Source organism: Nocardioides immobilis, assembly GCF_003515065.1.
Taxonomy (GTDB): domain Bacteria; phylum Actinomycetota; class Actinomycetes; order Propionibacteriales; family Nocardioidaceae; genus Nocardioides; species Nocardioides immobilis.
In genome coordinates this window covers 113,268-169,583 of record NZ_QXGH01000009.1, presented here as the reverse complement: position 1 = coordinate 169,583, position 56,316 = coordinate 113,268, and the positions used below count along the sequence as shown (strand labels likewise).

At 69.5% G+C, this 56,316-nt stretch carries 55 protein-coding genes (2 of these 55 running past the window's edge); 35 read left to right on the top strand and 20 right to left on the bottom strand.

Translation table 11 applies throughout. The features are described 5' to 3' along the window. Both D0Z08_RS01725 and D0Z08_RS01720 read right to left on the bottom strand, forming a co-directional pair. Window positions 1-4,423 carry the 5' portion of an AAA family ATPase gene (locus D0Z08_RS01725; protein WP_245993505.1) on the bottom strand. Its footprint begins 884 nt before the window's first position, so only the first 4,423 of its 5,307 coding nucleotides appear in the window; the start codon lies at window positions 4,421-4,423; its stop codon lies beyond the left edge, outside the window. A gap of 548 nt (window positions 4,424-4,971) precedes the next feature. Beyond that, window positions 4,972-5,328 carry a hypothetical protein gene (locus D0Z08_RS01720; RefSeq protein WP_118922014.1) on the bottom strand — a complete coding sequence of 119 codons (357 nt, stop codon included), beginning with the start codon at window positions 5,326-5,328 and terminating at the stop codon, window positions 4,972-4,974. A 211-nt stretch (window positions 5,329-5,539) separates the two neighbouring features. On the opposite strand from D0Z08_RS01720, the gene D0Z08_RS01715 reads away from it, so the two are divergent. After that, window positions 5,540-5,749 carry a hypothetical protein gene (locus D0Z08_RS01715; RefSeq protein ID WP_182481090.1) on the top strand — a complete coding sequence of 70 codons (210 nt, stop codon included), beginning with the start codon at window positions 5,540-5,542 and terminating at the stop codon, window positions 5,747-5,749. A 145-nt stretch (window positions 5,750-5,894) separates the two neighbouring features. Here the strand turns inward: D0Z08_RS01715 and D0Z08_RS01710 are convergent, their stop codons facing one another. The 5 genes from D0Z08_RS01710 to D0Z08_RS01690 are packed head-to-tail and all read right to left on the bottom strand — an operon-like array spanning window position 5,895 to window position 11,122. After that, window positions 5,895-7,208 (bottom strand): amidohydrolase family protein, encoded by a 1,314-nt coding sequence (locus tag D0Z08_RS01710; protein WP_118922013.1) that lies wholly within the window; start codon window positions 7,206-7,208, stop codon window positions 5,895-5,897. Further along, window positions 7,205-8,365 (bottom strand): CoA transferase, encoded by a 1,161-nt coding sequence (locus D0Z08_RS01705; RefSeq protein ID WP_118922011.1) that lies wholly within the window; start codon window positions 8,363-8,365, stop codon window positions 7,205-7,207. Before D0Z08_RS01705 ends, D0Z08_RS01710 begins: the two co-directional genes overlap by 4 nt. Further along, entirely contained in the window at window positions 8,352-9,365 is a 1,014-nt protein-coding gene (locus tag D0Z08_RS01700; protein ID WP_220453974.1) for an enoyl-CoA hydratase/isomerase family protein, read from the bottom strand. Before D0Z08_RS01700 ends, D0Z08_RS01705 begins: the two co-directional genes overlap by 14 nt. Before the next feature lie 48 nt (window positions 9,366-9,413). Next, the gene (locus D0Z08_RS01695) at window positions 9,414-9,899 is read right to left on the bottom strand and encodes a DoxX family protein (protein WP_118922009.1); all 486 of its coding nucleotides are present in this window, start codon (window positions 9,897-9,899) and stop codon (window positions 9,414-9,416) included. Then, window positions 9,899-11,122 (bottom strand): CaiB/BaiF CoA transferase family protein, encoded by a 1,224-nt coding sequence (locus D0Z08_RS01690; RefSeq protein WP_245993502.1) that lies wholly within the window; start codon window positions 11,120-11,122, stop codon window positions 9,899-9,901. The genes D0Z08_RS01695 and D0Z08_RS01690 overlap by 1 nt, the downstream gene beginning before the upstream one ends. Window positions 11,123-11,341: 219 nt before the next feature. Between D0Z08_RS01690 and D0Z08_RS01685 the strand changes: the two genes are divergently transcribed. Further along, on the top strand, window positions 11,342-11,755 hold the full coding sequence (locus tag D0Z08_RS01685) for a Zn-ribbon domain-containing OB-fold protein (protein ID WP_245993500.1): 414 nt from the start codon (window positions 11,342-11,344) through the stop codon (window positions 11,753-11,755). Then, window positions 11,752-12,933 carry a thiolase family protein gene (locus D0Z08_RS01680; RefSeq protein ID WP_118922005.1) on the top strand — a complete coding sequence of 394 codons (1,182 nt, stop codon included), beginning with the start codon at window positions 11,752-11,754 and terminating at the stop codon, window positions 12,931-12,933. Before D0Z08_RS01685 ends, D0Z08_RS01680 begins: the two co-directional genes overlap by 4 nt. Window positions 12,934-12,957: 24 nt before the next feature. Here the strand turns inward: D0Z08_RS01680 and D0Z08_RS01675 are convergent, their stop codons facing one another. Then, window positions 12,958-13,965 (bottom strand): NADPH:quinone oxidoreductase family protein, encoded by a 1,008-nt coding sequence (locus D0Z08_RS01675; RefSeq protein WP_245993498.1) that lies wholly within the window; start codon window positions 13,963-13,965, stop codon window positions 12,958-12,960. Window positions 13,966-14,044: 79 nt separating this feature from the next. On the opposite strand from D0Z08_RS01675, the gene D0Z08_RS01670 reads away from it, so the two are divergent. Genes D0Z08_RS01670 through D0Z08_RS01660 form a run of 3 tightly spaced genes read left to right on the top strand, consistent with a single transcriptional unit; the run spans window position 14,045 to window position 17,131 of the window. Further along, the gene (locus D0Z08_RS01670) at window positions 14,045-15,058 is read left to right on the top strand and encodes a phosphotransferase family protein (RefSeq protein ID WP_118922003.1); all 1,014 of its coding nucleotides are present in this window, start codon (window positions 14,045-14,047) and stop codon (window positions 15,056-15,058) included. A gap of 31 nt (window positions 15,059-15,089) precedes the next feature. Further along, window positions 15,090-16,373 (top strand): acyl-CoA dehydrogenase family protein, encoded by a 1,284-nt coding sequence (locus D0Z08_RS01665; RefSeq protein ID WP_118922001.1) that lies wholly within the window; start codon window positions 15,090-15,092, stop codon window positions 16,371-16,373. Next, complete coding sequence (locus tag D0Z08_RS01660) at window positions 16,370-17,131, top strand: SDR family NAD(P)-dependent oxidoreductase (RefSeq protein WP_118921999.1); 762 nt, start codon at window positions 16,370-16,372, stop codon at window positions 17,129-17,131. Before D0Z08_RS01665 ends, D0Z08_RS01660 begins: the two co-directional genes overlap by 4 nt. Before the next feature lie 28 nt (window positions 17,132-17,159). On the opposite strand, the gene D0Z08_RS01655 is transcribed toward D0Z08_RS01660, so the two are convergent. Beyond that, window positions 17,160-17,969: an SDR family NAD(P)-dependent oxidoreductase gene (locus D0Z08_RS01655; protein WP_118921997.1), complete on the bottom strand. Its 810-nt coding sequence runs from the start codon at window positions 17,967-17,969 to the stop codon at window positions 17,160-17,162. 33 nt (window positions 17,970-18,002) lie between these two features. On the opposite strand from D0Z08_RS01655, the gene D0Z08_RS01650 reads away from it, so the two are divergent. The 7 genes from D0Z08_RS01650 to D0Z08_RS01625 all read left to right on the top strand — a co-directional run bounded on the left by D0Z08_RS01650 (window position 18,003) and on the right by D0Z08_RS01625 (window position 23,362). Further along, the gene (locus tag D0Z08_RS01650; RefSeq protein ID WP_118921995.1) at window positions 18,003-18,647 is read left to right on the top strand and encodes a TetR/AcrR family transcriptional regulator; all 645 of its coding nucleotides are present in this window, start codon (window positions 18,003-18,005) and stop codon (window positions 18,645-18,647) included. After that, window positions 18,647-18,991 (top strand): SDR family NAD(P)-dependent oxidoreductase, encoded by a 345-nt coding sequence (locus D0Z08_RS32540; RefSeq protein WP_220453973.1) that lies wholly within the window; start codon window positions 18,647-18,649, stop codon window positions 18,989-18,991. Before D0Z08_RS01650 ends, D0Z08_RS32540 begins: the two co-directional genes overlap by 1 nt. Window positions 18,992-19,058: 67 nt before the next feature. Next, entirely contained in the window at window positions 19,059-19,211 is a 153-nt protein-coding gene (locus D0Z08_RS32535) for a hypothetical protein (protein WP_220453972.1), read from the top strand. A 226-nt stretch (window positions 19,212-19,437) separates the two neighbouring features. After that, window positions 19,438-20,661: an amidohydrolase family protein gene (locus D0Z08_RS01640; protein ID WP_118921993.1), complete on the top strand. Its 1,224-nt coding sequence runs from the start codon at window positions 19,438-19,440 to the stop codon at window positions 20,659-20,661. 9 nt (window positions 20,662-20,670) lie between these two features. Beyond that, entirely contained in the window at window positions 20,671-20,883 is a 213-nt protein-coding gene (locus D0Z08_RS01635) for a hypothetical protein (RefSeq protein WP_118921991.1), read from the top strand. Between the two features lie 55 nt (window positions 20,884-20,938). After that, entirely contained in the window at window positions 20,939-21,718 is a 780-nt protein-coding gene (locus tag D0Z08_RS01630; protein ID WP_118922705.1) for an SDR family NAD(P)-dependent oxidoreductase, read from the top strand. A 9-nt stretch (window positions 21,719-21,727) separates the two neighbouring features. Then, complete coding sequence (locus D0Z08_RS01625) at window positions 21,728-23,362, top strand: bifunctional 3-(3-hydroxy-phenyl)propionate/3-hydroxycinnamic acid hydroxylase (protein ID WP_118921989.1); 1,635 nt, start codon at window positions 21,728-21,730, stop codon at window positions 23,360-23,362. Here the strand turns inward: D0Z08_RS01625 and D0Z08_RS01620 are convergent. Then, window positions 23,338-23,973, bottom strand: a complete 636-nt coding sequence (locus D0Z08_RS01620; protein WP_118921987.1) for a cysteine hydrolase family protein — start codon at window positions 23,971-23,973, stop codon at window positions 23,338-23,340. The genes D0Z08_RS01625 and D0Z08_RS01620 overlap by 25 nt on opposite strands. A gap of 208 nt (window positions 23,974-24,181) precedes the next feature. On the opposite strand from D0Z08_RS01620, the gene D0Z08_RS01615 reads away from it, so the two are divergent. Genes D0Z08_RS01615 through D0Z08_RS01600 form a run of 4 tightly spaced genes read left to right on the top strand, consistent with a single transcriptional unit; the run spans window position 24,182 to window position 27,651 of the window. Next, on the top strand, window positions 24,182-25,426 hold the full coding sequence (locus D0Z08_RS01615) for a cytochrome P450 (protein ID WP_118921985.1): 1,245 nt from the start codon (window positions 24,182-24,184) through the stop codon (window positions 25,424-25,426). 9 nt (window positions 25,427-25,435) lie between these two features. Further along, entirely contained in the window at window positions 25,436-26,254 is an 819-nt protein-coding gene (locus tag D0Z08_RS01610) for an enoyl-CoA hydratase/isomerase family protein (RefSeq protein WP_118921983.1), read from the top strand. 10 nt (window positions 26,255-26,264) lie between these two features. After that, window positions 26,265-26,693: a Zn-ribbon domain-containing OB-fold protein gene (locus D0Z08_RS01605; RefSeq protein WP_118921981.1), complete on the top strand. Its 429-nt coding sequence runs from the start codon at window positions 26,265-26,267 to the stop codon at window positions 26,691-26,693. 34 nt (window positions 26,694-26,727) lie between these two features. Continuing rightward, window positions 26,728-27,651 (top strand): SDR family NAD(P)-dependent oxidoreductase, encoded by a 924-nt coding sequence (locus tag D0Z08_RS01600; RefSeq protein WP_118921979.1) that lies wholly within the window; start codon window positions 26,728-26,730, stop codon window positions 27,649-27,651. A gap of 56 nt (window positions 27,652-27,707) precedes the next feature. Here the strand turns inward: D0Z08_RS01600 and D0Z08_RS01595 are convergent, their stop codons facing one another. The 9 genes from D0Z08_RS01595 to D0Z08_RS01555 form a co-directional block, all read right to left on the bottom strand. Next, entirely contained in the window at window positions 27,708-28,622 is a 915-nt protein-coding gene (locus D0Z08_RS01595; RefSeq protein WP_118921977.1) for an LLM class flavin-dependent oxidoreductase, read from the bottom strand. Window positions 28,623-28,626: 4 nt separating this feature from the next. Next, window positions 28,627-28,821 (bottom strand): ferredoxin, encoded by a 195-nt coding sequence (locus D0Z08_RS01590; RefSeq protein WP_118921975.1) that lies wholly within the window; start codon window positions 28,819-28,821, stop codon window positions 28,627-28,629. Window positions 28,822-28,826: 5 nt separating this feature from the next. Then, the gene (locus D0Z08_RS01585) at window positions 28,827-30,470 is read right to left on the bottom strand and encodes a class I adenylate-forming enzyme family protein (protein ID WP_245993495.1); all 1,644 of its coding nucleotides are present in this window, start codon (window positions 30,468-30,470) and stop codon (window positions 28,827-28,829) included. Further along, the gene (locus tag D0Z08_RS01580; RefSeq protein ID WP_118921971.1) at window positions 30,401-31,552 is read right to left on the bottom strand and encodes an acetyl-CoA acetyltransferase; all 1,152 of its coding nucleotides are present in this window, start codon (window positions 31,550-31,552) and stop codon (window positions 30,401-30,403) included. The genes D0Z08_RS01585 and D0Z08_RS01580 overlap by 70 nt, the downstream gene beginning before the upstream one ends. Continuing rightward, the gene (locus tag D0Z08_RS01575; protein WP_118921969.1) at window positions 31,549-32,577 is read right to left on the bottom strand and encodes an acyl-CoA dehydrogenase family protein; all 1,029 of its coding nucleotides are present in this window, start codon (window positions 32,575-32,577) and stop codon (window positions 31,549-31,551) included. Before D0Z08_RS01575 ends, D0Z08_RS01580 begins: the two co-directional genes overlap by 4 nt. A 24-nt stretch (window positions 32,578-32,601) precedes the next feature. Then, window positions 32,602-33,774 carry an acyl-CoA dehydrogenase family protein gene (locus D0Z08_RS01570; RefSeq protein WP_118921967.1) on the bottom strand — a complete coding sequence of 391 codons (1,173 nt, stop codon included), beginning with the start codon at window positions 33,772-33,774 and terminating at the stop codon, window positions 32,602-32,604. A gap of 68 nt (window positions 33,775-33,842) precedes the next feature. Beyond that, a complete protein-coding gene (locus tag D0Z08_RS01565; RefSeq protein WP_245993493.1) occupies window positions 33,843-34,628 on the bottom strand; it encodes an aldolase/citrate lyase family protein in 786 nt (261 codons plus the stop codon). Further along, window positions 34,625-35,443, bottom strand: a complete 819-nt coding sequence (gene hpaH / locus D0Z08_RS01560; protein ID WP_118921965.1) for a 2-oxo-hept-4-ene-1,7-dioate hydratase — start codon at window positions 35,441-35,443, stop codon at window positions 34,625-34,627. The genes D0Z08_RS01565 and hpaH overlap by 4 nt, the downstream gene beginning before the upstream one ends. 6 nt (window positions 35,444-35,449) lie before the next feature. After that, a complete protein-coding gene (locus tag D0Z08_RS01555; RefSeq protein ID WP_118921963.1) occupies window positions 35,450-36,361 on the bottom strand; it encodes an alpha/beta fold hydrolase in 912 nt (303 codons plus the stop codon). Window positions 36,362-36,646: 285 nt separating this feature from the next. Between D0Z08_RS01555 and D0Z08_RS01550 the strand changes: the two genes are divergently transcribed. The 18 genes from D0Z08_RS01550 (at window position 36,647) to D0Z08_RS01465 (ending at window position 55,843) form a co-directional block, all read left to right on the top strand. Next, entirely contained in the window at window positions 36,647-36,943 is a 297-nt protein-coding gene (locus D0Z08_RS01550) for a hypothetical protein (RefSeq protein ID WP_118921961.1), read from the top strand. Further along, window positions 36,940-38,097, top strand: a complete 1,158-nt coding sequence (locus tag D0Z08_RS01545) for a thiolase family protein (RefSeq protein WP_118921960.1) — start codon at window positions 36,940-36,942, stop codon at window positions 38,095-38,097. The genes D0Z08_RS01550 and D0Z08_RS01545 overlap by 4 nt, the downstream gene beginning before the upstream one ends. Continuing rightward, entirely contained in the window at window positions 38,094-38,555 is a 462-nt protein-coding gene (locus D0Z08_RS01540; RefSeq protein WP_118921958.1) for a Zn-ribbon domain-containing OB-fold protein, read from the top strand. Before D0Z08_RS01545 ends, D0Z08_RS01540 begins: the two co-directional genes overlap by 4 nt. Beyond that, window positions 38,552-39,859, top strand: coding sequence for an aromatic ring-hydroxylating oxygenase subunit alpha (locus tag D0Z08_RS01535; protein WP_118921956.1), 1,308 nt, complete (start codon window positions 38,552-38,554; stop codon window positions 39,857-39,859). Before D0Z08_RS01540 ends, D0Z08_RS01535 begins: the two co-directional genes overlap by 4 nt. Continuing rightward, window positions 39,856-40,395 carry an aromatic-ring-hydroxylating dioxygenase subunit beta gene (locus D0Z08_RS01530; RefSeq protein WP_118921954.1) on the top strand — a complete coding sequence of 180 codons (540 nt, stop codon included), beginning with the start codon at window positions 39,856-39,858 and terminating at the stop codon, window positions 40,393-40,395. Before D0Z08_RS01535 ends, D0Z08_RS01530 begins: the two co-directional genes overlap by 4 nt. Before the next feature lie 66 nt (window positions 40,396-40,461). Continuing rightward, window positions 40,462-42,003, top strand: coding sequence for a class I adenylate-forming enzyme family protein (locus D0Z08_RS01525; RefSeq protein ID WP_118921952.1), 1,542 nt, complete (start codon window positions 40,462-40,464; stop codon window positions 42,001-42,003). 6 nt (window positions 42,004-42,009) lie between these two features. Further along, entirely contained in the window at window positions 42,010-43,629 is a 1,620-nt protein-coding gene (locus tag D0Z08_RS01520; protein ID WP_118921950.1) for a class I adenylate-forming enzyme family protein, read from the top strand. After that, window positions 43,626-44,408, top strand: a complete 783-nt coding sequence (locus D0Z08_RS01515; RefSeq protein WP_118921948.1) for an enoyl-CoA hydratase/isomerase family protein — start codon at window positions 43,626-43,628, stop codon at window positions 44,406-44,408. The genes D0Z08_RS01520 and D0Z08_RS01515 overlap by 4 nt, the downstream gene beginning before the upstream one ends. A gap of 40 nt (window positions 44,409-44,448) precedes the next feature. Then, entirely contained in the window at window positions 44,449-45,936 is a 1,488-nt protein-coding gene (locus D0Z08_RS01510; RefSeq protein ID WP_118921946.1) for an aldehyde dehydrogenase, read from the top strand. A gap of 28 nt (window positions 45,937-45,964) precedes the next feature. Then, the gene (locus tag D0Z08_RS01505; protein WP_118921944.1) at window positions 45,965-47,167 is read left to right on the top strand and encodes a thiolase family protein; all 1,203 of its coding nucleotides are present in this window, start codon (window positions 45,965-45,967) and stop codon (window positions 47,165-47,167) included. An 8-nt stretch (window positions 47,168-47,175) separates the two neighbouring features. Next, on the top strand, window positions 47,176-48,114 hold the full coding sequence (locus D0Z08_RS01500) for an alpha/beta fold hydrolase (RefSeq protein WP_220453970.1): 939 nt from the start codon (window positions 47,176-47,178) through the stop codon (window positions 48,112-48,114). Further along, a complete protein-coding gene (locus D0Z08_RS01495) occupies window positions 48,111-48,695 on the top strand; it encodes a flavin reductase family protein (RefSeq protein ID WP_118921940.1) in 585 nt (194 codons plus the stop codon). Before D0Z08_RS01500 ends, D0Z08_RS01495 begins: the two co-directional genes overlap by 4 nt. Further along, the gene (locus tag D0Z08_RS01490; protein WP_118921938.1) at window positions 48,695-49,870 is read left to right on the top strand and encodes an acyl-CoA dehydrogenase family protein; all 1,176 of its coding nucleotides are present in this window, start codon (window positions 48,695-48,697) and stop codon (window positions 49,868-49,870) included. Before D0Z08_RS01495 ends, D0Z08_RS01490 begins: the two co-directional genes overlap by 1 nt. A 53-nt stretch (window positions 49,871-49,923) precedes the next feature. Beyond that, window positions 49,924-50,832, top strand: a complete 909-nt coding sequence (locus D0Z08_RS01485) for an LLM class F420-dependent oxidoreductase (protein ID WP_118921936.1) — start codon at window positions 49,924-49,926, stop codon at window positions 50,830-50,832. 217 nt (window positions 50,833-51,049) lie between these two features. After that, window positions 51,050-53,812, top strand: coding sequence for a branched-chain amino acid ABC transporter permease/ATP-binding protein (locus tag D0Z08_RS01480; protein ID WP_118921934.1), 2,763 nt, complete (start codon window positions 51,050-51,052; stop codon window positions 53,810-53,812). Beyond that, window positions 53,809-54,561, top strand: coding sequence for an ABC transporter ATP-binding protein (locus tag D0Z08_RS01475; protein ID WP_118921932.1), 753 nt, complete (start codon window positions 53,809-53,811; stop codon window positions 54,559-54,561). Before D0Z08_RS01480 ends, D0Z08_RS01475 begins: the two co-directional genes overlap by 4 nt. Window positions 54,562-54,937: 376 nt before the next feature. Beyond that, complete coding sequence (locus D0Z08_RS32530; RefSeq protein WP_220453969.1) at window positions 54,938-55,084, top strand: alpha/beta fold hydrolase; 147 nt, start codon at window positions 54,938-54,940, stop codon at window positions 55,082-55,084. Window positions 55,085-55,228: 144 nt separating this feature from the next. Then, window positions 55,229-55,843, top strand: a complete 615-nt coding sequence (locus D0Z08_RS01465) for an SDR family NAD(P)-dependent oxidoreductase (protein ID WP_220453968.1) — start codon at window positions 55,229-55,231, stop codon at window positions 55,841-55,843. 42 nt (window positions 55,844-55,885) lie between these two features. On the opposite strand, the gene D0Z08_RS01460 is transcribed toward D0Z08_RS01465, so the two are convergent. Further along, window positions 55,886-56,316 carry the end of an FAD-dependent oxidoreductase gene (locus tag D0Z08_RS01460; protein WP_118921930.1) on the bottom strand. Its footprint extends 1,108 nt past the window's final position, so 431 of the gene's 1,539 nt are visible here — the last part of the coding sequence; its start codon lies beyond the right edge, outside the window; it ends in the stop codon at window positions 55,886-55,888.

The following is a 56,316-nucleotide window of genomic DNA, read 5'->3' as shown; positions in this document are numbered from 1 at the left end:
CGAAGCCGAGGATCGCCTGCCTGCTCGGGTCGTGGGGGTCGCGGATGGGCATGATGAGTCGGTCGCGGAAGAAGTCGCGGTAGCAGGTGGTGCCGTCGTCGCGTTCCCGCTGGGAGACGAGGCCGGCCTGCTCTAGCTCGTCGAGGGTGGCGCCCTGCTTGGTGAGGTGGCGCAGCAGGCTGCGGCCGCCTCCGGGTGCGTACCCGACGGCGTAGCTGGGGTGGTCGGCGAGGTCGGTCCCGAGGCGCAAGCGCAGATAGTCCGGCGCCCAGGACGGTAGGCAGCAGGACTCGTAGTAGGCCAGTGCCTGCTGGTTGAGCTCGTGGATCCGCTCGGCCGGGATCTCGTGCGGATCGGGGAAGGCGTTCTCGGCCGTGATCTTGCTGGCTTCTTGCCACGGTAGGGGCGACACGTACGGGTCCTCGACAGACATGTAGTCGGCGTCGGGCTGATCGCCGGGCGGCGCCCAGTCGACCGGCTCGGCGGCGAGGTCGCCGTACTCGTCCGGGGTGGGGGAGTGGACGACAAGGACGTCGGGGTCGTCGGACTGGCCGCGGTAGAAGGCTGCCATGAACTCGTCGGACTCGTCAGGTGGGAGCAGGTCGGGGTCCGGGGAAACGTCAGCATCGAACGGCGCCGCCTCGTCGTAGTCGGCCATGGGCGGCTGGTCGGTGAGCATGGCGATGCGCAGCACGAGCGCATCGGCGACCTCGACGCCGGTCAGGCTGCCGTCTTGAGGGACGCCGGCAAGCGCGCCGCAGAGGATGTTGCTCGGCGTCCAGTCGTGGTGCTGGCAGGCTTCGTCGACTGCTGCGACGAGGGCGGGCCACGCGGGTGCCTTGTGGAGGTAGTCGGCCTTGGTGGTGCCGACAAGCTCGGCCAGAGCGGTGCGCCAGCTGGGTTGGAGCAGGTTCGCGGAGTGCTCGTCGGCGCCGAGTGCAGCCGGCCCGAGGTGCGGAACGAGACGCCACCACAGCGCGGCAGCCTGCTGCTCATCGGGCAGCGGCCGCGCGGCTGCGGCGGTGTCCGCGTCGGTGGCGGGCTGGCCGCCCGAGAGCGATGGATCGGTGGCGAGCGCCTGCTTGAGGTAATCGGTCACGGGCAGCCCGGCGCGTTCGAGGCGGGCGAGTCGCTGGCACAGTGGCGTGATCCACGGGTCGGCGCGGACGGTTTCGGGCAGCACCTGGTACCAGGTGCGCTGGGAGAAGGGGTAGCTCGGCCGCGCCGCGCGGACGGCCCGGTTGAGCTTGGCCTGGTGGGCACCCGGGGCGCCGATGGTGCGGTCGCCGGTGGGGCGGAGGTCGTTCTCGTCGGTCCGGGCCACTGCCCGCCACACCGCGAGATCGGCACGAAGCTCGGCAAGGGGGTCGGCGTCCTCGTCCTCGAGGAACGGCTGTGCCCACGCAGGCGCGGTGGCGCCGGTCCAGCCCCGGGCCTGCTCGCGGACGGCGTCGATCTGTTCGCGGACGAGCCGGTCATAGGCCGCTGTGAACGGACCCCAGTCGTGGGCCGCTGCCAGCCGGGCGGGGATGCCGGGCAGCCACGGCAATGGCCCGCCCGCAGGCTGCGGGGTGCTCGCGTCGTGCGGTCGGCCAACGGTCAGTTCGGCGACGAGATCGTCGATACGGGCATCGAGCACGGCCGCGGGGTCGCGGGCGTCGGCCAGCGACCCGATACCCACGGCGGCGGTCAGCAGCTTCAAGGGGCTGTGCTCATCGAGCGCGATGAGCGCGAGGTGGGAGCGCAGGGTCGGCCACGCGGGCGCTTCGGTGAGCCCGGTGAGGAGTGCTTCGGCGTGGGCGTCGATCTTGTCCATGCCGATGGGGCCGATGAGGTTCTCGGCGCCGGCGGTGACGGCGTCGTGGTAGCGGGCGGCGATGTCGCCGAGCAGTTGGTGGGGGTTGGTCTGCTCGCGCAGCGTGGTGGTCGCGGAGACCGGCGAGCCGTCGCGGCGCAGCATCCCGGTGATCCGGTCGAGCGCAGTCGGCGGGAGCAGCGCCTCGGGCCGGATCAGGTTGTGCGGGTCGCCGTCGCCAGCGACGTTGAGGTAGAGGTGGTTGGCGAACTTGCCGCGGGAGAGGGCGACGTAGAGCAGGTTGCGGTCTTCGTCGCCGGTGAGGACGACGTGGCAGGTGCCGGTGGTGATGCCTTGGGCGCCGTGCACGGTGGTGGCGTAGCCGAGTTGGACGGCGTTCGAGACGTAGTCGGCGGGCAGGGTGATGGTCTTGGCGAGTTGGTCGTGGACCACGGTCAGGGAGCCGTCGGCGTTGACCTTCTTGACGTGCCAGCGGTCGCCGTTCTTGACCCAGTTGGTGCGGGTGATGGATAGGTGGCGGTCGTTCTCGCGGGTGATGATCCGGTCACCGTTGGAGACCTTCGTGCCGTCCCCGAGCGTCAGCACGCGCCCGATCTCCCTCTCTGAGAGCCCGGCGAGGCGGTCGTTCCGGGCGCGGGTGTTGAGCTCGGCGACGAGGTCTCGGGTGGGCGCGATCAAGATCGAGTCGGAGACGCCATCGCTACTGGCGCGGTCGGCTGCCCACGCGGCGTAGGCCTGGTCGGCGCAGGCCCCGAGGTCGCCGACATGGATCCGCCCGCGGTCGGCGTAGAACGCGATCGCCGACGGGTCGCCTTCGCGCAGCGCGAGGGTGGCGGCTGCTTCGACGTGGTTGAGGCTGCCATCGGGGTTGCGGAAGCGGTGCACTTCGCTGAGGGTGACGGCGCCGATCTGGTGAGAGATGTCGCGCAGGACGCCGCCCGCGGCGACCGAGGCGAGCTGCCGGCCATCACCGACCAGCCGCACCTGGCCGCCGCGGGAGGTGATGTAGTCGATCGCGGCGGCCAGGTCGGTGGTCGCGGCCATGCCCGCCTCGTCGATCAGGACGAGGGTCGATGGGTTGATCTTCTCCATCCACCTGGGTGCTCCGCCGTGCTTGGCGTGCCATACGAGCTTGGCCAGGGTGTCGGCGCGAACCTCCGTCCGCCTCGCATCGCTGGTGTCGGGGTTGATGGAGGCTCCGAGTTCTTGGGCGGCGACCGCCGATGGGGCGAGCCCGATGACGGTGCCGCCGGAGCCTTGCCAGGCGCGGGTGAGAACCTGCATGGCGGTGGTCTTGCCGGTGCCTGCCGGTGCGAGGGCGAGCTGGACGGCGCGGCCGCAGGTGGCCATCTCGCGGACCAGGGACTGCTGGGCGGCATTGAGCTGGAGTCCGGTGGTGTGACTGTTGGCGGCGGCTTCGGCGATCGCGATGCCGACGCGCACCTCGCTGATGGTGCGGCCGCCGGTACGCCGGGCAGCCTCGAGGATGCGCCGTTCGGCGTCGATGACGGCCTGGGATGTGTACTGGCGGGCGCCGGCGAGGCTGTACACACTGACGACCTCCTCGCCCCCGACACCGCTATCGAGACCGTGTTCGATGCGCTGCAGCGGCTCGGGGATCCTCACCTCCTGCTCCACCGGCAGTTGGGCCGCGGTGGTGGCGTGGGTGAGCGGGTCGGGGTCGGTGAAGGCGAGGCAGTTCTCGGCGATCGCGGTGGCCACGACCCGGTCGACGCACGTGTCGAGGTCGGGCAGCCGGACCCCGTGGGCGCGGGCCTGGCGCTGTGCCTCGGCGCGCAGGTGCCAGACCTGCCAGGTCGCACGGTCCTCGGCGACCCGCGCGACGACACGCTGCGCGGTCTCGGCGACCCATTCGTCGGTGACGTCCTGGGCGGCCGGGCGGTGGCCGAGGCAGTCCTCGACCATGCCCCGGACGGCCTCCTCACCACCGATGATGGCGACCGCCTCGTCCAGCCACGCGGCCCGCTGGTCGGCTTCGGCGCGGGGTGGGTGCTTGGCCTGGCGGGTCTGGTCCCACGCCTTCTCCGCGAGGGTGACGGCCTCGCCTTCGGTCGGCGGCCGGCCGTGCTCGGTCTGGAACGCTGCCGCTAGTTCGCGGCGGCGGGCCTCAATGGCGCTGTGCCGCTTGGACCAGGTCTTGGCCAGCCGCTCGTCGACGCCGATGATCTCGCGCACGGGCCGCTTGTGGACACTCTTGTCCAAACCGCTCCTGCGGTTCTCGAACCGAACCCCCAGTCGGGCGATCAGCTCGGACTCGATGAGGGTGTTGTACATCTCCGCGAGGGTGATGTTGGCCTTGTAGAGAACCCGCCCGTCGATCGCGAGCCAGCGGCCGGTCTCGTCCTGGACCTTGTTGCTGACCGCGGTACCAGGTGGCGACTCGGGCGGCCTGGGAGGCGATGAGTCGCTTCTCTTCCAGCCCCATCGGGTATGCGGGGTGGTGGTGCTGGTTGAGCAGCCCCACCTCGTCGAGCCGGTCGCCGAGCACGAGCACCGCTTCCAGGGCAACGGCGAGGTCGCGCAGCAGGTACCAGCCGGCACCGTGGTCGCGCAGCCACGGCTTGTCTTCGGCACAGTCCAGGGCATGGGTCGCCGCCAGCAGTTCGATCGCGGCCTCCCGCCAGGTCTCGACCACCGGAGCGGTGCAGGGCGTGCCGAGCACCTCCAGCGGGGAGGGTCGCTCATCGACCGGGCGGTTGGGCACCGAGAAGGCGATGTTGTCCAGCAGGGTGGCCAGCTTGTTGTCGATGCCCTCCAGGTTCAGCCCGGGCGCCGGCGCCGGCAGGCTCCTGGCTGGATACCAGGTGTTGAGCCCCACACCGTATAGCCGCTGTCGCAGTGCGTCGACCACGGCCTCGCGGCAGTGCAGCAACTGGTCGACCGCAGCCGCCTCGGCCGGGATCGAGTCATCGCCAAGCAGCCGGTTCAGCGCTCCGGCTCCGTTCTCGGCATGCTGGCCGTATGTCTCGACGGTCATGACCGCAACTCCCCCGGAAGCACCGACAGCACCGGGAGCACCGGGAGCGCACCGTGCCGGCTCGTTGAGAGTGTGTGTGGTGCCATGTCGGGGAGAGGCAACACCGCCGGCGTCGGATCGGACACGAGATCGCGATCAGTTCGCGGCACGGGTGTGGTCAGCGGTCGGTTTCGACACCGGCCGCGGTGATGCCGCACCGCAGGAGCCGGCGGGCGGCCTCGAGGCGCAGGCTCTGCTGGTGGACCTGCGAGGTCGTCAGCATCGCGGTCAGCCGCTCCTCGAGTTCGGCCAACCCTGCGCGGAAGTCATCGACGTAGACGTCGACGTAGTGGGTGGGGCGCCGCTGGCCGTAGTCGACGAGCTCGGCCCGTGCCATGCCGAGGTGCGGCAGCGCCGCGCGATGATCTTCCTGCCCGGCGGCGCCCTCCAGGGCGGCCAGGAGGGAGACCGTGTAGACGAAGTCGGGACTCTCGTCGTAGACGTCACCGGTGAGCCCGGCAGGAGGGGTGATCATCAAGCGTGGTCCTTCCGCGAGACGGGCCACGGTCGGCGGGGTGCCGACCACGCAGAGTTGAGTAGGAATCGATCGGAGAGCGCGACATCTCCGACCGCTGGCTGTGGACGAGCCGCGTGGTGGAGTGCCTGTGGGCGGCAACTGGACCTCCCACCAGTCAGGGGCGGCAATGGGCTTGAGCGGTAGTTCTCGACGATGAAAGGACTTCACGATGACTCGGCATCCAGAGCGGTTCGATCGCGGCAGCGAAGTCCAGCCCTACGGCCCGGACGAACCGCTTGTCATTCGATGGGTTGACGTGGTCGCGCCTCGCAACGCGGCACAGGCCCTCGTCGTGCTCAAGGACGCCGAGGTCGACCTGGACGCGACGAAGCTGGCCGTGGGATGGCGGGTTCACGACTGGCTTCCGACAGCGCAGTGAGCGGTGGCGACCTCACCAACGCTGGCCATCTCCTCACCAGTCCGCTCACCTAGCTCACCAAGATCCCACAGCGCCAGCTGATCTGAGTCGTCAACACTCGTACGCCGTCGCGCCACGCCGGGCACCTCCAACCCTTTGGTCAGATTCACCCCGCCGACTGACCCCCGTGGATCCGCTCGCCGGCGATCCAGGTCGCTCGGACGGTCACGGCCACAGGGGAGCGCAGCGCGACCTCAAGGGGCGCGTCGAGCAGCACCAGGTCGGCCGGCGCTCCTGGCGCGACCCGTCGTGCCGGTCCACCCGGGTCGAGGGGTGCGCTGAGGTAGCCGTCGAGCGCGGCGCGGGGGCGGACGCTCTCCTCTGCCCCGATGGGGCGCTCCGCGGCCGTCGCGATCACCCGCCACGGGTCCACCTCGCCGAAGGGGGCGTCGCTGCTCGCCGTCGTACGCACTCCGGCGGCGAGGAGTCGGGCGTGCGGATAGAGGTGGGGGAGGTCGTGGGGCGAGACGTCGCGGAGGTACGCCGAGCCGCGGGTGCGCAGGAAGTCCGGCTGTGTCACGACCGCCACGCCCAGCCGAGTGAGCCAGTCGGCGGCCTCGGGTGGGCAGATCGCCGCGTGCTCGATCCGGTCGCCGGGGACGACGCCGACGTCCTCGAGCGCGGCGAGAGTGAGCAGCAGCGACTCGCGGGTCACGCAGTGGATCGCGAGCGGCCGGGGGAGGGCGTGGGCGGCGGCGATGGTGGCGGTCAACTCGTCGAAGGTCGGCAGGTCGTGGTCGCGCAGCAGCAGCTTGCGCGGGCCCTCCCCGAGCGGATCACCGAGCAGGAGCAGCCGTTGGGGCAACTGGCGGAGTAGCGCGACAGCGGTCGGGTCGAGATCCGGCGTGGCATCCGTGACGCCAGTGATGCCCCGGGCGGCCAGCCGGCGCCCGACCGCCTGCAGGTCGGGCGAGGCGTCGGGAAGGGCTGGGCGCAGCCGCTCGTCGTAGCGCCACAGGCGACCGGTCGGCTCCCCGGCAGGGTCGCGCTCGACATCGGCGGAGTCGTCGAGGACGTGGGCGACTGCGGCCAGCGCGGCGGAGTTGAGCATCCAGAGTCCGCCGGATCGGTGCTGCACGCGCACCGGGCGATCAGGCACGACGGCATCCAGCGCGTGCCGGTCGACGCTGACCGCCGCGTTGACCCCGCGCACCCACCCGGTCCCGGGCGCGGTGCGCAAAGCATCGAGGCGCTCGCCGCAGTTGATCGAGTCCCACGCCGCCGCGAGGGCGAGCACGTGCACATGGTGATCGTGGAGACCGGGCAGCAATGCGGCGCCAGCCCCGTCGACCGTGACTGGTGGCGGGCCCCCTGTGCGGTGCGCGCATTCGCCGCGCCCTAGTGCGGTGATCCGGCCCTCGCTCTCGCACACATCGGTGATCTCGCCGTCGACCTCGACGTCGCGCAGGTGCACCGTCATCGGGGCCGTGGCCGTTCGATGAGTACGACGGCGTGGCCGGTGTCGACCCACCACTCGCCGTCGCGGCTGACGACCCGGTCGCCCCAGTCCTCGTCGGCCGCGGACCCGTCGTGAGAGGGCACCAGCGTCTCGGCTGCCACATGCTGCATCGACACGTCGATGAGTCGCGCGTCCTCGGACGCCAGGGCCGCAGTGGCCGCGACGGCGGCGGCGACCCCGCTCAGCGGATCGGCGATCGCGTCGCCGGCGGGCGACGGCGACCCCGATTCGTGGATCACCAGCCCCGCCGACGCTGCGACGTCGTCACCGAATCCCACCGTGTCCGATGCCCGTCCGCGCGCCGTGATCGACAGCCACGAAGTGCCACGGGCCACGGCCTCCTCGGCCAGGATTCCGAGCTGGCGCATCGCCCGCGGCCGGGACGCCTCGAGCACCAGATCCGCAGACCCGATCAGGGCGCGCAGTTGATCGATCTCCGTCGCGAAGTCGAGCACGACCTGCTCGTGTCCGGCATGGAGCATCTCGAAGAAGGCCGGCGGCCCGAGGCGCGCTCCATCGGGGCGTTGGGTGCTCTCGACCTTGATCACCCGCGCTCCCTGCAGCCCGAGCAACTGCGCGCACAGCGGCCCCGCCCAGAGGCTGGTCAGATCGACCACCAGCGGAGTTTGATTCACCCGACGTGCGCCCAGCGCGGTGGCCACCACGCCCGCTCGATCTCGCGGAGCCTCGGTGGGCACCGCACCGCCGGGAAGGCCGAGCAGTCCGAGCCGCGCCTCCGCCTCGACGGCCGTGATCGATGCTGCCCAGGTGGTCACGGCGGGCCACGCGTCCCGGGCGACCGGTGCCTCGATCAGGGCCGGCACGAGCTCCAGATCGGAGAGCCGGGCCAAGGAGATCCCCAGCCAGCCGTCCTTCGTGGGCAGGATCCGGAAGGCCCCGCCACAGGACCAGGGCGCGTTGCGGCCGAACCCCGTGTAGGCCGCGCGCTCACTCAGCAGCTGCGGGATCTCCGGCACGCGCGCGCCCAGCGAGGCCAGGCTCTTGCGTACCACCGACGCGGCGCGGCCGGGGGGAAGCCGGGGCGGGCCTTCGGCACGGCCGGTCAGCCACCACGCGCCGGAGGCCGCCCAGTCGCGCAGGACCTCAGACGATGGCATCGACCAGGCCCCACTCGTGGGCGGTGGCGGCGTCGAGCCGGACGCCGGAGAGCGCGAGATAGGCGGTGCGCCAACGCCCGATCCGGCGGGGGAGCGACACCGTGCCACCGGCACCGGGCACGAGGCCCATGCTGAGTTCCGGCAGCAGGAACCACGTGTCGGGACGCGCTTCCACCCGACCGGCGAACGAGGGCACCTCCACCCCGGCGCCGATGCACGCGCCGTGGAGTCGCACGCTCAGCCGACCACGCAGCTGGTGCACGCGCCACCCCGCCGAGCGGGCGAGCCGCACCAGGTGGGCATCGACAGGGTCCGCAGCGGTCCCGAACTCGTCGAGATCCCCGCCGGAGCAGAACGAAGGACCGGCACCCTTGAGCACCACCGACTCGATCGAGCGATCCAGGAGCGCCAGATCGAGCGCCTCGATCAGCCCATCGCGGGCGGCGCGGCCGAAGGCGTTGTGCCGCGCTGGTCGATTGAGGGTCACGTTCAACTGGTCACCGTCGCGCGCGAGCAGCACCGGCTCCTCAGCGGGGGGTACGGCGTGGCGCGGCGTTCGCGCGCGCCAGGCCGCGAACTCGGGGCCGGCCAGGAGGGTGGAGTAGGCGAGCGACTCGAGTTGCAGGGCGTCGTACACGCCGATGCGCTCGGACGCCGGCAGCAATGACGTCAGAGTCAGCGCTGCACCCGGGGCGGCGGTGACCACAGCAGCGATCGCCTCCAACTGGTCGGCACCATCGACCCAACTCCGCTCGGGGGCGGCGGGTGCCAGGGTGAGAGTGAGCGCCCGAAGCAACGTCGCCGCGCTCGGCGGCAACTCGGTCGATGACCAGCCGACGGTGACGATCGAGCGTTCGGTCAGTGCCGCGACGGCCGCCGCAACGCTCGGGGACGACCACGACACCGCGGACAGGTCGACGGCGAGCGCCGGCGACTGACCAGGCTCGCCGGTCAGTCGCGCGGCGCCGTCAGCGACCTCGGACAGGCTGACGAAGTCCACTGTCTCCTCGTTCGGTCGGCCGACACGGGTGGCGTGCCGGTCATCGTGTCACCGCCGACGACCGACCACCAGCAGGCCCCCCGCGGCGAGCGCGCCACCCGCTCCGGCGACGATCCCCCAGCCCCAGCCGGCCAGGTCGAGATCGAGAGCATGGTCGATCGACCACTCGCCGGGGCCGGTCGCGGCCAGACCGACCGCGACCATGGCCACCAGCACGGTGTACTCCCAGCCGCCCTTGAACACGAAGTAGCCCTTGCCCCGGTGGTCGGTGAGCGTCGCCACGAGCATCAGCCCGACGAAGGCGGTCGCGGTCAGGCCGGTGAGCAGCCCCAGGGTTATCAAGGTGCCGGCACCCAACTCGGTAGCCGCGGCGAGCCGCGCATGCAGCCAACCGGGGCGCAAGTCGAGCCCCTCGAACCAGCCCGCCGTCCCCGACAGTCCGCCGCCGCCGCCGTACACCTTGTTCCAGCCGTGCAGGACGAGCATGGGGCCGAGCGCAAGCCGGACGACGAGGAGTCCGAGGTCGAGATCCATCAGAGGATGGCGCCGCTGACCTTGAGATCAATGATCTGCTCCATCGAGAGACCGATCTCCTCGAGCACCTCGTCGGTGTGCTCGCCGTGCTCGGGGGAGCGGCGCGTTTCGCCGGGGGCCCCGTTGAACTGCACCGGTGCCGAGACCAGCTTGAACGGTGTGCCGCTGGCGTCGCTGAGGTCGGCGATGTAGTGGTTGGCGATGACCTGCTGGTCGTCGACCACCTCGAGCGGGTGCTGGACCTTCGCCCAGGCACCGTTGAGGGTCTCGAGGATCGGCTCCCACTCGGTGTAGGTCTTCTCCGCGAAGGCGGCGGCCAGGGCGGCGCAGGCCTCGACGTTGTTCTTGCCGCGCTTGGCGTGGCTGTCGAAGCGCTCGTCGGTGATCAGCTCCGGCACGCCGAGCGCGGTCGTGAGCTCCGGCCAGAATCGGTCGGACTCGAGCATGACCAGCGTGACGAAGCGGTCGTCGGCGGTGCGGTAGGTGTTGACCAGCGGGTTGGGCGCCCGGTCCGGGGTGGACTTCGGATAGACCTTCTGGTTGAAGGCGTAGGCGCCGGCGATCGTGCCGCCCATGGCCCACGCGCCGGTGGCGAGCAGGGAGCCGTCGACCTCCACCGCCTCGCCGGTGCGCTCGCGGTGGAAGAGGGCCGTGCTGACGGCGCCGGCGAGCGCGAGGCCGCCGAGTACGTCACCGAACGCCGGGCCGGGCATGGTCACGGGGTAGCCGAGGCTGTCCGGGCTGACGTTGGAGGAGATGCCGGTGCGGGCCCAGAAGGAGGTCAGGTCATAGCCGCCGCGCTCCGCATCGGGTCCCTCCTGGCCGGCGGCAGAGCCGCGGGCGTAGATGATGCTGGGGTTGACGGCCCGCACGTCCTCGACGTCGATGCGCAGCTTCTTGCGGGCCGACGGGCGGAAGTTGGTGAGGAACACGTCCGCGGTGGCGATGAGCTTCATCAGCAGTTCGTGGCCCTCCTCCGACTTCAGGTCGAGAGCGACGCTGCGCTTGCCGCGGTTGGGGAGCTCGAACATGTGGGCCACGCCCCCCGCGGGGATCAGCCCTGAGGTGACCAGGCCACGCTGCGGGTCGCCGACCTCCGGGTGCTCGATCTTGAGCACGTCAGCACCCCACTCCGTCATCAGCGCTCCCGCCACTGGCACGTAGGTCCACGCTGCGACCTCGACGACCCGGATCCCGCTCATCACACCGACCACGATGCTCACCTTTCAACGTCTGGAGGACGCCTGGCCGCGGGCCCCGCTGCTCGGGAGTCCCTCGTGTACACGCGTCAAGTTCTGACTGAGTGTACATGAAAATGATGCGCTAGTGTGGTCGCAGTCACGGCAATCTGAGACGTGTTATCGGCGGTGACCCTGACAAGCCGGTCTGCTCAGGCAGAGAATCTGACAGTATAGTTCAGTTACGACAGGCGGAGGAATCCCATGGCACAACCGGAGGGGCGGATGCTCCCCGAGGTCACTCCCGATTCACGAGAGTTCTGGACGGGAGGTTTCGAGAACGAGCTGCGGATCTATCGCTGCCAGGCCTGCCGCCAGTGGATCCATCCGCCGGTCGGCGCCTGCTGGAAGTGTCGAAGCCGGGACGTCGCCCCAGAGGTCGCCTCGGGGCGCGCCACGGTGGCGGCGTACTCCATCAATCACCACCCCTGGTTCCCCGCCTTCCCGCCGCCATACGCCGTCGCCGCGGTCGAGCTTGACGAGGCGCCCGGCGTCCGGCTGACCACCTGCCTGGTGGACGTCGACATCGCCGCGGTCGAGGTCGGCATGCCGGTCGAGGTGGTCTTCGACGAGCAGGACGATGTCGCGCTCCCGCTGTTCAGGCCGGTGACCGCATGACGTTCGTCGAGGACCGCGCCGTCGTCACCGGCGTCGGGCAGTCCCAGATCGGCCGACGGATCGGCCGCACCGGCGTCGACCTCGCCCTGGAGGCGGCCGAGCGTGCCGTCGCCCATGCCGGGCTCACCTTCGACGACATCGATGGCATCGCCAGCTATCCCGGACCGGTCGCTGCCGAGGGCGGCTTCGTCGGAGCCACCACCCATGACATTCGCGACGCCTTCGGGCTGCGGACGAGGTGGCACGTCAGTGGTGTCGAGACCTCCGGACAGATCGGCACCATGCTCGATGCTGCCGCCGCGGTCGCGTCGGGCCGGGCCACCCACGTGCTCTGCTTCCGCTCGGTCTGGGAGGCCACCGCTCAGGCAAGTGGTCGCGCGGCTGCGCTGACCACGAAATCGGCGCGAGCGGGAGGGCACTCGGAGTTCCGGGTGCCGTTCGGTGCGGCCTCGCCAGCCAACTGGATCGGCATGTACGCCCAGCGCTACATGCATGAGTTCGGGCTGACCCGCGAGCAGATCGGCAAGCTTGTCATCAACACTCGCAAGAACGCCGCCCTCAACCCCAACGCCATCTATCGCGACCCGATGACGATGGACGACTACCTGAACGCGCGGATGGTCTCCTGGCCGTTCGGTCTCTACGACTGCGACATCCCCGCCGACGGGGCGACGGCGGTCATCGTGTCCCGTCGCGAGGCGGCCGACGGGCTCGCCAATCCGGCGATCTCCATCGAGGCTGCAGGGGCGGCGCTGTATGAGCGGCACAGCTGGGACCAGCGCGCCGACCTGACGACCATGGCCTCGCATGACGCCACGGCCTCGATGTGGGAGACCACGAAGTTCACGGCGGGCGACGTCGACTTCGCGACGTTGTACGACGGCTTCAGCTATCTGTGCATTCAGTGGATCGAGTCGTTCGGCTTCGCCGAGCACGGCAAGGTCGGGCCGTTCCTCGACGACGAGGACAACTACCGCCTCGAGGGTCGGCTGCCGATCAACCCCCACGGTGGTCAGCTCTCCGCTGGGCGTCTGCACGGCTACGGCTTCGTGCACGAGGCGTGCGTCCAGCTGTGGCGTCAGGCCGGCGACCGTCAGATCGCCAAGGACGTCGAGCTCGCCGCGGTCGGAGTCGGTGGTGGCCCCGAGGCGGGCTGCATGCTGCTGCACCTCGCCTGATTGGTTTGATCCGTCCGGTCGAGGTCACTCCGGCCGGACGGCGATCACCGTCTTGCCGACGGCTCGGCGCTCGGCGACGAAGGTCAGTGCCTCGCGCGCCCGGCTGAGCGGGAAGGTCGCGCCGATCAGCGGGTGGACCCTGCCACTGGCCCACAGATCCGTGAACTCCGCCCGATCGCGTGCGGCCCGCTCGGGGTCGCGCTGGGCGAACGTGCGCACCTCCAGTCCCTTGATCGTCACCCCTTTGAGCAGCACCAGATTGAGCGGGATGCGGGGGATCTCGTCGCTCGCATAGCCGAGCGTCACGAACCGCCCACCCCAGCGCATCTCGCGCAGGGCCTCCTCGGCGAGCGTGCCCCCGACAGGGTCGAGCACCACGTCGACCGCGCCGGCACCGACGGCCGCCCGCAAGTCCGCCCGGAGCCCGCCGTCGGAGTAGTCGACGAGATGGGTGGCGCCGCGCGAGCCGGCCGCGGCCAGCTTGTCGGGCGTCGAGGCGGCCGCGACGACGGTGGCGCCCATCAGCGTGGCCAGCTCGACGGCGGCCAGTCCCAGCCCGCCGCCGGCGCCGAGCACGAGCACCGTCTCGCCAGGGTTCACCTCGGCGACCGATCGCAAGGCGTGGTACGCCGTCAGGTGACACACCCACGTCGCTGCTGCTTCCGCGAAGGTGACCGGGGGCGGCACCGGTACGGCCGCACACGCCGGCGCCATTACGTACTCCGCGAAGGCGCCGGGCGCGAGCACCGCCGCCCGATCCCCGACGGCCCACCCCGTGACCTGCTCGCCGACCGCGCACACCACTCCAGCGGCCTCGTGGCCCGGGACGAAGGGGAGCGGGGTCGGGGTCTGGTAGCGCCCCTCGATTATCAGCGTGTCGGGGAAGTTCACTGCAGCGGCGTGTACGGCGACGAGCAGCTCGTCCAGGCCGGGGCTCGGCCGGGGGACGGTGTCCAGCTGCACCGCCTCGGGAGAGCCGGTCCGGTGGATGCGAGCAGCGACCATCGTCGCCTCAGGCTGGAGGGTCGCCATGGTGTTCTCCGTTCGATTCGGCCCAGATCATTTCCTAGAGTAATTGCATTCTGCGCACAGGGTAACTACATTTCCAGGCATGGACATCGAATCACTCAGCAGGTGGATGGACGCCGAGGGTCTGCCGGGCGAGGGTGAGGTGGCCGAGGCCACGGCACTGTCGGGCGGCTCTCAGAACGAGCTCTATGCAATCACTCGGGGCGGGGCGTCAATGGCCCTTCGCCGGCCGCCGGGCTACGGCATCGAGGGCAGCGCGAAGGTCCTCATGCGGGAGGCCCGCCTGCTCAAGGCGCTGAGTGGCACGGGCGTCCCACACGCGGCGTTCCGTGGCGCGAGCGACGACCTGGACGTGATCGGCGCGCCGTTCTACATGATGGATCTGGTCGACGGCTGGAGCCCGATGGGCGGCGGCTGGGTCGCACCGTTCGACACCGATCTTGAGGCGCGCAGCGGGCTGGCGATCCAACTCGCGGACGGCGCCGCCAAGATGGCCCGCGTCGACTGGAAGGCACAGGGCCTCGAGGGCTTCGGCAAGCCCGAGGGCTTCCTGGAGCGACAGGTCGATCGATGGCTGTCCCACCTGTCGGCGTACAGGTTCCGCGACATCCGGGGTCTGGACGAGACCGCGCGCTGGCTGCGCGACCACACGCCCATGACGTTCGAGCCGGGCATCATGCACGGCGACTACCAGTTCGCCAACGTGATGTATCGCCACGGTGCTCCCGCGGAGCTGGCCGCAATCATCGACTGGGAGATGGCCACCATCGGCGACCCGCTCCTCGACCTGGGCTGGGTGCTGGTCGGCTGGCCGCCGGAGGGCGACGCGATGAAGTACGCACGATATCTCAACTACGACGGCATGCCGTCGCGCGACGACATGCTTGAGCACTACGCCAAGGTCAGCGGCCGCGACGTGTCGCAGATCGACTACTACGTCATCCTGGCCCGCTTCAAGCTCGCCGTCGTGCTCGAGGCCAGCGTCGCCCGCCATGCCAAGGGCGAGGCCGACGAGCGGGTCGCCCGCTTCGGCCCCATCGTCCTGGAGCTGATGGAGTTCGCCGCATCCCTGTCGCGCACGACCCCGCTCCGCTGATCATCCACGCCCCAACCGAGGAGTAGACCCCATGACCTGGGACTTCGAGACCGATCCGGAATTCCAGAAGAAGCTGGACTGGGTGGACGAGTTCGTCCGCCGCGAGGTCGAGCCGCTCGACCTGGTCTGGCCGCACGACAACTACAAGCCGCTCGACGACGAGCACCGCCGCATCGTCGACCCGCTCAAGCAGCAGGTCCGCGAGCAGGGTCTGTGGGCCTGCCACCTCGAGCCGGAGCTCGGCGGTCAGGGCTACGGCCAGCTCAAGCTCGCGCTGCTCAACGAGATCCTGGGTCGCTCGACCTGGGCTCCGGTCATCTTCGGCACCCAGGCTCCGGACACGGGCAATGCCGAGATCATCGCCCACTTCGGCACGCCCGAGCAGAAGGAGACCTACCTCCAGCCGCTGCTCAACGGCGAGATCTTCTCGTGCTACTCGATGACCGAGCCGCAGGGTGGCGCCGACATTTCCGGCTTCGAGACCACCGCCGTCCGCGACGGTGACGACTGGGTCATCAACGGGTGGAAGTTCTTCTCCTCCAACGCCCGCTACGCGACGTTCTTCATCGTGATGGCCTACACCGACAAGGATGCCGGTCCGCATGACGGCATGTCCATGTTCCTGGTGCCATCCGACACTCAGGGCATCACCATCGAGCGCAGCCTCGCCCTCATCCACGAGCCGGCCGAAGAGGGCTCGGAGGGCTACATCCACTACGACAACGTGCGGGTCCCGGCCACGGCACTGCTGGGCGCCGAGGGCAAGGCCTTTCAGGTCGCGCAGGTGCGGCTAGGCGGTGGTCGCGTCCACCACGCGATGCGCACCGTCGGGGTCGCTCAGCGCGCGCTCGACATGATGTGCGAGCGGGCCCTGAGCCGCGTGACGCGCGGTCGCACGCTCGCCGCCCGCGAGACGGTGCAGACGTTCATCGCCGAGTCGTACGCCCAGCTCGCGCAGTTCCGTCTGTTCGTGCTCCGCACCGCGTGGCTGATCGACAAGACCCAGGACTACTCGCAGTGCCGCAAGGACATCAGCGCGATTAAGTTCCTAACGCCCAAGGTGCTGCACGACATAGTCCAGCGCTCGATCCAGGTGCACGGCGCGCTGGGGGTCACCCAGGACACGCCGCTCGCGAAGATGTGGATCACGGCGCCGGTGATGGGGCTCGTCGACGGCCCGACCGAGGTGCATCTGCGCCAGGTCGCCCGCGCCGTCCTCAAGGGATACACCGCCACCGACGGTCTCTGGCCCACCGATCACATCCCGTCCAAGTTGGCCGCGGCCCGCGAGAAGCTGGGAGTCGCGGCCCGATGACCGAGCGTCTCGACGGCCGCCGGGTGATCATCACCGGCGGTGCGAGTGGCATGGGCGCGGGCCTGGTCCGGGCGTTCCCGGCACTGGGCGCCAAGGTTGTCTCGATGGACATCGTCGACGATCCAGGGGCAGGCATCGCCGCGGACGCGGGCGCCGGCTTCATCGCCTGCGACGTCGCCGACTCGGATGCAACGGCTCGGGCCTTCGCATCGGCCGTCGAGCAACTCGGCGGACTCGACGTCCTCATCCATGCTGCGGGCATCGCCCCTGGCGGCGCTGCGGAGGACATCGATCTCGTGACCTGGGACCGCGTACTCCGGATCAACGCCACCGGCACCTTCGTCACCAATCAGACGGCCTTCGGGCACCTCAAGGAGCACGGCGGGCGGATCATCAACTTCGCGTCGGCGGCCGGAGTCCAGGGGTTGAAGAACAAGGCCGCCTACTCCGCCAGCAAGGGTGCCGTCGTCGCGTGGACCCGCACCGTGGCGCAGGAGTGGGCGAAGCACGCCATCACGGTCAACGCGATCGCACCGGCGATCTGGACGCCGATGTACGACAAGACCCGGGCCTCGATGACGCCGGAGCAGCTTGTCGCGCACGACGCGTACATGGCGACCGCAGTGCCGCTGGGCGGCAAGCTGGGCGACGTCGACCGCGACTTCGTGCCGGTGCTCGCCTTCCTGTCGGGGGAGGGGGCCGGCTTCATGACGGGCCAGGTTTTCCCCGTCGACGGCGGCACCTTGATGATGCGCTGAATCGCCACCCCTTCTGCATGACGTGCCCTTACGGGATGCCGCCGTCCGAGCGGACGATCGTGCCCGAGGTGTAGCTCGACGCGGTACTGGCAAGGAACAGCGCGGCCCCGACGATCTCGGGTGGGTTGCCCACGCGTTTGAGGTGCAGCCGAGCAGACATCCTGTTGGCGTGCTCCATGTCCCACGCGGCTGACACGTCGGTGAGGTACTGCCCGGGCATCAGCGTGTTGACGCGCACCTCGGGGCCGAGCAGTTGCGCGAATCCTTCCGTCATCGCGTTCAGGCCGCTCTTCGCGGCGGCGTAGGGGACGATCGAGCCCATCGGGCGCAGCGATCCGGTGCTGCTGACGTTGATGATGCTGCCGGAGCCCTGCTCCTTCATCCGCGTCCCGACCAGCTGGGTGAGCCGGAAAGGCCCCTTGAGGTTGAGGTTGAGGACGCTGTCGTACATCTTCTCGGTGACGTCGGTGACCTTGTCGTAGAGCGGCGACATGCCGGCGTTGTTGACGAGCACGTCGACCCTGCCGAAGCGCTCGTACGCGGCGTCGACCAGGCCCTCGATCTCGTCCCAGCGGCCGAGGTGGCAGCCGTACGCGAGCCCGGAGCGGCCGGTGGTCTCCTCGATCTCGGCGACGACCTCCTCGCAGTTCTTCAGCTTGCGGCTGGTGACGATCACGTCGGCGCCGGCCTGCGCGAAGGCCAGGCTCATCTCGCGACCCAGGCCGCGACTGCCGCCGGTGACCAGCGCGACATTGCCCTGGAGGCTGAACAGATCGAACGGGGATGTCGTGGTGGCTTTGCTCCCCGGGCCTGTGGTCTCATGGTTGCCGGAAGTCATCGCTCTCCTCAGAACAGAATCGGATTACTCTCGATGAAGAACGGTATATCACCGACCACTGCCCCGGCACCAGGCGAGCGTGCGGCGCGAGCTGCCGAACGCCGCCTCGAGCGCCAGCGGCGTACGGCGGCGGGAGAGGTCGATCGGATCCTGGCGATCACGCTGGGGCTGATCGAGAGGTCGGCTCCTGCGATCCCGCCGGTCTCGGAGATCGTCGCGGCTGCCGGCATCTCCAACCAGACGCTCTATCGGACGTTCGGCAACAAGGACGAGCTGATCCTGGCCGTGCTCGAGCGCGGGGTCCTCCGGGTCGTCGAGACGACCCGGGGGCGGATGGCCGAGTCGGAGGACCCGCGCGAGCAGATCCTCGTCTGGGTCCGCATGGTCCTGCGGCAGGTCAGCTCCGTCGACGCGGCCGAGACCAGTCGGTCGGTACTGGGATACCTCCACCAGGCGGGTGCGGTCGAGGGTGCCAGCCAGGCGGAGGTGCTCGCGCCGGTCAGCGCCCTCCTCGTCGAGCCCGTCGCGGCGCTCGGCGGCGACCGAGTGAGCGCCGACTGTGTCTCCGACCTCGTCCTCGGCGCCATGCGTCGCTATCTCTGGAACAGCACCGCGCCCACGCGCGACGAGATCGATGCCATTGGCGCCTTCGTGCTGCGCGGCCTCCAGGGGCACTGATGGGCGACGCGCTGGCCGAAAAGGTCGCGGTCGTCACCGGCGGCGCCTCCGGCATCGGGTACGCCGTGGCGCAGGTCTTCCGCCGCGAGGGTGCCGAGGTCGTGATCGCCGACGTCGAGCACGGCGCACTCGACTCGGCGGCCGAGGAACTCGGGGCGACCGGAGTGGTCACGGACGTCAGCAGTGCCTTCGCCGTCCGGCGACTGGCCGACGAGGTGATCCGTCTGCACGGCCGCGTCGATGTGGTCGTCAACAACGCCGGCGTGGCCCGGATCGCGCCCTTCGAGGAGTTGAGCGAGGAGGACTTCGCCTGGGTCCTCGACGTCAATCTGTGGCGAGAGTGAGCGGAATCGACCTGGAGCAGACTCGACGTCCGCGCGACCTGAGCGGGTGCTGCCGGATCGGCCCGGGGTGCTGGATGCCGACGTCGTCGCCGAGATGGTGCTGGCGGGCATCGCCCGCCGCGACCTCTATCTGGTCACGCATCCGGAGACCCTCGACTCCGTCAGGGCGCGGCATCGCCGGATCGAGGCGGCTTTCGAGGGGGCCGGGCTCCGCGCTTGATCCGGCCGCCACGGCCGGACATTCCAACGTGAACACGCTGTCAGAGCAAGCGATGGGCCATGAAGGCGTTGCTGGGTCGCGCGCGGTCCCGGGTGTCGGATTCAGGCGAGACTCTTGACCGCTGTGATCGCGATCACTAATGTACGAGGCGTCAGAAGCCCCTAGATCTGACGCGTACTGCGACAGCTGCGCCAGGGGCTGCCCCCGACCTCATCGAGGAGGCGCTATGCCGCTCCAGGATCACATGCAGCTCATCTCCGTCGACGATCACGTGATCGAGCCGAAGAACCTCTGGACAGATCGGCTGCCCAAGAAGTTCCTCGAGCAAGGTCCGCACATCATCGAGATGGACATGAGCAAGAGCCACGGCGACGAGGGGCTCTCGGCGGCGCTGCTCGACGCCTCCCGCAACGGCAAGGAGGGCCAGCCCGCGAAGGCCCCCCGCCTCGCCGAGGTATGGAGCTACGAGGGGAGGATCTACCCCAACATCGGCCTCAACGCCGTCGCGGGCAAGAAGCCGCAGGAGTACGGCATGGACCCGACTCGCTACTCCGACATGCTTCCGGGCTGTTACGACATCAAGGCCCGCATCGCCGACATGGACATCGACGGCGTCCAGGCCGCGATGTGCTTCCCGTCGTTCCCGCGCTTCGCCGGCACTGCCTTCCTGGAGCACGCCGACAGTGAGCTCGCGCTGCTCTCGGTGCAGGCCTGGAACGACTTCATCCTCGATGAGTGGGCCGCCTACGCTCCCGACCGGATCATCCCGATGATCATCCTGCCGTTGTGGGACCCCCAGCTCGCGGCCAAGGAGATCTACCGCTGCGCAGCCAAGGGCGCCAAGGCGATCACCTTCCCCGAGAACACCGTGAGCCTCGGCCTGCCGTCTTTCTACACCGACCACTGGGACCCGGTCTTCCGTGCGGCCGAAGAGACCCGGATGCCGCTGTGCATGCACTTCGGCTCGTCCGGCAAGCCGCCGATCACCTCTCCCGAGGCGCCGATGGCCGTCATGATCGCGCTCTTCGGCACCAACTCGATGGACGCCACCGCCGACCTGCTCTTCTCGCCGGTCTTCTACAAGTTCCCCCAGCTCAAGGTCGCGCTCTCCGAGGGCGGCATCGGCTGGATGCCATACCTGCTGGAGCGCATCGACCTCACCTGGGAGCGCCACCGCTGGTATCAGAACGTCAACAAGGAGGTCCGCCCGTCCGACCTCTTTCGCGAGCACATGTACGGCTGCTACATCGACGACTTCGAGGGCATCGCGCGGCGTCACCAGATCGGCCTCGACAACATCCTGTGGGAGTGCGACTACCCGCACTCGGACTCCAACTGGCCCAACAGCCGCACCTACGCTGCGAAGCTCCTGGCCGACGTGCCGGACGACGAGGCGCATAAGATCGTCGAGCTCAACGCCCGCAAGCTTTACAACTTCCCGCGGCTCTGAGGCACCGTCGTGGCTGACAAGGACATCGACGCCCCCGACTGGATCGACCAGGACCTGCTGACCCGCGACGAGGCCGGCGAGCGTCTCGACGAGGAGATCGAGTCCGCACGGCGGCGGGTGGCCGAGCTGGAGAGCTCGGTCCCCGATCAGCGCACCGCCGACTCACTCGAGATGGTCCGTCGCCGACTCGCGGCGATGGAGAACGTGCGCGCCTCCCTCTGAGGGGCGGTCGCAGCACCCACACGGACCCGCGCCGGCGGGACGAAGGGACATGGCCGTGGGCAACAGGCTGGACGGCAAGGTTGCGTTGATCTCTGGATCGACGCGTGGCATCGGTCGCTCGATGGCCGAACACTTCGCCTCCGAGGGGGCGAATGTGGCGGTCACCGGGCGCACGGTGGAGCGCGGCGAGAAGGTCGTCGCGCGGATACGTGAGATCGGGGGAGAGGCCGAGTTCTTCGAGCTCGACGTCACCTCGGAGGAGAGCATCCGCAACGTCGTCGAGGCGACGGTCGCTCGCTTCGGCTCCCTGACGACGCTGGTCAACAACGCCGCGCCCACCGGGGCCGTCGCGACGACGATCAAGCCGCTGCACGACTACTCCACCGAGGAGTGGGACGCGATCATGCTCGGCACCCTGACCGGCAACGTGTTCTGGTCGAGCAAGTACGCCTGGCCGCATCTCGCGGCCGCGCAGGGTGCCTCGATCATCAACATCTCCTCGGGGCAGTCGCTGGCCGGCTTCAAGGGCTTCAGTGCCTACGCCGCGGCCAAGGGCGGGGTCAACAGCCTGACCCGCTCGCTTGCGGCCGAGGGCAGCGTCGACGGCATTCGCGCTAACTGCATCGTGGTCGGCCGTGTGGTCGCGTCGCGCGGCGACGCCGGCGTGCACACCGGTGGCGGGCGCCTCACCCGGATCGGCAACCCGATGGACATCGCGTACGCCGCCACCTGGCTCGCCTCCGATGAGGCTGCCTTCGCCACGGGGACTCTGGTGACCGTGGACGGTGGTTTCTCCATCAACGGTGACCAGGCCGCCGAGGCGGACGTCTCCTGAGCGGGTCCGATGACTGAGGTCTCCGCCACCGACGTGCTGGTCGTCGGGGCGGGGCCGTGCGGGATCACGCTGGCGAACCTGCTGGCGCTGTGGGGTGTGCGAGCGATCGTGCTCGACGCCGAGCCCGACATCTATCCGCACCCGCGGGCGGTGGGGATCGACGACGAGTCGCTGCGGACCTACCAGAGCATCGGGGTGGTCGAGCGGCTGCTCGAGGACATCACCCAGAACACGCCGATCCGCTACTACACCTCGTGGGGCCGCTTGATTGCTCACGTCGAGCCGACTGTCCGACCGTTCGGCTGGCCGCGGCGCAACAACTTCCTCCAGCCGCTCTTCGAGGCGACCCTGCGGGAGCGGTTGGACGAGAGCGCGAGCGTCGACCTGCGACTCGGTGCCACGCTCACCGGCTACGAGCAGGACACGGAGGGCGTCCGTGCCATGGTCGAGGACGCCAGCTGGACCAGCTCCGTGATCAGGGCGCGCTATCTGGTCGGGACCGACGGCGGGCGCAGCACGGTGCGGCGCCTCGCGGGGATCGAGATGATCGGGAGCACCGCGCCGCAGAAGTGGCTGGTCGTCGACGTCGTCGAGGACGATCTGGATGCGCCATACTCCGCGGTCTACTGCGATCCGCAACGTCCGGTCCTGATGGTGCCGCTGCCCTACGGCCACCGGCGGTTCGAGTTCAAGCTGTTACCCGGTGACGACGAGGAGACGCTGACCGACCCCACGCGCGTGCTCGAGGAGCTGATCGCGCCCCGCTATCCGGCCGGGTCCCAGCCTCGAGTGCTGCGGAGCACCGTCTATTGGCACCACTCGCGCACTGCCGAGCGCTTCCGCGATCGGCGGGTGTTCCTCGCCGGCGATGCCGCGCATCTGCAGCCGCCGTTCTTCGGCCAGGGCATGAACTCCGGCATTCGCGACGCCACCAACCTGGCGTGGAAGCTCGCCTTCGTGCTCGGCGGCCATGGCGGCGAACAGCTTCTGGACAGCTATGACACCGAACGGCGCGAGCACGCCCGCACGATGGTCCAGTTCGCCACCCGGATGGGGGAGCTGTACTCGCCGTACAACGGCGTGACCGAGCGCTTCCGTGACCTCGCCTTCCGTGGTGCACAGAAGGTGCCGGGCGCCCGGGACTACATCCTGCAGATGAAGTACAAGCCGATGCCGCGCTATGTAAGGGGCGCGGTCGTGTCCTACGCCGGCGAGGTGAAGGGTGCGCCGGTGGGCACGATGTTCGGGCAGCCCGACGTCGAACTGATCGACGGGAGGCGGGTCAAGTTGGACGAGGCCCTCGGCACCTCGTTCGCTGTGATCGGACTGCACGTCGATCCCGAGACGCTGCTCAGTCCTGCGTCGGCGGCGTGGTGGCGTGCGTCGGGTGCCCTGTTCGTCCACGTGCTTGCGCCTCGTGGCCGCGCAGGTCCGGAGCCGGGGGAGCGCCGCAAGCGTCCGAGCGTGGTGACCGGCGGCGACAACCTCCAGGTCGAGGACGTCGATGGCGGCTTCCGTGACTGGATCCTGCGCCGGCCCGGAGACGACGTGATCGTGCTGCGTCCTGACCGGTACGTCGCGGCCATCTGCTCACGCGACGGACTCGAGGCGGTCACCGCTCAGCTGCGCGGGCTGCTGGCCTGAGGAAGGCGCGCGGCGACATCTGCCGCGCTGGCCCCGCGGGCGAGCAGGGTGAGCTGGTTGCGGACGAAGAACTCGTGGGCCTCGGCGGAGGAGCCGGCGGTGCAGTCCTCGGCCAGCACCACGTCATATCCCCTGTTGACGGCCTCGAGGGCGAGCCCCGGGAGGGCGACGTTCGTCGACACTCCCGCGAGGACCAAGGTGCGCACGCGGTTGAGGCGCAGGGTGGCATCCAGGTCGGTTCCGTAGAAGGCCGTCAGGCCGGTCGCCCGACTGCTCACGAAGTCGCCGGGCAGGGGGCCGAGCACGGCCGGGATCTCCACGTCGGGAGTGCCGGCCGTCATGCTGCGCGAGCGCAGCGCCATGGTGCCGAGATAGGAATTGCGGAGCATCCCCGCCTGGTCGGGGCGGTGCTCGATGATGCAGTGCACGACCGGCAGCCCGCGCTCGCGGAAGAGCTCGGCGAGCTCGGCGATGCGCCCGACGATGCTGCGCTCCGCGGCCTGCTCGGCCAGCCCGGAGGAGACCGAGCGCTCCGCATCGAGGATGCCGATCTGGCACTCGCTGATCACCAGCGCGGGGGCGTAGTAAGGGCTGGGCGTCGTCGTTGACATCGGGTGATCGGCCTCTCGGGCGGGAAGCTGCGCCGCACGCACAGAAAAGTGACACTAGCGCCAGTTAGGTCTCGCCGCCACTGAGGATCGGCGCGAGTTTGCTCCGCGTGTTGGCCTTGTAAAAGAGTGACACGACTGCCAGAATCGGACCCAGTGGTGGTCGTCACGGCGATCACCTGTCCAACCCCAACCACGCAGGAGCGGTGTCATGGCCGGAGCAGAGTCGCTCGCCTCGAGTCCACTCAACGACCTGAGTTGGTGGCTCGCCGATCCGGCTGAGCGGGAGGCGACCTTCGCGCGTCACCGCCGCGACGACCCGCGGCCGTTCGTCCGGGTCAGCGACCGCAGCGAGTCAGGTTTTTGGGCGTTGACCCGCCACGAGGACATCCTCGAGGTCAGCCGCCGGCCCGAGGACTTCATCTCGGGGGAGGGCACCCAGATCTTCGACCAGCCGGCCGAGCTGCGCGTCTATCGCGGGTCGATCATCGACATGGACAACCCCGAGCACGCCCGGCTGCGCAAGATCGTCTCCCGCGGCTTCGCGGTCCGGTCGTTGCAGGCGCTCAGGTCCGACATCGAGGACACCGTCCGCGAGATCATCGACGAGCTGCCGAAGGATGGTCGCTGCGACTTCGTCACCGACGTCGCCGCGCTGCTGCCGCTGCGGATCATCAGCAACATGCTCGGCGTCCCGCGTGAGCACGAGCAGTTCATCTTCGACGCCACCAACGTGATCCTCGGTGCGAGCGATGCCGAGTACATACCCGACCAGACCGGCGCCGGCATTGGCAAGGCCGTCACGGCCGCCAGCGTCGCGCTGATCGAGCTGCTCGAGCAGCTCGCTGAGGACCGCATCGCCAACCCGCGCGACGACGTGATCAGCCAACTGGTCGCGGCCGATGACGAGAACCTCACTCCCGCCGAGATGGCGAAGTTCTTCATCCTGCTCGTCGGTGCCGGCAACGAGACCACCCGCAATGCGATCACCCACGGGCTGATGGCGTTGACCAACAACCCCACGCAGCGGGAGCTGTGGCGCTCCGACTACGACACGTACGCCGTCAGTGCCGTCGAGGAGATCTTCCGGTGGGCGACGCCGGTGATCCACTTCCGTCGCACCGTCGCACGTCCCGGCGTGATGCTCGGTGATCAGGAGTTCAACCAGGGCGACAAGGTCGTGCTCTGGTACAACTCCGGCAACCGTGACGAGACCGTCTTCGACGAGCCGTACACGTTCGACATCACGCGTGACCCCAACCCGCACCTCGCCTTCGGTGCCGCCGGGCCGCACTTCTGCCTCGGCGCCCACCTGGCCCGCCTTGAGCTGCAGGTGGTGTTCAAGGTGCTCTTCGAGGAGCTGCCCGACATCGAGGCCGTCGGCGAGCCGGACCTGTTGCGCTCCAACTTCCTGCATGGGGTCAAGCACCTGCAGGCCACGTACACCCCACGCTGAGGAGCGGCCATGACCGACACCGTCGTCGAGCAGCGGGCCGCGGTGCTGCACAGCACCGAGGCCGGCGTACTCACCATCACCATCAACCGTCCCGAGGCCGCCAACGCGCTGCGCCCGGAGGACCGCGACACCATGATCCGGCTCTTCACCGAGGGCGACGGTGACCGCGAGGTCCGGGTCGTCGTGCTCCGGGCCAACGGCCGCCACTTCTGCTCCGGCGCCGACGTCGTGCGCCTTGCTGCCGGCCGCGCCAGGACGGTCAAGCGGGCCACCGACTCGATGCGCACGATCATGCACGGCGCGCAGCAGCTGGTCGCCTCGATCCTCGACTGCAGTAAGCCGGTCGTCGCCGTGGTGCAGGGCGGCGCCGCCGGGATCGGCGCCCACCTCGCCTACGCGGCCGACCTCGTCGTCGCAGCGGAGGAGGCCTACTTCGCGGAGGCCTTCGTGAAGCGCGGGCTCGTGATGGACGGCGGCGGCGCCTACCTCCTGCCGCGGCGGATCGGGATGCAGGCGGCCAAGGAGATGGCGTTCTTCGGCGAGAAGCTCCCGGCGGCCCAGGCGCTCACCCTCGGCCTGGTCAATCGCGTGGTCCCCGCCGATGACCTCGATGAGGTCGCCGACGATTTCGTACGGCGGCTGGCCGGTGCTCCGACGACGGCGATCGGCCTCACGAAGCGACTCCTCAATGACGCCCCCGACACCGACCGCACCGGGTCGTTCGTCGCCGAGGCGATGGCCCAGGAGATCCAGTCCCATTCCGACGACGCCAAGGAAGGCGTCCGCGCCTTCGTCGAGAAGCGTCCGGCCGACTACGTCGGCTGGTGAGGAGACCCCGATGAGCGACAACGCGTCCAAGCCCCGCGCCGATCTGCCGACGGTGGAGTCGGGCACCCGGCCCTACTGGGAGGCCGCCAAGGCCGGCAGGCTCCTGATCGCGCGGTGTCGCGCCTGCGAGCGGGTGCACCACTATCCGCGGCCGTTCTGCCCCAGCTGCTGGAGCGACGACGTGGACGCGATCGAGGCCAGCGGCCGCGGCACGCTCTACACCTACTCCACGGTCTTCGTGAACGACCTGCACCCCTTCAAGGATCGCTTGCCGTACGTCGCCGCGATGGTCGAGCTCGACGAGGGCCCTCGCCTGATGACGAACCTCGAGGGTTGCGACCCCGACGACCTCGCCGTGGGCATGGCGGTCGAGGTCGACTTCCGGCCGCTGACAGACGAGTTCGACGCCATCGTCTTCCGGCCGGCGACGGCCCGCTGACCTCACCCGCCCTTCCACCCAAGGAGATACACACATGAGCGGATTGCTCGACGGAAAGGTCGCGCTGGTCACCGGCTCCGGCCACGGCATCGGTCGCGGCCACGCGCTGGAGCTGGCCAAGCAGGGGGCAACCGTGATCATCAACGATCTCGGCACCTCCCTCGACGGCGAGGGCACCGGCAAGGTCGCCGACGAGGTCGTCCAGATCATCAAGGACCGCGGTGGGCGCGCCGTCCCGGACTTCAGCGACGTCGGCGACGAGGAGCAGGTCGAGGCGCTGGTCGCGCGGGCCTACGAGCAGCTCGGCCGGCTCGACATCGTGGTCAACAACGCGGGCATCGTCCGCGACAAGGCGATCTGGAACATGAGCGTCGACGACTTCGATCTCGTCATGCGCGTGCACGTCCGCGGGAGCTGGCTCACGAGCCGTGCGGTCGCCCAGCGCTGGCGCGCCGAGTCGAAGGCCTCGGGCGGTCCCGTCTACGGCCGCATCATCAACACGACCTCGGGCGCCGGCCTGCTCGGCCACTTCGGGCAGACCAACTACAGCGCCGCCAAGGCCGCGATCGTGGGCCTCACGCAGACCCTCAGCCTGGAGCTCGCCTCCATCGGCGCCACCGTCAACGCGATCAGCCCCGGCGGACGCACCCGGATGTCAGCGACCATGGCGGGCGCCGCCCCGGCGATCGAGCCCGACGAGCGCGCCGAGGACGAGTTCGACCCCAAGGACCCCTCGCTCGGGTCGCCGGTCGTCGCCTGGCTCGCGAGCCCCGAAGCGGGTCATGTCAGCGGTCAGGTCGTCAAGGCCCTGGGCGAGAACATCCAGCTCCTCAAGGCCTGGTCGCCGGTCGCCTCCGTGTCCAACGGTGGCAAGCGCTGGGACGCCACCAAGCTCGGCGTCATCCTCGGGACCGACATCTTCGGCTCCCGCGCCGCCGGCCTCCGCGTCGGCGGCTGAACGCTTCCGCTGCGCGGCCGGTGGACATCGGCCGCGCAGCGGACTACCAGCTGAGGTCAGTCCAGGGCTGGGATCACCTCGGCGCCGAAGCGCCGCAGCGTCTCAGGCGTGCCGAAGTCATCGAACCGCACGACGCACAGCGCGACGCCTCGCGATCGTTCTGCGCGGAACAGTTCGACCAGTTCGTCGGGGGTGCCGACCAGCGGACGGCCCCAGGCGCTCTCAGGCATCCGTCGGGCGACGCGATCCGCCACCGCGTCACGGTCCTCCTCGCGGTGGACCAGGCCGACGGCGTACTGCGCGGAGATCCGGGCGGACCCGCGCATGGGTGCCAACTCCTCGAGGCGGTCGCGGGCACTGCCGATGCAGTTCCACCAGTCGGCGTGCGCGGCGACCAGCGGCATTGTGAGCTGTCGACCGCCGCCGCCGATGTGCACCGGGATGCGAGGCTGCACGGGCCGGGGGAGCCCGTAGGCGCCCTGCAACTGGAAGTAGCGGCCGTCGAAGTCGAACGTGTCGCCGGTGAACATCAGGTTCAGGATCTGGAGCGTCTCGCCCAGGGACTCCGAGCGCTGCCGGCGGCTCCCCGGCTCGAAGCCGAAGGCGGTCAGCTCCGACTCGACCGAGCCCCAGCCGAGGCCGAGCTCCAGCCGCCCGCCGCTGATCTGGTCGAACGTGGCGGCCATCTTGGCGAGCAACGAGGGGTGTCGGAAGGGCGCGCACCCGACGAGATGGCCGAAGCGCAGGGTCGTGGTGGCGCCGGCCAGCGCGGTCAGGAGGGTCCAGCTCTCGAGGGTGTCGGATGGCGGCGCGCCCGGTGCGAGCAGATGGTCCATCACCCAGAACGAGTGGAATCCCGCGGCCTCGGCCGTGCGGGCCTGTTCGAGCATCGTGGGAACGTCGGTCTTGAGTTGGGGGATGAACACGCCGAAGCGGACGACCGACCCACTGCGGTGCGTCTGCGCGGTCACGGCGTCAGGCCCCCAGGAGGCTGATGGCGCTCATCGGGCAGGCCGCGACGCCCGCGGCGGCGGCCTGGTCGGCACCGGCCGGGATATCGATGTCAGCACGTGCGGCGTAGCCGTCGCCGTTGAGCAGGAACAGCCCGGCGTCGGCGGTCGCACACTGTCCGTGGCCTTCACACTGGTCGAGCTCGATGTGGACGCGCATGGGGTTCACTCCTTGGTGGTGGTCGATCTGGCGGGCGCCGGGTGTGCCTCGAGGTAGGCGCGCAAACGACCGCGGTCGGTCTTCTGCATGGCGGTGGTCGGTAGCTCGTCGAGGAGCACCAGCCGGTCAGGCGCCTTGTAGTCGGCGAGCCGGTCGAGGCTCCACCGACGGAGGTCGTCGAGACTGGGCGGGGAGTCCGCGTGCGTCGGCACGACGAACGCCACCCCGGTCTCGCCTATCACGGGTGTCGGCTCACCGACGACCGCGACCTCGCGGACCCGGGGATGTTCGGTCAGGACGTGCTCGACCTCGAGCGGGTGCACGTTGAAACCGCCGCGTATGTAGAGGTCGTCGGTGCGGCCGACGAGTTGGAGGTTGCCCTCGGCGGTGAACCGTCCGAGGTCGCCGCTGACGAAGAAGCCGTCCTCGTCGTACGCCGCGGTGCTGAGCTCCGGCTCGCGCCAGTAGCCGCGCATCACGCAGTCGCCCGCGAGCCTCACCCGTCCGATCTCGCCGGTGGGCACTGGCCGGCCGGCGTCGTCGGTGACCCGCACGGACATGCCGTGCTGCGGTCGGCCGACGGTGCGGAAGAGGACCTCGGGCGGATCGCCCGGCTCGGTGCCGCAGATGGACGGTGACTCGGTCATGGCGTAGCGCACGACCAGGGGGACACCCAGTCGTGCGGCGGTCCGCTCGACCAGCTCGGGCGGAGCGGGGGCGGTCGCGACGACACCGACCCGGAGGTGGGGGAGGCTCTCGCGGCTGACGCCGGGCTCGTCGAGGAGCTTGGCCCATTGCGTCGGTACGCCGCCGCCGACCGTGATCCGTTGGGAGCGCAGCACCTCGTACATGCGCGTGGCTGACCATGGGACAGGGGAGGCGACCAGGGCGATGCCCCAGACCAGCTGGTCCCAGAGCTTGGCCATGTAGCCGGCGTGAGGGAACGGCGTGGCGGTCAGCCGGCGGTCGAAGGGCGCGCTCATCACGCCCGCTGAGCGGGAGAAGGCGGCCAGGTTGTCGGCGTCGAACCACGCGCCCTTGGGCAGGCCGGTGGTCCCGCTGGTGAAGATGATCGCGACGGGGTCGCTGCGACCCAGCGGGACGTAGGGCACTGCGATGCCCGAGGGGGCGATGGTGGGCAGGGCCGACCGTGGCAGCACGTCGAGGCCGGCGGGCACCGGCGGCAGCCCGAGGTCCTCGTCGCGGATCACGAGCGCCGGCGCGGCCTTGGCCAGGACGCCGGACACTTCCAGCGGCCCGAGCCGTGGGTTGAGGCCCGTGGTGATCGCGCCGATCATCGCCGCCCCGGCGTAGCAGACGGCGTAGTCGATCCCGGCGGGGAGCATCAGTGCGACGACGTCACCCTTGCCCACACCCCGTGCGAGCAGGTCGACGGCGACCGCGCGGGCGCGGGCCACCCAGTCTGCGAAACCGATCCGGGAGCCGTCCGCCTCGACGTACGCATCCCGGTCACCGTAGGCCAGGGCAGCCGTCTCCAGCAGGTCGCGCGTGTTGGCGAAGTCGTCGGCGTCCAACGGCGCCGCTGGCGAGCTGAGACGTTGCGCCGCGGCTGCCTCGGTCATGGTCGTTCGGACCCGAGCAGCACCGTGCCGCTGGAGCAGAACCAGCCGCCGGTGCCACTCACGCATGCGACCTTCGCGGCCGGTACCTGGCGAGGACCCGACTCGCCGCGGAGCTGCTTGGCGGCTTCGACGATCAGGAAGAGCCCACGCTGGCCGGGGTGGCAGGCGGACAGGCCGCCGCCGTCGGTGTTGGTGGGCAGGGCGCCGCCGAGACGGAGGTTGCCCTTCTCCACGAAGGCACCGCCCTCGCCCTTCTCGCAGAAGCCGAGGTCCTCCATGGTGAGCAGCAGCATGTAGGTGAAGGCGTCGTAAATCTCCGCGACGTCGACGTCGGCCGGCGTCAGCCCCGCGCGCTGGAAAGCGAGCGGGCCGGTGATCGAGGCGGGCCCGACGGTCATGTCCTCCCACTGGCTGGTCAGCATGTGCGAGGTGGCTTCGCCGGCACCGAGGAACCACACCGGATCGGAGCGCAGGTCAGCGACCCTGTCCTCGGCGACGAGCACCACGGCGGCACCGCCGTCGGAGCGGATGCAGCAGTGCAGCTTGGTGAACGGGTCGGCGATCATCGGCCCCGACAGCACGTCGTCGATCGTGATCGGGTCGCGGTAGAAGGCCTCGGGGTTGTCCTGCGCGTTGTAGCGCGCGGAGACGGCGACCTCGGCGAGTTGCTCGATGGTCGTGCCGTACTGGTGCATGTGACGGCGGGCGGCCATGGCGTACTTCGAGATGAGGGTGTGACCGTAGGGGGCCTCCCACTGCAGCGGACCGCGCGAGCCCCAGTTGATGTTGGCGGTGCGAAGTCCCTTGCGCAGGTCGGCCCTCGCCGTGGACCCGTAAGTCAGGAGTACGACGTCGGCGTGGCCGGCAGAGATGGCATCCGCCGCGTGGGACAGCATCACCTCCCAGGAGGCGCCACCCACAGAGGTGGAGTCGATCCACCGCGGTCGGATGCCGAGGTATTCAGCGACGTCTGTCGGAGGCAGGGTGCCCTGGCTGGTGGAGCCGAGGCCGTCGACTTGGTCGGGGCGAAGACCCGCGTCGGCGAGCGCACGCCGACTGGCCTGCCCCATCAGCTCGTAGGCGTTCTTGTCGTCGACGCGGCCGACGTCCGACAGTGCGACACCGGCGATGGCGACCCTGCGGTTCACTGGGGGGCGCCCTGCTCGAGAAGGTCGGCGAGGACCTGGGTCGGCTCGCCGAAGAGATGACTGATGACGTGCGCGCGCTTGAGGTACAGGTGCGCGTTGTGCTCGTACGTGTAGCCCATGCCGCCGTGCACCTGGATCGTGGCGCCGGCGTTGGCGATGGCGGCGCGGGATGCGACCGTCTTGGCCGCGAGGGCGTGGAAGAGCGCATCCTGACGCCCGGACTGGACGCACACGGCGGCGAACAACGTCTGCGACATCGCCGCATCCGAGGCCACCGCCATGTCGGCACAGGCATGCTTGATCGCCTGGTGGACGCCGATCGGGCGGCCGAACTGCACCCGCAGCTTGGCGTGCTCGGTCGCCAGCCGGGTGACGGCGTTGGCGAGTCCCGCGAGGCCGGCCGCGCTCAGGACGGTCGCGCGCAGCCAGATCGGGTCGGTCCCGCTCGGCAGCCAGTGGCGCACCGTGGCGGCCGTGACCGTGGAGGTGGCCAGCCGGATGCCGGGGTCGGAGGAGTCGAGCGTCTCTACGTCGGGAAACTCGTCGAGGTCCACGATCGCCGCACCAAGCTCGGTCACGAGCAGGACGTGGCTGACGCCGGCGCAGTCGATCAGGTCGAAGGTGCCCTTGATGCCCTCCGGTCCGATGGATCCGTCGCCGCGGAGCTCTGCGAGGCCGACCAGCACCGAGCCGTCGGAGATCCGTCCGACCAGATCCAGGTCACCGCACTGCGCCGCCACCCGGGCGGCGAGAGAGGAGGTCAGGAACGGCCCGGTGGCGAGGTGCTCGGCGAGGGTGGCGAAGAGCAACGCCTCGTCGTCGAGGAGGCGGCCGGACCCGCCGTACTCCTCGGGGAGGCCGAGCGTGAGCAGACCCAGCTCGGCGCCCTCGAGCCACGCGTCCCGATCCACGGCCGATGGCTGGCCGTCGCGCGCCCGGATGCCCTCGATCGGCATCCGAGACTCGAGGAAGTCAGTGGCCGCGGCGATCAGGTCGCGCTGGTCTTCGGAGGGGAGGAGGTCCATGTCAGTTCTCTTTCCGGGCCAGGCTCATCGCGGCAGTCCGAGGACGCGCTCGCCGATGATGTTGCGTTGGATCTCGGAGGTCCCTCCGCCGATGGACTGCGAGAAGGAGTAGAAGTAGTTGCCCACCCAGCCCATGGGGTCCCAGCGCGAGGAGTTGCGCAGGCCGTCGGCGCCGACGATGTCCATGGCGAGGGCCGCGATCTCCTTGCAGAGGTCGGCGTAGTGGAGCTTGAGCATGGAGCCGCGGGGGCCGGGCGTGTCCGACTTCATCGTGTGGCAGATGCCGACGTAGGTCATCGCACGCAGGGAGGCCACCGAGGCCCGCGAGCGGGCGAGACGGCGGGCGATCTCGTCGTCGGCGATCGCCGGACGGCGCCCGTCGGGACCGACGTGATCGCGGGAGAAGTCGATGAGGTCCTCGACGACCTTCGCGAGCCTCACCTGGTTGGCGGTGAAGGCGGTGCCGCGCTCGAAGGAGAGCGTCGACATCGCGACGCTCCACCCCTGGTTGATCTCGCCGACCACGTTGGACAGCGGGATCCGGACGTCGTCATAGAAGACCTCGCAGAACTCCGCGCCACCCTCCATCGTCTTGATCGGACGGATGTCGATGCCCGGCGTGTGCATGTCGGCGATCACCCAGGTGATGCCGTCGTGCTTCGACCCGGTGTTGTCGGTGCGCACCAGCAGCTCCTGGAAATCGGCGCAGTTGGCCGAGCTCGTCCAGATCTTCTGCCCATTGACGACCAGGTGGTCGCCGTCGATGACGGCCTTGGTGCGCAACGAGGCCAGGTCGGAGCCGGCCTCGGGCTCGGAGAAGCCCTGGCACCAGATCACGTCGCCCTTGAGGATTCGCGGGAGATGGAACGACTTCTGCTCCTCGTTGCCTCGCAGCATCACCGTGGGGCCGGCGTGGTTGAGCCCGACGAAGCAGGCGTCGATGCCGGGGAGTCCCTGGGCGGCGTACTCCTCGTACCAGATCAGCTGCTGGAGGAGGGTGAGCCCGCCGCCGCCGTATTCGGTCGGCCAGGCGATGCCGGCCCATCCGCCCTCCCACTGCGTCCTCTGCCAGGCGAGGTCGTACTCGCGGATGCCGGCATCGTCGCGTGGGCGGCTCTCACGGGGCTTGTGCTCGGTGAGCCAGGTGAGCACCTGCTCACGGAACTCCACCTGTTCCGCAGTGAAGTCCAAATCCATCGGCAAACCTTCCTCGCATCGGGCGCGACGGCCCGGGAGACATAGTGACATCTTAAGTGACAACAGCGTCAGATAAAAGTTTCTCGAGCACTTGATCGGGTCGGAGTTCCATGCTGCTTCGCGAGTGCCTCGCTGCCACGCGCGAGCACGGTCACGTCAGCGCCGACGAGGACGAAGGTGGCGCCGGCCGCGAGATAGCGACGGGCGATCGTCTCGTTGAAGGCATTGACGCCTGGCGCCTTGCCGGACTCGGCGATCTCGGCGATAGCGCGCTCGATCGTGGCAACGATGTCGGGATGCTCGGGCTGTCCGAGGCGACCGAGTGAGGCGGCCAGATCGGCGGGCCCGATGAAGACGCCATCGATGCCGTCGACGGCGAGGATCGCCGGAAGAGCCTCCAGTCCGGCCGCCGACTCGACCTGGACGGTCACGCTGATAAGAGTGTCCGCCATCGTCAGATAGTCGGGAGTCCGGTTCCATCGGGACGCGCGTGCCAGCGCGCTGCCGACCCCGCGGATGCCCGCCGGGGGATAGCGGGTCGCGGCGACGACCGCCCGGGCCTCGTCGACCGACTCGATCATCGGGACGATCAGGTTGGTCACGCCGAGGTCCAGGAGCTGCTTGATCGCGACGGCGTCGAAGGAGGCAGGGCGCACCAGGACCTCCACGGGATAGGCGGCCGTGGCCTGGAGCTGGGCGAGGGTGGAGCGCAGGTCGTTGGGGACGTGCTCCTGGTCGAGCATCAGCCAGTCGAGACCGGATCCCGCGCAGATCTCGGCGGTGTAGGCATTGCCGGACGCGATCCACATCCCGATCTGAGGTCGCTCGCCGAGGCGATCCAGCCAGCGGTTCACAGCCCCTCCTCTCGCGCGAAGGTGCACGACACGGTGCCGAGCGGCCCGTAGTCGGCGACGAACGTATCTCCGGGCAGGGCGAACACCGGCTTGGTGAAGGAGCCCGCCAGGATCACCTCGCCGGCGCGCAGGGGCACGCCGTGCGCAGCGAGTCGGTTGGCGAGCCAAGCGACGCCGTTGGCCGGATGATTGAGTACGGCGGCGGCGACCCCCGACTCCTCGATGGACGCGTTGCGCAGCAGCAGCGCGGACGCCCACCGGAGGTCCACGTCGTGGGGTCGGACCACACGCCCACCCAGCACGATGCCGGCGTCGGCGGCGTTGTCGGCGATAGTGTCGACGATCGTCCGCAGGTGACCGGTCTCGGGGTCGCTCATCTCCACCCGCGCGTCCAGGATCTCCAGAGCGGGAGTGACGTACTCGCTGGCCCGCAACACGTCGTACAAGGTCACGCCGGGGCCCTTGAGGTCCTCGCCCAGAATGAAGGCGAGCTCGACCTCCACGCGGGGCTGGATGAACCGCCCGGCCGGGACGGTGCCGCCGTCGTCGAAGAACATGTCGTCGAACAGGGCGCCGTAGTCGGGCTCGTCGATCGAGACCGCGCGCTGCATGACCCTGGAGGTCAGCCCGATCTTGCGGCCACGCACAATGCGGCCGTCGGAGGTCTTCAGGTCGACGAGCGCGCGCTGGACGGCGTACGCGTCCTCGATCGTCATCTCGGGGAAATCCAGCGAGAGCTGGCGGATCGGGGTCCGCATCTGCTCCGCCTCGTAGAGGCGTCGCGCGCAATCGGCGACGGTGGGATCAGCAAGCATCGGCGGTCACCGGGCGAGGAAGGCGACGGCCGCCGCGTTGAACGAGGCCGGGTCCTCGAAGTGCGGCCAGTGCCGTACCGTCGGCATCTCGAAGACCTCGGAGTCGGGGATCAGGCGGGCGACGGTGCGCGCGGTGCTCTGGTACTCGCCGTGGTCCTGGCCGGAGGCCACGATCAGCGTGGGAGCGCTGATGCCCGCCCACTTCTCCTCGGGGATGAGGTTGCGATCACGTGCGTCGGCGTCCTGCAGGATCAGGAGGTGGTCGATGGTCTGGCGGGTGTCGTCGCGACGATAGATCGCCTGGCGCAGCGCGATCAGGTCGGGCAGCCGGTTGGCCTCGTCGGCGATCAGGTGCTCGAAAACCTTGTGGATCGAGGCCCAGCTCGGATCCTGAACGGCGGCCGTGCGCTCCGCCCGGATGCGGGCCATGTTGGACGCGGTGGCGATCAGTCCGGCCGGCGACATCAGGATCAGCTTGTCGACCCGCTCGGGGTGAGCCACGGCCGTCGCTGCTGACACCCAGGCGCCGAGGGACATGCCGATGAAGTGGGCCTTCTCGATGCCGAAGTGGTCGAGCGCGGCCAGCACCTGGCGGACGTACACGGCGATCTCGTAGTCGTAGTCGGGCTTGTCGGAGAAGCCGTTGCCGACCATGTCGATGGCGATGCAGTGGAACTGCTCGCTGAGGGCGGTCAGGTTGGGCGCGAAGGTCTCCCAGTGGCCACCGGTGCCGTGCAACAGGATCGCCGTCGGCAGGTCGGGGGAGCCCGCCTCGGCGAACCGCGTCCGGACACCCGCCAGCTCCACGAAGCCCTGCCGGAACTCGAGCTCGCGCAGGAAGCCCCAGATGCTCCGGTAGTCCGTCGGGTCAGGGTCGATCACCGCGGTCGGGGTGCTCAACGTCGTCGTCTCGCTCATGGGTGAGCCTTTCGTTCTCATGGTCGTCACGGCCTGTGGCGTGGATCTTAATCTGACGCTATCGTCTGAATTGGGCGGGCGCTTCGTAGTGTGCCGCTCTTTTGCTTGATTGACCAGTGCGCACGCCTGAAACGCCATCCCGAGAGCCACGAACGCAAGGCGCTCGGTGGTCTTGTTTCTGACAGTTGTATACGATAAAACTTGAACGCCGGCAGCGCCGGAGCCGCGGGTCGCCGTCGAGAGGCGGATCAGCCCGGATCGATCAGTGAGTAGGTCTGAAGAGCAATGTCTGAGGAAGAGCGCATCCGCCCGGTCGTCCGGCGGGAGTTGGCGGTGCTGGCCAACGAGTTCGCGGTCGTCCGGGTCTCCCTGGACACGACCGGTAACGGCCCGCGACTCCTGGTCGAGGACACGGAGACGGGCGACACCATCCACCTGTCGCCGCTCGAGCTCGCCTGTCTGTGCCTGGCCACTCCCGAGGACCGGCTGCAGTGGATGCGCGTCGGTCCCTATCGCGACGAGCGCAAGCCCTTGCCCCAGCATTCGGAGCCCGACGACCTGGCCCCGAGGACCGTCTCGTGACCGCCTCCGACGTGGCCCTGGTCGGGCTCGGCATGACGGCGATGTCGCTGAGCCCCGGTCGGGCTCCGCAGGAGCTCGCTCGCGAGGCCCTCGGCCTGGCCCTGGCGGATGCCGGCGTCACCCACGGCGACGTCGATGGACTGTTGGTGGGCTCCTCGCAGGGCATCCGACCCGACCGGCTCGGCGTCGCCTTCGCCGCTCAGGGTGGCTTCTCCGACCTGCGTCTGCTCGAGCACGTCGAGATCAAGGGCGCCACGACGATCGCGATGATCCAACGAGCCGCCCTGGCCATCGAGACCGGTGTGGCCCGCACCGTCGTGTGCGTCTTCGCCGATGCGCCCCTCGTGGCGGGCAAGGGCGCCGGCTCCGCCTATGCGCACAGCGGCGGCCAGTCCGGCGTCCGGGGCCTGGAGCGTGCCTCCGGGATGCTCGGCTCGGTGCCGACGTACGCCCTTCTCGCGCAGCGCTGGATGCACCTCAGCGGAGCGACCGCTGACGACCTGTGCGCGATGGCGACCACCACCCGTGCGTGGGCGCTGGGCAACCCTGCCGCTGTCGTGCGGACCCCGCTCGATGCCGAGGGCTATCTCGCGTCTCCTCTGATCGCGGAGCCGCTGCGCCGCCTCGACTGCGCGCGCCCGGTCAATGGCGCGGTCGCCGTCGTGGTCAGCGGCGACACCGGCCTGGGCCACCCCGTCCGCGTTCGGGTCCGTGGCAGCGGTCGCGAGCACCCGGTGCGTCATCGGCGCGCGGGTGCCGAGTCGTGGTTCGGCGGCGGACGACGTGCCGTCGACGACGCGCTCGCTGCCGCTGGGATGTCACGCAGCGACCTCGACGTCGCGGAGCTCTACGACCCGTTCTCGGTCGTCACCCTGATGTTGCTCGAGGAGTACGGACTCACCGACGGTCGGACCGCGGGCGAGTTCGTGCGGGCGGGGGAGACCGGCCCCGGCGGCCGGCTGCCGACCAACACCGGCGGGGGACAGCTCTCGGGTTTCTACCTCCAGGGCATGACGCCGCTCGCTGAAGCCGTCATCCAGCTGCGTGGCGACGGTGGCGAGCGTCAGGTCGCCGGTGCGAGCACCGCCCTCGTCGGCGGCATCGGGGGCCGGCTCGACCATCACGCGGCCCTGCTCCTGGAGCGTGCGGCGTGACCGTCCTGACCGCCGACTGGCTTCTCTCCGACACCCTCGCGCCCCAGGTCGAGGGCGATCCGCTCGCGCCGCTGTACGCCGGCAGCGACCGCGGCGAGCTCGTGCTGCCGTTCTGCGCGGCGTGTGCCCTGCCCCTCGACCTCGACCAGCAGGTGTGCGACGGCTGCGGCGCCGCCGAGATCACCTGGCGAGCGGTCGAGCCCACCGGCACGGTGCACTCGATGACGGTCATGCACCGGCGCGAGCCCGGCCTGGTGGTGGCGGCCGAGCCCTATCCGATCCTGGACGTCGAGCTGGCCAGCGGCCATCGACTCATCATGACGACGCGGACCCATCCGTCGTCCCTCCCGCGCATCGGTGACCCGGTCGCCGTTGCGTTCCGCAACTTGGGCGGGGTCGCCATCCCGTCCGCCGATCTCGACCCCGCCGCACCACCCACTACGGAGGCCAGCTCATGACCACCCTGGACCACGGACCCGCATCGGTCCCGACCCCCGAGGCGTTCGACGTCTCGGCGATCGTCAAGAACCATCGCGTGCACGGCTCGGTCTACACCTCCCCGGAGATCTTCAACCGGGAGATGGAGACGATCTTCCGCACCGGGTGGGTCTACGTCGCCCATGAGAGCGAGATTGCCGAGGAGGGTGACTACCTCACGCGCCGGATCGGCCGGGACCCGGTGGTCGTCGTGCACGGCAGGGACGGCGTGATCCGCGTGCTGGAGAACCGCTGCAGCCACCGCGCCAACCGGCTCTGCAACGCGGAGTCCGGCAACGCGACGTCGTTCCGTTGCCCCTACCACGGGTGGACGTTCAGCAACGATGGGTCGCTGACCGCGGTGCCGATGCGTGACGGCTACGGCGAGGAGTTCGCCAAGGTCCGTGCGAACCTCGGCATGTCCGAGGCGCCCCGCGTCGACAGCTACGGCGGCTTCATCTTCGCCTCGCTCGCCCCCGAGGGCATCTCGCTCAAGGAGCACCTCGGCGGGGCGATGGGAGCGATCGACCGGGTGCTCGACCTCTCGCCGACGGGCAAGATCGACCTCAGCCGCGGCTGGATGAAGCACCTCCACCACGCCAACTGGAAGATGGTCGTCGAGAACAACGTCGACGGCTACCACGCGCTCTTCACCCACGCGTCGGTCTACGACGCCATCCGCCCGGCCAAGGTGTCCCACGTCCCGTCGAAGGTCGAGGTCGTCGTCCGCGACCTCGGCAGCGGCCACTCCGAGATCGACTACTCGGCGGAGTACCGCAAGCTCGACGAGGAGTTCGTCTGGTACGGCCGGATTCCGCGGACCAAGCTGCCCGAGTACGTCGAGGCGCTGGAGACCGCGCACGGTCCGGAGAAGGCCCACGACGCGCTCGTGATCGGTCCCTCGCACACGCTGATCTGGCCCAACCTCTTCCTCGCCGAGATGAACGTGATGTACGTCGAGCCGATGGCGACCGACGAGACCGTCGCCTACACCGCAGCGGTGATCATCCCCGGCCAAGACAAGCTCAACGAGCGCACCATGCGCCGATCCGAGGGCGCGATGGGCCCGGCCGGGTTCCTGATCGCCGACGACGGCGAGATCGGCATGCGCAACCAGGCCGGCCTGGCCGCACGCGACCCCGAGTGGCTCGAGCTTTCGCGTGGCCTCGAGACCGACTTCGAGGACGAGACCGGGATCGTCAACAGCGACAAGAGCGCCGAGACCCCGCAGCGCGGCTTCTACCGCCAGTGGGCCAGCGTCGTAGGACAGGAGACCTCCGCATGACCATGATCGCCGCCCAGGACCAGCCCGCCATCCCGCTGAACATGGTGGCCGCCCCCGGCCCGCTGCCGGCACCCGATGCCGATGTCGCGGCGTTCCTCTACTACGAGGCGCGGCTCGCCGACGAGGCTCGCTACTCCGAGTGGGAGCAGCTCTGGGAGGAAGACGCCCTCTACTGGGTGCCGATGCGCCCGGAGGACGACCCGAGGAAGAAGCTCTCCTACATCTACGACAACCGCAACCGGATCAAGAGCCGGGTCGCCCAGCTCAACACCGGCAACCGGCACTCGCAGACGCCGCCGTCGGTGATGCGACGGATGCTCAGCAGCATGGAGGTCCTCGACACCGACGAGGCCGCCGGCACCGTCACCGTCGCCTCCAACTTCGCGCTCTTCGAGTACCGCTACGACCAGCGGGTCTGGGCCGGCCGCGTCATCCACCAGGTCCGGCGTACGCCCGAGGGGCTGCGTCTCGTCAGCAAGACCGTCCACCTCATCAGCGCAGGCGGCCCGGTCAACACGCTGGCCTTCCTGATCTGACGATCCGAGACAACGCGCTGGCCGCTCGGCGGCCCCCAAACCGTTCGACCCAGAGTGAGGTAACTCGTGCTTATCGGTGAGATCTCGACCAACAACGCACGCCGCGTCCCGGACAAGAAGGCGATCGTCGTCGACGGTCGTACCCTGACCTGGTCCGATGTCGACGAGCGCGCGCTGCGGTTGGCCAACCACCTGATCTCCGGTGGGCTGGCCAAGGGCGACCGGGTCCTTGTGATCGCCCGCAACACCGTCGAGTGGCCCGAGGTCGTCTTCGCTCTGGCGAAGGCGGGCTTCATTGCCGTGCCGGTCAACATCCGCCTGGCGGCCGACGAACTGGCCTACGTGCGTGACGACTCGGGAGCGCGTGCGGCAGTCATCCACTCCGACCAGGTCGAGCGGTTCGGTGCCGAGCTGAAGAACCTCGACGTCGTCCTGGAGATCGGCGGCAGCACCGTCGGCACCGACTACGAGTCCGCCCTCGCGTCGTCGGCGACGACCGACCCGCGGCCTGCCGACCTGGTGCCCGACGACCCCCAGTTCATCCTCTACACCAGCGGCACCACCGGGCGTCCGAAGGGCGTCGTCAACACCCATCGCGGCATGCTCGCGCAGGTGGTCGACACCTCGATCGTCACCGAGGCGAACCGCTCGGACGTCTACCTCGCGACGACCCCGTTCTTCACCGCCGGCGGCATGGTGCGCACGCTGTCGTGGACCTACCTCGGCCAGACGATGGTGATCCACCACCGCTTCGACCCGCAGGCCGTCATCGACGAGATCGAGCGCAGCGGCATCACCTTCACCACCTTCATCCCGACGATGCTCCAGCGCACGCTGCGCATCCTCGAGGAGGGACCGCCTCGCGACATGTCCAGCCTGCGTCGCATCAGCTACGGCTCCGCGCCGGTGCCCCCGGGGCTCGCGGAGAAGGCGATGAACCTCCTCGGCTGCGACATGCAGCAGCGCTACGGGCTGACCGAGTGCGGCGGCCAGGCCACCATCCTCACCCCGCAGGACCACCGCGACATGGTGGCGGGCAAGACCTCGGTGATGACGTCGTGCGGCCAGGAGACGCCGATGTGCTCGATCCGCATCGTCGACGAGGACGGCAACGAGCTGCCCACCGGCGAGATCGGCGAGATCGTCATGGTCAGCGACGCCTCGGCCGTCGGCTACTGGAACATGCCTGAGGCCACCGCGAAGACCTTCCGGCCGGACGGCCTCTGGTCGGGCGACCTCGGCTTCCTCGACGAGGAGCGCTACCTCCACGTCACGGGCCGCAAGACCGACATGATCATCTCCGGCGGCTTCAACGTCTATCCCGGCGAGATCGAGCGCGTCATCGGCCACCACGCCGACGTCGAGCTGGTCGCCGTCGTGGGCGTCCAGGACCCTGAGTGGGGCGAGACCCCGGTCGCGGTGATCGTGCCCCGTGGTGACGTCGACAGGGACGCGCTGGCTGCCGATCTGCAGGTGCTGTGCCGCGAGAAGCTCGCCGGCTACAAGCAGCCCCGGCGCTTCGAGTTCGCCACCGACTTCCCGCTCGGCCCGGCCGGCAAGATTCTCAAGCGCGAGATCGCGGCGCAGCTCCAGGTCGCGGCGGGCTAGTCGACGATGACGGGCACCACCACCGAACCGCGGCTCGATGCCGCCGGCCTCACCAGCAGCTCGATCTGGCAGCTCGCGTGCGACCGGGCCGCACTCACTCCGGACGCCGAGTTCGCCGTCGACGAGCGTGGACGGCACGTCACCTTCGCCGACTTCCGCGCCCTCGCCGAGGGGATCGCTGCGGGTCTGGCCGAGCGTGGCGTGGGTGCCGGGGACGTCGTGTCCTGGCAGTTGCCGACCAGCGTCGAGTCGATGGCTCTCTCGGTCGCCCTCACGCGGCTCGGTGCCGTCCAGAACCCGATCATCCCGATGTTGCGGGCGGCCGAGGTCGGGTTCATCGTCCGCCAGGTCGGTGCCGGCCTGCTGGTCGTGCCGCGGGTCCACCGCGGCTTCGACCACGCCGCGATGGCCGAGCAGGTGCAGGGCGCGGTCGAGGGCCTCGGCGTACTCGTCATCGACGACGACGCCTGGGAGGTCGGCGACCCCGGTCGACTGCCGGCGCCGGCGCCGGCTCCGGCTCCTGGCACCGCCGACGGCGTCGGCTGGATCTTCTACACGTCGGGCACCACCGCGGATCCCAAGGGCGTCAAGCACAGCGATGCCGGACTGCTCGCCGCCGCCCGCACCTTCGTGCTCAACCTCGAGGCAACGGCCGAGGACCGGTGCGCCGCGTTCGTGCCCGTCGCCCACGTCGGCGGGATCGCGCACCTGCTGCACTCGCTGCTGATCGGGCACACGCTGATCGTGAGCTCCGTCTTCGATCCCGAGACCAACGCCGACCTGCTGATCGAGCAGCGGGCCACACTGATCGGCTCCGGCTTGCCGTTCACGAACGAATACCTGCGGATCTCGGCCGAGCGCGACGTCGCTCCGCTCTTCCCGCACGCCCGGGCCACGCTCGGTGGCGGATCCGGTCGGCCGTATGCACTCAGCGCTGCCGCGGCCGAGAGGCTCGGTGGCGTGGGCATCATCTCCGGCTACGGCATGACCGAGTGCCCCTACATCACCTGGGGCACGCCGCACGACACGGCCGAGCAGCACGCGGGCTGCGAGGGCATCCCCGCGGGCGGTGGCGAGGTCCGGATCGTCGGGCCGGAGGAGACCCTCCTCGGGGTCGGCGAGATCGGTGAGATCCGGGTCCGCGGACCCCAGCTCTTCCACGGGTACGTCGACGAGGCGCTCGACGCGCACGCGCTGGACGACGACGGGTTCTTCCGCAGCGGCGATCTCGGCTGTCTCGACGCCGACGGACGGCTCGCGGTGACCGGCCGGCTCAAGGACGTCATCGTCCGCAAGATGGAGAACATCTCGGCCCAGGAGGTCGAGTCGTCGCTGATGGGTGACCCTGCGATCGCCGACCTCGCCGTGATCGGGCTGCCCGATCCGGTCACGGGGGAGCGGGTGTGCGCGGTCGTCGTCCCCCGGGACCCGCAGTCACCCCCGACGCTCGCCTCGGTCCAGGCCTTTCTCCGCAGCACCACCCTGAATGTGCGCAAGTTCCCTGAGCAGGTCGAGGTGGTCGAGTCACTCGCCCGCAACTCGCTCGGCAAGCTCGTCAAGTCAGACCTGCGGCAGCGCTTCGCGCACGCGGCGGGTCGCGACCCCCAGACATCGGAGACGACATGACCGAGGACCGCTTCTCCACCATCGAGTTCGACGTGGTCGACCACGTCGCGACGATCACGCTCAACCGTCCGGAGCGCCTCAACAGCTTCAACCAGACGATGACGGCCGAGATCGCCGAGGTCTGGGCGCAGGTCCGCGACGACGAGGACATCCGCGTAGCGGTGTTGCAGGCCAACGGCGAGCGCGCCTTCTGCACGGGCATCGATGTCGAGGAGGGTGCCTGGTGGGCCCACCTGAGCCCGTGGAACCAGGAGGACCCGGGCGTCGCGCTCGGCCCTCGTCACCACCGTGTCTGGAAGCCGGTCATCTGCGCGGTCCACGGGATGGCGGCCGGCGGGGCGATGTACTTCCTCAACCAGTCCGACATCGTCATCTGCTCCGACGACGCCACGTTCTTCGACCCGCACGCCAACGCCGGAATCGTGTCCGCCCTCGAGCCAATGGGCATGCTCGCCCGCGGCGTACCCCTCGGAGAGGTGCTGCGCTGGGCGCTGCTCGGCAGCGATGAGCGGATCACCGCCGACACCGCGCTGCGGGCGGGGATCGTCAGCGAGGTCCTCCCGCGGGCCGAGCTCCGCGACCGGGCCCAGGAGCTCGCCACGGAGATCGCCGGCCGTCGTCCGGAAGGGATCCAGGGCACGGTGCGCGCGATCTGGGAGTCGCTGGAGATGCCTCCTGCGACCGCCCTGCGCAACGGCCTGTCCTACACCCAGATCGGCAACGCCGGCAGCGGGCGGACCGACTCCCGGACCAACAAGCGCAGCCCGCGCTTCCGCTGAACGCCCGAGCCGGGCCCTGACTTTCGATGAGGAGAGCGTGATGACGACTGAGACCGAAGAACGACTGGCCTTCAGCCTGCGGATCGGAGGCGCGGAGTCGGCCGCGGGCTCGGGTCGGACCTACGAGACCGTCGACCCGTACACCGGCAAGCCGTGGGCGGTGGTGCCCGACGGTGACACGACCGACATCGATCGTGCGGTCCAGGCAGCGCGCGATGCTCTGAACGGTCCGTGGGGTCGGCTCAGTGCCACCGAGCGCGGCCGCCTCCTGTACCGCCTGGCCGACGTCATCGAGCGTGAGGCCGACCACCTGGCCGACCTCGAGGTGCGCGACGGCGGCAAGCTACTGCGCGAGATGTCGGGCCAGATGAGGGGCCTGCCCGACTACTACCGCTACTTCGCCGGCATGGCCGACAAGCTCGAGGGATCGGTGATCCCGACGGGCAAGTCCAACTACTTCGTCTACACCACGCATGAGCCGGTCGGCGTGGTCGGTGCGATCACCCCCTGGAACTCCCCGCTCCTGCTGCTCACCTGGAAGCTCGCTGCCGGCCTGGCCGCCGGTTGCACGTTCGTGGTCAAGCCCAGTGACTACACGCCGGTCTCGACGCTGGCCTTCGGCCGGCTCTTCGAGGAGGCGGGCTTCCCGCCGGGCGTCGTCAACGTCGTCACCGGCTGGGGACCCGAGACCGGGGCCGCGCTTGCCTCGCACCCCGGCGTCGACAAGATCGCGTTCACCGGATCGACCGGCACCGGGATCAAGGTCGGGCAGGCCGCCATCGAGAACATGACCCGCTTCACCCTCGAGCTCGGTGGGAAGTCGGCGCAGGTCGTCTTCCCGGATGCCGATCTGGAGGCGGCAGCGAACGGCATCATCTCGGGCATCTTCGCCGCGACCGGCCAGACGTGCCTCGCAGGCTCGCGCCTGTTGGTGCACGAGGACGTCGCCGAGGAGCTGGTGGCCAAGGTGGTCGCACGCGCTTCGACGATCGTGCTCGGTGATCCCCGCGACCCCGCCACCGAGATGGGCCCCGTCTCCAACGGGCCCCAGTACGAGAAGGTGCTCTCCCACTTCGCCTCGGCCCGCGAGGAGGGCGCGACCATCGCGTACGGCGCGGAGCCGGTGCCCGAGCTGGGCGGCTACTTCGTCCGGCCGACCGTGCTGACCGACGTCACGCCGCAGATGCGAGCCGCGGCCGAGGAGGTCTTCGGTCCGGTGCTGGCCGTGTCCACGTTCCGCGACGAGGACGAGGCGATTGCCGCCGCGAACGGCACCGAGTTCGGCCTGGCCGGCTCTGTCTGGACCAAGGACGTGCACCGGGCGCACCGCGTCGCCGGGCGGCTCCGGGCCGGGACGGTCTGGGTGAACGCCTACCGCGCCGTGGCCCCCAGCGTGCCCTTCGGCGGCATGGGCGCCAGCGGCTTCGGCCGCGAGAACGGCCTGGAGGCCGTCAAGGACTTCACCGAGACCAAGGCCGTCTGGGTCGAGCTCAGCGGTGACACCCGCGATCCCTTCACCCTCGGCTGACCCCACCAACCACGGAGGACCCACGAACATGTCAGACAAGATCGAAGCCGTCATCGTCGCCGGTGCGCGCACCGCGATCGGCACCGCCTTCAAGGGCACCCTGCGCGACACGACCGCCCTGGAGTTGGCGGAGGTCGTCGTCCGCGAGGTGCAGCAGCGCTCGGGGCTCGACATCGCCCTCATCGACGACGTGATCCTGGCGGAGTCCAACTACGGCGGTGGTGACATCGCCCGGCACGCGGCCGTCGTCACTGGCATGACCCACGTGCCCGGCCAGGCCGTCAACCGACACTGCGCCGGGGGCCTCACCGCGATCGGCAACGCCGCCGCGCAGATCCTCTCGGGCGCCGAGCGAGCCATCATCGCCGGCGGCACCCAGTCGACCTCGACCTCGCCGCTGCAACGCTTCCGCACGCCGGGCACGCTCGATGAGTTCACCGACCGCTGGATGTCGCCGACCCACCCGGACACGCCCGAGGCGCCCAACATGGACATGTCGATCTCGGTCGGCTGGAACACCGCCAAGGAGGTCGGTCTGACCCGCGACGAAATGGACGCCTGGGCGTTCCGCTCCCATCAGCGTGCGGTCGCAGCCATCGACGCCGGCGCGTTCAAGGACGAGATCGTGCCGGTCCAGGCGCGTCAGGCCGACGGCACCACGATCACCTTCGACACCGACGAGCACCCGCGCCGTGGCACCACGCTCGAGAAGCTCGCCTCGCTCAACCCGCTGCACCCCGAGATCCCCGACTTCTCGATCACCGCCGGCAACGCCAGCGGCATGAACGACGCTGCCGCCGCAGTGATGCTGGTCTCCAGCGATCTGGCCGCGGAGCAGGGCCTCGAGGCGCTGGCCGTGGTCAGGGCCTGGGCGGCCACGGCGACCGACCCCGGCCGGATGGGCCTCGCGCCGCTCGACGTGATCCCGAAGGTCCTCGATCGAGCGGGCCTGAGCATCGGCGACATCGACCTGTGGGAGATCAACGAGGCCTTCGCCTCGGTCCCCGTCGCGGCCTGCAAGAAGCTCGGCATCGACGAGGAGCTCGTCAACACGGCCGGCAGCGGTTGCAGCCTTGGCCACCCGGTCGCGGCGTCCGGCACTCGCATGGTCATCACTCTTATCAACGAGCTGCGTCGACGCGGCGGCGGGAAGGCCGTCGCCGCGATGTGCGCGGGCGGTGGCCAGGCGGCCGCGGTGGTCATCGAGGTCCCCGCACCGGTCGCTCGGTGAGCCACCTGGTGAGCTCGACCGCTCGGACCGTCGATCTGCCCGGAGCCGGCCTCCGGCTCTCGGCCGACCGGTGGGCACCCTCCGTGGAGGGCGCGTACGCCGCCGACGTACCGAAGGGTGTCGTCGTGCTGTTGCACGGCGGTGGCCAGACGCGGCACTCGTGGCGACGGACGGGGGAGCGGCTCGCGGCCGGCGGCTGGGTGGCGTACGCCGTGGATCTGCGCGGTCACGGCGACAGCGACTGGTCGGCGGACGGCGACTACGGCGTGAGCGTCATGATCGCCGATCTCCGCCAGCTCGTCGCGCACGTCAAGAGCGTGGAGGCCCAGGTGCCGTTGTCCCTCGTGGGCGCCTCGCTTGGCGGCAAGGTCGCGCTGATCGCGCTCGGTGAGGACGCCGATCTGGCGGACTCGCTGGTGCTCGTGGACATCGCCGTCTCCGTGGAGCGGAGGGGCACGCGTCGGGTCAGGAACTTCATGCGCAGCGCCCCGGAAGGTTTCGGCTCTCTTGAGGAGGCGGGTGCGGCCATCTCCGACTACAACCCGCATCGACGGCACACCGGGAACCTCGACGGGCTGCGCAAGAACCTGCGGCTGCGCAACGGCCGATGGCACTGGCATTGGGACCCCGCCATGATGGGGCTCGACTCCACTGAGAATGTGCCGGACGACGACTCTGATGTGAGCGCAGTCATCTATGCACGCTCCGAGGCCGCCGCCCGCCGGATCACACATCCCGTGCTGTTGGTCCGCGGCGCCCAGTCGGACGTCGTCTCTGACGAGGGAGTGGCCGAGATGCGTGAGCTGATCCCGCACTCGACCGTCGTCGACGTGCGCGACGCGGGACACATGGTCGCCGGCGACGACAACGACATCTTCACGGTCAATCTCCTCGGCTATCTCGACGGGGCTATCGGCCACCCATCCACACGGAGGAACGAACCATGACTGTCGACACCAATGCCGCGGCGAAAGTCTTGAGTGGACTCCGGCCGTTCCCGGTCGCTGTCACCACCGTCGACGGCGGCTTCGCCAACGGACTGATGTCACTCTCGGCCGGTGCGGCCAGCATCATTCCCGAGGCGCCGCGCGCGACCATCAGCCTGACGAAGTACAACCTCACCCACGATCTGGTGGTGAATTCCGGGGTCTTCGTCATGCATCTGCTCAGTGCCGAGGACGACCGGATCGAGGAGTCGCTCGAGATCCTGAAGACCCTGGGCGGCAGCTCGGGCCGTGACGGCGACAAGATCGGCAAGCTGCGGACCAGGACCGGCGTGACCGGCGCCCCGATCCTGCTCGGCGCTCACAGCTATGTCGAGGCGCGGGTCACCGGCACCCTCGACGTCCAGGAGAGCTCCATCTTCGTCGGTGACGTCGTCGCCGCGGAGATCCTGAACCCGGGGCACCGTCTCCAGATCGGCGAGGCCTGGGGCAAGCTTCCCGCCGAGTGGATCGAGCAGTACGAGACCAACCACGGCCCACAGCTCGCCAATGCGCGGGCTCGCCGGTTCGCCGAGTCGGGCTGATGTCGACGCTCACGGAAGTCGCTCCGACCGGCGTCTGGGAGCTTCCCGAGGAGTTCGTGGCCCTGCGGGAAACCGTCCGTCGGTTCATGGAGACGGAGGTGCTTACGATCGAGGAGACGCTCGCGCATGACACCGCCGGACTCCCGCGCGAGCTGCTCCTGCCGTTACAGGCCAAGGCGCGTGACCTGGGTCTGTGGTCGCTGCAGACGCCGGAGGCGTACGGCGGCGCGGGGTTGAGCCTCCTCGGCCAGGTCGTGGTCGCGGAAGAGGCGGCCAAGTGCCGGATGGGTGCGTTCTTCCCGGCCCTGGGCGCCTTTGGCGGCAACCCTCCGATCGTGATGTACGGCGCCAGCCCGGAGCAGTTCGCGCGCTTCGCGCAGCCGATCCTCGACGGTACGGCGACCAAGGCCTACACCGCCATCAGCGAGCCAGGCGGAGGTTCCGACCCCGCCCGAGCGATCCAACTGAAGGCCGTGCGCGACGGTGACCACTACGTGCTCAACGGCGCGAAGATGTGGACCAGTCACGCCGACGGCGCCGACTGGGGGATCGTTTACGCGCGCACGGGCGAGGGCCGCGACGGCATCTCCTGTTTCGTCGTCGAGAAGGACACGCCCGGCCTGAGCATCCGCCGGATCGAGGTGATGGCGTCCTTCTCGCCGTACGAGCTGCACTTCGACGACGTCCGGATCCCGGTGGAGTTCCGGATCGGGGAGGAGGGGAAGGGCTTCGCGCAGGCGAGCTCGACCCTCGTCCACGGACGGATCCTGTACGCCGCCGGCCCGATCGGCATCGCGCAGGCGGCCCTCCAGATGGCCTGCGAGTGGGCCAAGAACCGGGACGTCTTCGGCGGCAAGCTGGCCGAGAAGCAGGGCATTCAGTGGATGCTGGTCGACAGCGAGGTCGAGCTGCGCGCGGCGCGGCTGCTGACCTATCAGGCGGCCTGGAACGCCGACCTGGGCAAGGACGTCCGCGTGGATGCGTCGGTCGCCAAGATGTACGGCACCGAGACGGCGTACCGCGTCGTCGACCGGTGCATCCAGATCCACGGCGCCCTCGGTCTGGCCGACGAACTGCCCCTCGAGCGGTGGTTCCGTGACCTTCGCGTGAAGCGCCTCGGTGAGGGCGCCACTGAGGTCCAACGGGTCGTCATCGCCCGCGACCTCCTGAAGTGACTTCCTGAAGTCATCTCCTGAAATGACGTGCCAGTGATCTGATTGGAGCTGCTGTGAAGACCAACCTGATGTTCCCGATGCGTGCGGTGAAGCACTATCCGGAGTGGATCGGTGAGGGCAGCCTCGGTGAGCTGGCTCGCTTCGTCGAGGATGCCGGCTTCGACGGCTTCGCGATGAGCGAGCACCCGTATCCCGACAAGGCGTGGCTGGGCAACGGCGGGCATCACGCCTTCGACCCGTTCGTGTCGCTGAGCATGGTGGCCGAGGCAACCCGTCACCTCCAGGTGATCACCTATGTGATGGTGGCCGGCTATCGAAGCCCCTTCCTGGCAGCCAAGGCAGCCGCCAGCCTCGACCTGCTCTCGGGAGGGCGGCTGACACTGGGCATGGCCGCCGGATATCTCGAGACCGAGTTCGCTGCCCTCGGCGCGGACTTCAAGCGGCGCGGCAAGCTCCTCGACGAGGGGATCGCGGCGATGCGCGCCACCTGGGCGGGGCTCGAACACGACGGCCCCGAGTTCGGGATACCGGGGCATGTCTCCCTGCCGCTGCCGGCCCTCCTCGGTGGTCCGCCGATCTGGATCGGCGGCAACAGCGGGGCAGCCCGGCGCCGCGTCGTGGAGTTGGCCGACGGCTGGATGCCCATGGCTCAGTCGGCCGAGATGGCGGCGATCACCAGGACGCCGCCACTGGAGGATCTCGCGTCATTGAGCGCGCTCATCGACGAGCAGAACAAGCGTCGAGCCGACCTCGGGCGAGGTGCGATGGACGTCAGTTTCGTGCCGTTCGAGAAGAACCTGCTGCGCGCCGGCGCCACGGAGTTCGCCGCTGCCGTGGCGCCGCGCATCGACGACTACGCCGAGGCCGGGGTCACCTGGCTGACCATCGAGCCGGCCAGCCGGTCCTATGACGACTTCAAGCTCGACGTGACCGTGATCAGCGATCGCCTGATTCGCCACTGAGTCGTCCAAAACTGACAGTAGTGACCACCTCTGGCCTTGGGGTGGTTCGGAAGTCGATGACGCGACCAGGTGAGCGTTCTCAACGCGTGCACGCTTGCCAGGGCGGGCACTGGTGACGGCCGCCACATGTTTTGGGTCTCACCCCTAGCGGACCGGTTCGTTTTCATCTAACGTCTGTGTCACCGATCACAGATTCGATCTGAAGGGACTGCCGTCGATGACGCAGCATCTCGTCTTCCTCTTGCTCGGCCTCGGCAACGGAGCCGTGTTCGGGGCGTTGGCACTGGCCATCGTGCTGACGTATCGCAGCTCCGGAGTGTTGAACTTCGGCAGCGGGGCGATCGCCCTCTACATCGCCTACGTGTATGCGTTCCTGCGCGAGGGCCGGTTCCTGCTCCCGATCCCGGGCCTCCCCAACACCATCGACTTCGGCCAGCCGCTCGGGATGTGGCCGGCCCTGATCCTCTCGCTGCTCTTCGGGGCCCTGATCGGACTGGTCCTCTACGTGGTGGTCTTCCGGCCGCTGCGCACGGCGCCTCCGGTCGCTCGTGCCGTCGCCGCGCTCGGCCTGTCGCTCCTGGTGACCGGTCTGCTCGCCGAGAGGCTCGGCACCGACGCGGTGGCCGTCGCGCCGATCTTCCCTGTCGAGATGTGGCGCAGCGGTGATCTGTTCGTCTCCTCCGACCGGGTCTACTTCGCCATCACGATCCTGACCGTCGCGATCGTGCTGATGCTGGCGTTCCGGTTCACGAAGTTCGGTCTCAGCACGCGCGCCTCCGCCGAGACCGAGCGTGGTGCCTACCTGAGCGGCATCTCCCCGGACCGGATCGCCGCCTACAACTGGATGCTCAGCTCGGCGGTTGCAGGCCTGGCTGGCATCCTGATCGCTCCGATCGTGCCGCTCGTCCCCGTCGCCTACACGCTGTTCATCGTGCCGGCGCTCGCCGCGGCCATCGTCGCGCGCTTCGAGTACGTCGTATGGGCGGTCGTCGCCGGGCTGGCGATCGGCGCGCTCCAGTCGGAGGCCCAGTACCTCTCCTCCGCACACCAGTCACTGCCGGCGTCGGGTCTGCCCGAGCTGATCCCGCTCGCGATCATCCTGTTGGTGCTCGTCGTCCGCGCCCGCTCACTGCCGGCCCGCGGCGCGATCATCCTGCAGACGCTCGGTCGTGCGCCGCGCCCGACTCGCGTGGTCTCAACGACGATCGTCATGACCGCGGTGTCCGGACTGGCGCTGGTGCTGCTCGACGACCGGTGGCGCAACGGTCTGATCACCTCGTTCATCATGGGGATCATCGCGCTGTCGATCGTGATCGTGACCGGATATGCCGGCCAGGTCTCGCTCGCCCAGCTGACCATCGCCGGTGCCGGCGGCTTCCTGCTCGCCCCGATCAGCGACACGTTGAACATCCCGTTCCCGTTCGCGCCCATCCTGGCGGCCCTGGCGGCCATGGTCCTGGGCGTGGTGATCGGTCTGCCAGCGCTCCGGGTCCGCGGCCTCACTGTGGCGGTGGTGACCCTCGCTCTCGCCTTCGCCGTCGAGGCGTTCTGGTTCCGCAACATCGACTTCGTCGGCACATCCGGCGTGACCGTCGACTCACCCGACTTGTTCGGACTCGACCTTGGCATCGGAGCTGGCGCCGACTACCCCCGGATCCGGTTCGGGCTGATGTGCCTCGCCGTCCTGGTCGCGGTCGCGGTCTGCGTCGCGCAGCTGCGACGCAGCCAACTCGGCGCACAGATGCTCGCGGTCCGCGCCAACGAGCGCTCTGCCGCCGCCGCTGGGGTGAGCGTGACCCGGGTGAAGATCCTCGCCTTCGCGATCGCGGCCTTCGTCGCCGGTCTAGGTGGCTCCTTGCTGGCCTACCAGCAGCAGACCATCAGCGAGACGTCGTTCTCAGCGATGTCGGGGCTCTTCCTCTTCGCGACCGTCTACCTCGCGGGCGTCACCTCCGTCTCCGGCGGTCTCCTCGCCGGCGTCACGGCGACCAACGGCCTCTTCTTCATCTTCGTCGACGAGACGTTCTCGGCGGGCGGCTGGTATCCGGTGGTCGCCAGCGTTCTCCTCGTGCTGACCGTGATCCTCAACCCGGAGGGCATCGTCGGCCCCGCGCATGCGCTGATCGCGAAGCGCGCGCAGGTCGTGGTCGATCGGTCGCCGATCGGCGCGTCGGCGTCGTTCGACGACAGTGAGACGATCGAGCACGTCACCGTCGACGTCGAGGCGGCGACCGAGCTCGAACTGCGTAACGTCTCCGTGCGCTACGGCGGCGTCGTCGCCGTCGACGATGTCTCGTTGAGCGTGCCGCGCGGATCGATCTTCGGCCTGATCGGCCCGAACGGCGCTGGCAAGACCACACTGATCGACGCGATGAGCGGGTTCGCGCCGCACACCGGTGAGGTCGTCCTCGCCGGAAGTGCGATCGCGGGTCTGGCGCCGCATCAGCGGATCCGGGTCGGCTTCGGCCGCACCTTCCAGGCCATCGAGCTCTACGAGGACCTCAGCGTCCTCGAGAACGTCAAGGTCGGTCTCACCGCGTCGGGGCACGGCCCCGAGTCCCGAGGCGTGCAGACGCGCAGCGCGGCCGAACGGACCGAGGCCGTCTTCCGACTGCTCGGTCTCAACTCGGTCCGGGAGCGTCCCGCGGGTGAGCTCTCCCAAGGTCAGCGTCAGCTGGTCTCCATCGCTCGCGCGCTGGCTGGACACCCGCGGGTCCTGTTGCTCGACGAGCCTGCCGGGGGCCTGGACACCGCCGAGAGCACCTGGCTCGGCGAGCGGCTGCGCCGGATCCGGGACAGCGGCGTCACTATCATCGTGGTCGACCACGACATGGGGCTGATGCTCAACCTGTGCGACCACATCGCGGTCCTCAACTTCGGTCAGGTGATCGCGTCTGGCACCCCGGCCGAGATCCGGGTCGACCCTCGAGTCGCCGAGGCATACCTCGGCTCCCACACAGAGAAGGCGGCGACGGTATGAGCGAACTCCACGTGACCCCAGAACCCGCGGGCGTGCCCGTTCTGGAGGTCCGCGGCCTCGCGGCCGGATACGGCTCCGTAACCGTGGTCCGTGACCTCGACGTCAGCCTCTCGGCCGGTCAGGTGCTCGCCATCCTCGGCCCCAACGGCGCCGGCAAGACCACCGTGATGACGACGCTGGCGGGGCTGCTGCCCCGGATCGCAGGGAAGGTGCTGGTGGACGGCAAGCCGCTCCCCAACGCCCGCCCCGGAGCGGCGAACAAGGCCGGCCTGGTCCTCGTGGCCGACGACCGGGCGCTGTTCACCGGGCTGAGCGTCAAGGAGAATCTCCAGATCGCTCACAAGCCGGGAGGCCCCGACCTGGACGCGACGATGGAGCTCTTCCCGGCGCTCAAGAAGCGCCTGAAGGTGTCGGCGGGCGCGATCTCGGGAGGCGAGCAGCAGATGTTGGCGGTCGCGCGAGCTCTGGTGCAGCGGCCGCAGGTGCTCCTCATCGATGAGATGAGCATGGGGCTCGCACCCGTCATCGTCGAGGAGCTCCTGCCGGTTGTGCGGCGCATCGCCGACGACACCGGGGCGGTCGTGGTCCTCGTCGAGCAACACGTCCACCTCGCCTTGGACGTGGCCGATGAGTCCCTTGTGATCGTGCACGGTGATGTGCGACTGCGCGGGAGCGCGGCCGAGCTGGCCGCTCACCCGGAGTGGCTCGAGGCCGCCTACCTCGGTGAGACGGAGCCTGCCTCGGCGTGAGCGCTGAGGAGGAGTTCAGCTCCCTCACGGAGGCCGCGCTCGAGATCGGACTCGACCCGAGCGCGGCTCCGTCGGTGACCCGACTCTTTGTCGAATCTGACGGCAGTCGGCTCAGCGCGTTGGGGTGGGGCGAGGGCGAGCCGGAGCTGGTGCTGGTGCACGGCGGCGGGCAGAACGCCCACGCCTGGGATCTCGTCCTGCTCCTCCTCGATCATCCAGCCCTAGCAGTGGACCTGCTCGGTCATGGCCACTCCACCTGGCGCTGGCGCTGCGACCGATCAGGGCCCCGACCAGTCGTTTCCGGTGCAGGAGCTGTGGGAGGACGTCGCGAGGGTGACGTCGCCGCTCCTGCTCGTGGTCGGGAGACTCGGTCTTCGTGTCACCCAAGGATCGCGAGGAGTTCCAACGGCTGGCGCCGTCGGCCCGGGTCGTGTCCGTCGCAGGTGCCGGCCACGCGATCCAGAGCGACCAGCCGCGGGCCCTGGCGCGGCTCCTCGACGAGTTCCTATCAGCAGACAACTGACTCGCAGCCCTGCTGCGACGCGAAAGGACGGTACGCGATGACGCGTTCGCTTGACGGCAAGGTGGCGCTGATCAGTGGGACCGGCGGCGGCATCGGCCGCGCCGGTGCGTTGCGGTTCGCCGCCGCCGGCGCGCTGGTGGTGGGGTGCGATGTCTATGCCGAGACAGTGCGCAGACACAGGCCCTGGTCGCTGAGGCGGGAGGCACCATGCTCGATGTCTCACCCGTCGACCTGGGGGACTTCGGCGAGTGCCAGCGTTGGGTCGATCGCGCGGCCAACGAGTTCGGCCGGATCGACATCTTGTGGAACAACGCCTCCGCCGGCGTCTTCTCCACGATCGAGGCGATGTCGCCGACCGACTGGGACCGCTCGATTCGCAACGAGCTGACCCTGGTCACCAAGGCCGCCTGGTCCCAGCGCGGCGTCAACGGCGGGCTGATCATCAACACCGCCTCCGTCGCCGGCCACGGCGGCAGCGTCGCCGGGATCGCCCACTCAGCGACCAAGTGGGGCGTCCGGGGGATGACCCACGTCATGGCCGCCGAGGGCGCTCCGCTCGGCATCCGGGCGATCAGTGTCAGCCCGGGAGTGATCGAGACGCCGGGGTCGTCGAAGCAGTTGTCGATGCCCGGGGTGACCGAAGCGCTGATGGAGCGCTCGCTGATTCCGCGGTTGGGCCAGCCGGACGACATCGCGAGGTTCGTGGCGTTCCTGGCCTCCGACGGCGCGTCTTCGCTACGGGTGCCGACTTCCGGGTAGACGGCGGCCTGGTCAAGCACGGCTGAGGCGGGCCGTGCGGTGCTAGCTGCCGGCCAGCGCCGCACGCTGCTCGGCCACGTCGACGAGCTTGATCCGGGGACGACCGGCGGCACGACCCAGTGACTTCTCGAGTCCGTCGATGAGGGTCCAGGCGTCGAGTCCGACCCCGATGGTCGGCACACCGCCGGTCGGCTCGGCCAGCAGGCCGGCGTCGAAGTCGGCGAGCAGGGCGCCGACGGTCTCCTTCGCGCACCACTTGTTGGCGCCGATGCCGCCCGATGGACCACGCTTGATCCACCCGGCGACGTACACGCCCGGAGTGACCCGGCCGTCCTCGTTGGGAACCTGGCCCAGCGACTCGTCGAAGGGCAACCCCGGCAGGGGACGACCGCGGTAGCCGATCGCACTGAGCACGAGGCCCGACTCCAGCTCCTCGCCGTCGTCGAAGCGGACGGCGCGCACGCCGGTCTCGC

Coding starts and splice junctions, on each gene's coding strand:
- D0Z08_RS01720 (WP_118922014.1), bottom strand. CDS start 5,328: ATGATCACCCCTCCTGCCGGGCTCACCGGTGACGTCTACGACGAGAGT.
- D0Z08_RS01715 (WP_182481090.1), top strand. CDS start 5,540: ATGACTCGGCATCCAGAGCGGTTCGATCGCGGCAGCGAAGTCCAGCCC.
- D0Z08_RS01710 (WP_118922013.1), bottom strand. CDS start 7,208: ATGACGGTGCACCTGCGCGACGTCGAGGTCGACGGCGAGATCACCGAT.
- D0Z08_RS01705 (WP_118922011.1), bottom strand. CDS start 8,365: ATGCCATCGTCTGAGGTCCTGCGCGACTGGGCGGCCTCCGGCGCGTGG.
- D0Z08_RS01695 (WP_118922009.1), bottom strand. CDS start 9,899: ATGGATCTCGACCTCGGACTCCTCGTCGTCCGGCTTGCGCTCGGCCCC.
- D0Z08_RS01685 (WP_245993500.1), top strand. CDS start 11,342: ATGGCACAACCGGAGGGGCGGATGCTCCCCGAGGTCACTCCCGATTCA.
- D0Z08_RS01680 (WP_118922005.1), top strand. CDS start 11,752: ATGACGTTCGTCGAGGACCGCGCCGTCGTCACCGGCGTCGGGCAGTCC.
- D0Z08_RS01675 (WP_245993498.1), bottom strand. CDS start 13,965: ATGGCGACCCTCCAGCCTGAGGCGACGATGGTCGCTGCTCGCATCCAC.
- D0Z08_RS01670 (WP_118922003.1), top strand. CDS start 14,045: ATGGACATCGAATCACTCAGCAGGTGGATGGACGCCGAGGGTCTGCCG.
- D0Z08_RS01665 (WP_118922001.1), top strand. CDS start 15,090: ATGACCTGGGACTTCGAGACCGATCCGGAATTCCAGAAGAAGCTGGAC.
- D0Z08_RS01660 (WP_118921999.1), top strand. CDS start 16,370: ATGACCGAGCGTCTCGACGGCCGCCGGGTGATCATCACCGGCGGTGCG.
- D0Z08_RS01655 (WP_118921997.1), bottom strand. CDS start 17,969: ATGACTTCCGGCAACCATGAGACCACAGGCCCGGGGAGCAAAGCCACC.
- D0Z08_RS01650 (WP_118921995.1), top strand. CDS start 18,003: ATGAAGAACGGTATATCACCGACCACTGCCCCGGCACCAGGCGAGCGT.
- D0Z08_RS32540 (WP_220453973.1), top strand. CDS start 18,647: ATGGGCGACGCGCTGGCCGAAAAGGTCGCGGTCGTCACCGGCGGCGCC.
- D0Z08_RS01640 (WP_118921993.1), top strand. CDS start 19,438: ATGCCGCTCCAGGATCACATGCAGCTCATCTCCGTCGACGATCACGTG.
- D0Z08_RS01625 (WP_118921989.1), top strand. CDS start 21,728: ATGACTGAGGTCTCCGCCACCGACGTGCTGGTCGTCGGGGCGGGGCCG.
- D0Z08_RS01620 (WP_118921987.1), bottom strand. CDS start 23,973: ATGTCAACGACGACGCCCAGCCCTTACTACGCCCCCGCGCTGGTGATC.
- D0Z08_RS01615 (WP_118921985.1), top strand. CDS start 24,182: ATGGCCGGAGCAGAGTCGCTCGCCTCGAGTCCACTCAACGACCTGAGT.
- D0Z08_RS01610 (WP_118921983.1), top strand. CDS start 25,436: ATGACCGACACCGTCGTCGAGCAGCGGGCCGCGGTGCTGCACAGCACC.
- D0Z08_RS01605 (WP_118921981.1), top strand. CDS start 26,265: ATGAGCGACAACGCGTCCAAGCCCCGCGCCGATCTGCCGACGGTGGAG.
- D0Z08_RS01600 (WP_118921979.1), top strand. CDS start 26,728: ATGAGCGGATTGCTCGACGGAAAGGTCGCGCTGGTCACCGGCTCCGGC.
- D0Z08_RS01590 (WP_118921975.1), bottom strand. CDS start 28,821: ATGCGCGTCCACATCGAGCTCGACCAGTGTGAAGGCCACGGACAGTGT.
- D0Z08_RS01585 (WP_245993495.1), bottom strand. CDS start 30,470: ATGCGTGAGTGGCACCGGCGGCTGGTTCTGCTCCAGCGGCACGGTGCT.
- D0Z08_RS01575 (WP_118921969.1), bottom strand. CDS start 32,577: ATGGACCTCCTCCCCTCCGAAGACCAGCGCGACCTGATCGCCGCGGCC.
- D0Z08_RS01570 (WP_118921967.1), bottom strand. CDS start 33,774: ATGGATTTGGACTTCACTGCGGAACAGGTGGAGTTCCGTGAGCAGGTG.
- hpaH (WP_118921965.1), bottom strand. CDS start 35,443: ATGCTTGCTGATCCCACCGTCGCCGATTGCGCGCGACGCCTCTACGAG.
- D0Z08_RS01555 (WP_118921963.1), bottom strand. CDS start 36,361: ATGAGCGAGACGACGACGTTGAGCACCCCGACCGCGGTGATCGACCCT.
- D0Z08_RS01550 (WP_118921961.1), top strand. CDS start 36,647: ATGTCTGAGGAAGAGCGCATCCGCCCGGTCGTCCGGCGGGAGTTGGCG.
- D0Z08_RS01535 (WP_118921956.1), top strand. CDS start 38,552: ATGACCACCCTGGACCACGGACCCGCATCGGTCCCGACCCCCGAGGCG.
- D0Z08_RS01530 (WP_118921954.1), top strand. CDS start 39,856: ATGACCATGATCGCCGCCCAGGACCAGCCCGCCATCCCGCTGAACATG.
- D0Z08_RS01520 (WP_118921950.1), top strand. CDS start 42,010: ATGACGGGCACCACCACCGAACCGCGGCTCGATGCCGCCGGCCTCACC.
- D0Z08_RS01515 (WP_118921948.1), top strand. CDS start 43,626: ATGACCGAGGACCGCTTCTCCACCATCGAGTTCGACGTGGTCGACCAC.
- D0Z08_RS01510 (WP_118921946.1), top strand. CDS start 44,449: ATGACGACTGAGACCGAAGAACGACTGGCCTTCAGCCTGCGGATCGGA.
- D0Z08_RS01505 (WP_118921944.1), top strand. CDS start 45,965: ATGTCAGACAAGATCGAAGCCGTCATCGTCGCCGGTGCGCGCACCGCG.
- D0Z08_RS01495 (WP_118921940.1), top strand. CDS start 48,111: ATGACTGTCGACACCAATGCCGCGGCGAAAGTCTTGAGTGGACTCCGG.
- D0Z08_RS01490 (WP_118921938.1), top strand. CDS start 48,695: ATGTCGACGCTCACGGAAGTCGCTCCGACCGGCGTCTGGGAGCTTCCC.
- D0Z08_RS01480 (WP_118921934.1), top strand. CDS start 51,050: ATGACGCAGCATCTCGTCTTCCTCTTGCTCGGCCTCGGCAACGGAGCC.
- D0Z08_RS01475 (WP_118921932.1), top strand. CDS start 53,809: ATGAGCGAACTCCACGTGACCCCAGAACCCGCGGGCGTGCCCGTTCTG.